The organism is Mycolicibacterium psychrotolerans (assembly GCF_010729305.1).
Lineage (GTDB): Bacteria > Actinomycetota > Actinomycetes > Mycobacteriales > Mycobacteriaceae > Mycobacterium > Mycobacterium psychrotolerans.
Window position 1 is genome coordinate 3,673,267 of record NZ_AP022574.1, and the last position, 57,671, is coordinate 3,730,937.

Consider the following 57,671-nt stretch of genomic DNA (forward strand, 5'->3'; position numbering starts at 1 on the left):
CGCCGCCCCGCTGGCGCAGGGCTCGTGGTCGGACATCACCGGCCTGACCGTCGCCGACGGCGCCGTGACCGCGACGCTGGACGACGGTGGCTCCGAGGATGTCGACTCCTCGCGCGAGCGCTCGTCCGTGGAGCTGGAGGACCCCGCGCAGTTCGCCGGGTACCTCGGTGACCCCGACGCGCCGACCGCGGTGCTGCTGGTCAACAACGGCCTACACATCGAGATCCTCATCGACGCCGACTCCCCCATCGGCTCCACCGACCGGGCCGGCATCAAGGACGTCGTGCTGGAGTCGGCGATCACCACGATCATGGACTTCGAGGACTCGGTGGCCGCCGTCGACGCCGACGACAAGGTGCTGGGCTACCGCAACTGGCTCGGGCTGAACCGCGGCGATCTGGCCGAGGAGGTCTCCAAGGGCGGCAAGACCTTCACCCGGGTGCTCAACGCCGACCGCACCTATACCGCGCCCGACGGCGAGGCCGAGCTCACCCTGCCCGGCCGCAGCCTGCTGTTCGTGCGCAACGTCGGCCATCTGATGACCAACGACGCGATCACCGATGCCGACGGCAACGAGGTCCCCGAGGGCATCCAGGACGCGCTGTTCACCAGCCTCATCGGGATCCACGGCCTGCGTACCGAAGACGGCAACGGCCCGCTGGTCAACAGCCGCACCGGATCGATCTACATCGTGAAGCCGAAGATGCACGGGCCCGACGAGGTCGCGTTCACCTGCGAGCTGTTCAGCCGGGTCGAGGACGTGCTCGGCCTGCCGCAGAACACCATCAAGGTCGGCATCATGGACGAGGAGCGGCGCACCACGCTCAACCTCAAGGCCTGCATCAAGGCCGCCGCCGACCGGGTGGTGTTCATCAACACCGGTTTCCTGGACCGTACCGGCGACGAGATCCACACCTCGATGGAGGCGGGTCCGATGATCCGCAAGGGCGCGATGAAGTCGACCGCGTGGATCCAGGCCTACGAGAACCAGAACGTCGACATCGGCCTGGAGACCGGCTTCTCCGGCAAGGCGCAGATCGGCAAGGGCATGTGGGCCATGACCGAGTTGATGGCCGACATGGTCGAGCAGAAGATCGGCCAGCCCAAGGCCGGCGCGACCACCGCCTGGGTGCCGTCGCCGACCGCGGCGACGCTGCATGCGATGCACTACCACGCCGTCGACGTGTTCGCGGTGCAGGCAGAACTCGAGGGCGATCGCCGCGCGAGCATCGAGGACCTGCTGACCATCCCGCTGGCCAAGGAGCTGGCCTGGGCGTCGGAGGAGATCCGCGAGGAGGTCGACAACAACTGCCAGTCGATCCTCGGCTACGTGGTGCGCTGGATCGACGCCGGCGTGGGCTGCTCGAAGGTGCCCGACATCCACGACGTCGCGCTGATGGAGGACCGGGCCACGCTGCGGATCTCCAGCCAGCTGCTGGCGAACTGGCTGCGCCACGGCGTGATCACCGAGGAGGACGTCAAGGCCAGCCTGCGTCGGATGGCCGCGGTGGTCGACGAGCAGAACGCCGCCGATCCCGACTTCCGGCCCATGGCAACCGATCCCGAGGGCAGCATCGCTTTCCAGGCGGCCCAGGAACTCATCCTGGCCGGCGGCGCGCAGCCCAGCGGGTACACCGAGCCGATCCTGCACCGCCGGCGCCGGGAGTTCAAAGCGGCTAGTAACGTTGGCTGACCCCGACACCGAAGGCAGGCATGGGACGACATAGCCTCCCCGACCCCGACGACTCCAAGACCCCGGACGACTCCGGCGACGCGCGGGAGTTCACCGAGGACTCCCCCTCCGACGAGTCGCAGACCGAACGGTTCGACGCCGCGCCCCCGCGCCCCGGCGGGCCGCAGCACAGCGGCGGCTGGGACGGCGGCGAGTGGACCGGAAGCCACCGCGCCGTCACCCCGGGCCGGCGCGGAATCTCGGTGGGCGTCATCGCCGCCCTGGTCGGCGTCGTCGTCATCGTCGGCGCGGTGATTCTGTGGCGCTTCTTCGGTGACGCGCTGTCCAGCCGGTCAGACACGGCGGCGGCGCGCTGCGTCGAGGGCGAGGTGGCCGTCTCCGTGGTGGCCGACCCGGCGATCGCCGAACCCATCGGTGCGCTCGCCCAGCGGTACAACGACACCGCCGAGCCCGTCGGCGACAAGTGCGTCAAGGTCGGCGTCACATCCGCCGACTCCGAGAAGGTGTTCACCGGTCTGTCCGGCGACTGGCCCGGCGACCTGGGTGAGCGCCCGGCGCTGTGGATCCCGGGCAGCTCGGCCTCCGAGGCCCGGCTGGAAGCCAAGGCCGGCTCCCAGATCGTCAGCGACAGCCGCTCGCTGGTCACCTCGCCTGTCGTGCTCGCGGTCTCCCCGCAGCTCGAGGGCGCCATGAGCGAGCAGAACTGGGGCACCGTGGCGCGGCTGCAGAGCGATCAGGCCGGCCTGGACGGACTGGGGCTGCAGGGCTGGGGCGGGCTCCGGCTCGCGCTTCCACTCGGCGGGGACAGCGACGCGTCGTTCCTGGCCGCCGAGGCGGTGGCGGCTGCATCGGCGCCGTCCGGTGCGCCTCCCAGCGCGGGTCTGGGCGCGGTCAGCACGCTGATGGCCGGTTCCCCGAAGCTGGCCGACACCGAAGCCGGAACGGCGCTGGACGCACTCGTCGGCGCGAAGGATCCGGCCACCGCGCCGGTGCACGCGGTCGTCACCACCGAGCAGCGACTCTTCCAGCGCGCGGCGTCGCTGCCCGATGCCCGCTCGGCTCTCGCGTCGTGGCTGCCGCCCGGACCCACCGCGATGGCGGACTTCCCGACCGTGCTCCTTTCCGGTGACTGGCTGGCCCAGGAGCAGATCTCCGCGGCCAGCGAGTTCGCCCGTTTCCTGCGCAAGCCCGAACAACTCGCCGAACTGTCCAAGGCCGGCTTCCGTGTCGAGGGTCAGCAGTCGCCGGGCAACGACGTGGTCGACTTCGCGCCGGTCGGTGCGCCGCTGAACCTCGGCGACAACGCGCTGCGCGCGACGATCGCCGACACGCTGACCACGCCCGCCCAGAGTCCGACGGTCACGATCATGCTCGACCAGTCCATGCCGACCGACGAGGGCGGAAAGCCCCGGCTGACCAACGTCGTCGATGCCCTCGAGGCACGCCTGCAGGTGCTTCCGCCCGACTCCGGGGTGGGCCTGTGGACGTTCGACGGGGTGGCCGGGCGTTCGGAGGTGGGCCTGGGCGCCCTGTCCGACCAGGTCGACGGCCGGCCGCGCTCGGCCGCACTGACCGGTGCGCTGGACGGGCAGACGCCGTCGGCCGGCGGTGCGGTGTCGTTCACCACGCTGCGCCTGGTCTACACCGATGCGTCGGCGAAATATCGAGCGGGACAGAAGAATTCGGTGCTCGTGATCACCTCGGGTCCGCACACGGACCAGTCGCTGGGGGCCGACGGGCTGCGGCAGTACATCAGCGGCGCCTTCGATCCCGCCAAGCCGGTCGCCGTCAACGTCATCGACTTCGGTGACGACTCCGACCGGGCCACCTGGGAGGCCGTCGCGCAGACCACCGGGGGCAGCTATCAGAACGTCGGCAGTTCGACGGACCCGGAGCTGGCGTCGGCGATCGCGAAGCTGTTGGGCTGACCCTCCGCCGTCCGCGCCGTATATTGGCCTGCGTGACCAGGGCGTTCTGGCGTAAGAACGGCGTCAGAAGGGGTGTGCGCATCGTGGCGACGACGCACTTCGCCCCGGTGTGGCTGGCGCTGCGCGCCACGCCGACGGTCGGACCGCTCGTCAACCGATGGATCATCAACTCGCTGGTCTACACGATGCGGACCCGGCCCGGCGCGTTGAGCACCATGCTGCCGTGGACGTCGTGGGAGTCGTTGCACGACCGCACGTTCAGCCAGCGCCACCTACCGCCGAAGCCCGAGTTCCAGGCCGGCCTCCCTGCGCCTGCCGAGGTCGCGGCCCTGTTCGAGAGGCGCGGTGCGGCCTGCGAAAAGTCGGCCAGATCGACGCTGCTGTTCCCGCTGTTCGCGCAGTGGTTCGTCGACGGGTTCCTGCGCACCGACCCCCGCGATGACACCAGAAACACCTCGACCCACGACATCGACCTGAGTCAGCTCTACGGCCAGACCACCGACGTGACACGGATGTTGCGGGAAGGCACCGGCGGCCGGCTGAAGACCGAGAAGACCCTGGCCGCGGAGTTCCCGCCTTATCTGTGCGACGCCGACGGGGTGGTCAAGGAAGAATTCGCCGACCTGGAGATCATTTTCCGCGGCGGCGACCTCAAGGCCGCCGGCGGCGGACCGGTGCCCGATGCGCTGCGGCCCAAGCTGTTCGCGCTGGGGATCCCGCGCGGCAACATCCACTACGGCTTCACGATGATCAGCACGCTGTTCCTGCGCGAACACAACCGCATCGCCGGCGTGATCAGCGCCGCCCATCCCGACTGGAGCGACGACCGGGTCTTCGACACCACACGCAACACGCTGACCGTGGTGCTGCTCAAGATCGTCATCGAGGACTACATCAACCACATCACCCCGATCCGGTTCCCGCTGTGCGTCGAACCCGGCATCGGCGCGAACGAGAAGTGGTACCGGCAGAACTGGATGTCCGTCGAGTTCAACCTGCTCTACCGGTGGCACTCCCTGGTGCCGACCGAGGTCACGGTCGGCGGCCGCCGCCGCACGTTCGCCGACCTGTGGTGGGACACCCGGCCGGTCACCGAACACGGGCTGTCGGCGCTGTTCGACGAGGCCTCCCGGCAGCCCTGCAGCACCATCCGGCTCGGCAACACCGACGCCTCCATGCTGGCCATCGAGGAGAAGTCGATCGTGATCGGCCGGCACGCCGAACTGGCGTCCTACAACGACTACCGGCGAGCGTGCGGCTTTCCCGCGCTGCGCTCGATCGACGACCTGACCTCCCGCAGCGAGGTGCGCAGCGCCCTCGAGCGCTGCTACGGCACCGACGGTATCGACCGCGTCGAGTTGTTCGTCGGGTTGTTCGCCGAGGATGTCCGGCGGGGCAGCACGCTGCCGCCGGTGATGAGTGCGATGGTGGCGGTCGACGCCTTCTCCCAGGCACTGACCAACCCGTTGCTCGACCCGGGTGTGTACGGTGAGGCGACGTTCTCGGCGGAGGGCATGCAGGTGCTGAATTCCACGAGAACGCTGGCGGACCTCGTGCGGCGCAACATCGGCGGGGAAGCTGCTACGCCGCGGGTCAGTCTCGGGCGACGACGCTGGCGCTGATCTGTCTGAGCAACCGCCCAGCAGGTCAAACGTATGGTCCGCAAAGCGAAGTACCCAGCCTCGCTTCGCTGTCGATATTGCCCGATGACGAGCAGCAATGGTATGACGGCGTTACCCGATCGACGCCAGGATCTGCGATGATGAGGGAACCGTCTGGCAAAGAGGGGGATGGAGCTGAGGATGCCGACTCGACGGCACGGCCGGTCGCGGCGCGCCGCTGCGCCGGTCGCTGCAGGCAACTGGCGGGACCGCAAGCGGTACGTGTGGCTGCTCGGCATCGTCATCCCGATCCTCGTGCCGACGTCCTGGGCGGCCGTCATGCTGACCGGCTCCGGGCTGTTCTGGTGGTCGGGACCGATGCTGATGTTCTTCGTGATCCCGGCCCTGGATTACCTCGTCGGCCCGGACGCGGAGAACCCTCCCGACAGTGTGCTGGTCCACCTCGAGCAGGACCGCTACTACCGCTGGGCGACCTATCTGTACCTGCCCGCGCAGTACGTCTCGCTGCTCCTGGCGTGCTGGCTGTGGACCGGCGGCGGCGGGGTCACGATGACTCTGCCCGACAAGGTCGGACTGATGCTGACCGTCGGCGGCATCGGGGGCATCGCGATCAACACCGCCCACGAACTCGGGCACCAACGCGCCCGGTCGGAGCGGTGGCTGAGCAAGATCGCGCTCGCGCAGACCGGGTACGGGCATTTCTTCGTCGAGCACAACCGCGGCCACCACGCCCGGGTGGCGACCGTCGAGGACCCGGCCAGCTCGCGGCTGGGCGAGAACGTCTACTTCTTCTACTGCCGGTCGATCCTGGGCAGCCTGCGCTCGGCGTGGTCCATCGAAGCCCGGCGACTGCGGCGCCATCGGGGTGCGGTGTTCAGCCTGCGCAACGACGTCCTCAACGCGTGGCTGATGACCGTCGTGCTGTTCGCGGCGTTGATCGTCGGCTTCGGTGTCGAGGTGGTGCCGTGGCTGATCGGGCAGGCGCTGATTGGGGTGTTCCTCCTCGAGACGATCAACTATCTCGAGCACTACGGGCTGCGCCGTCAGCGCCGCGCCGACGGATGCTATGAGCAGGTGCGTCCGTCGCACAGCTGGAACAGCAACTCGGTGATCTCCAACGTGTTCCTGTTCCACTTGCAGCGCCACTCCGACCACCACGCCAACCCGCAGCGGCGCTACCAGGCGCTGTGTCACGCCGACGAGGCGCCGCAGCTGCCGGCCGGCTACGCGGCGATGGTGGTGCTGGCGCTGTGCCCGCCGCTGTGGCGGCGGGTGATGGACCGGCGCGTGGCCGCTCACTACCGCGGGGACGTGCGATTGGCCGCGCTCAAACCGCGCGACGCCGATCGGCTACTGCAGCGGAGCTGACTGGACTGTGCCCGTAGGTTGGCGCTTACTGCGCCGGTACAGACGAGCCGGACCTGATCAGGATGTGAGGCGTCTCGCAGCCGACTGATTGGAGATCATCGCGTGATTCTTCGAGCGACCGACCAAAGTTACTCGAGGAAAAGAATCGACACGATGACCACTGCCCACAATATCGCGGGCGACAGCGCTGTTCGCGTTATGCAGCGCCTTCCCGAAGAGCACCGAACTGTCGGCGCCGATATCAAGCGATGTGTCACGCTCGCGAAGCTCCAGCAACCGTGGGGATACACCACGATGGTGCTGCTGGCGCTGGTTCCGCCGCTGTGGGACACGTGTGATGGACCGGTGCCCAGCTTGGGGCACTAGTCACACTCACCGAGAGAAAGCTCCAGAGCTGGCCCGCTCACCTGGTCCGACGGAAGCTATAACGCGCTACCGTCCCACTAGGTTGACTGGGCGGGAATGGGTGCCGCGGTGACGACGCTCATGCAGCGTCGGCGCACGACTGCGCGCCCGCCGTGCCGGGGGGCCAAAGCCACGCCCCGATCCCAGAGTCGCTCGGACGGGGCGCCAGTGGGCTCGATTTCAAGTTCGCGAAGCAGAGTCCGCAAAGCGATGTCCATCTCCATGTTCGAGAAGTTTGCGCCGATGCACCGATTGACGCCTCCGCCGAACGGAATCCAGAGCGGCGGCTTCGGCGCACCCTCCAGATACCGGTCTGGGTTGAATTGCTCGGCGCCGGCGTAGTTGGCTTCCTCCATATGGGCCAATTGAATACTTATGAACATGTTCGTGTTCTCGGGTAGCACCCATTCTCCGAGACGGACGCGCTGCTTGGTTCGGCGTGGAATGTTGTCGATGACCGGACGCGTGCGTTGGGACTCCCAGATGACGCGCTGCCGGAGGTCCGATGTTCCGGCGTCAACCTCATCGGTCAGCCGGGCCAGCAGGTCGGGATGACGCCTCAATCGTTCGATTGTCCAGGACAGTTGGGTAGCTGTTGTTTCATGGCCAGCCACCACCATAGTCAAGAGTTCGTCGGAGATGTGAGCATCGGAGATCGGTTCGCCGTTGTCGTATCGAGCGGCTAATAGGAGCGACAGCACATCCGCGCGTTCTTCTGAGTGCGGATCGGATCGTGCGTCCTCGATGAGGCCAGCGATCACCGTGTCGATCCGCGCCCGGATCCGCTTGAAACGTCCGCCGGGACTCCATGGACCCAGGTCGCGGCGGGCTGCGGCGGGGAGCAGCACGAACCGTGAACCCATCGCGACGGCACGCGGTATCAAGTCGCGAAGTTCGGCGAGCGCAGCGCCCTCTGCACCGAACACGGTGCGCAGTATCACGTTCAGCGTGATACGCATCATCGGCTCGAGGGTCTCGAATTCCTGAGCCTCGGGCCAACCGGCGATTTCACGTCTCACCTCCTCTTCAACAATTGGTTCATAGCCGCGTACGCGTTTGCCGTGGAAAGGGGGAACGAGAAGCTTGTGGCGGCTCAGGTGCTCCTCCCCTTCGAGACTGAAGGTCGAACCAGGGCCGATCGTGGCACCGAGATTGTGCCCCGGACGGACGATGAGGTCGCGGTGTGTCGCAAAGATGTCTTTGGTCAGCGCAGGGTCACTCACCACCACGGTTCGTCCCAGTACCGGCACATTGACAGTGAACTCACTCCCATAGCGCCGGTGCGCCGCCGATACCGCCTGGTTGCGGACGGTCAACATCATCAGACCCTGCGCAAGCTTGGGAATCGGCGGACCTGGCGGGAGTCGCACAGGGTCAGTCGTCGCCTCTACCAAGTCTCAGCTCTCCGTTCGCGATGTCAATAGCGGGTTGACACCTGTCATGAAGCCCCAATGATACCAATGGTTACATGAAATGAGGCCGAGCTGTGTCAACCGTCTCCTGACGGTGTTGCGCATGCGATCGCCGGTTGACTATCACGAGAACGAGTAGTCGGTGAGCGGGAAGGTGTTCTGCTCGGCCAGGACCGCCCTCGGGGTGTTTGGTCGCAGAACCGTCTCACCGTTCGGTCCGAAGTAGTACGAGCGTGAACTCGCGCAGTTACCCAAGTGCAGCAGGGTGTTGCGCTGCTGACGCTCCATCCTCTCAGTGAACGATGCGCTGGCCAGTTCGCTCACCTCGAAGGTGGCGGCATTGCGGCGTTTGAGTTCAGTGAAGAGCCGCGCCATATGGCGGCTCTGGTATTCGACCATGTTGAAGAAGGACAGTCCGCTGTTGGCGTACGGTCCGGCTGCCAGCCCCAGGTAGTTCGGGAATGAGGGTACCGCCATTCCCTGGTAGGTCTGAAACCCATTCGCTCGCCACCACTTTCCAAGGTTCCGCCCGTGCCGGCCGATGATTTCGATCGCCGGGAAGTTGGATTCCCAGATGTCGAAGCCGGTGGCGAGTACCAAGACGTCGATCTCGGTTTCCGAACCGTTTGTCGATACGATACGGTCGGGCTCTATTCGTTCGATGCCGGCCGCGTCCAAGTGGACATTGCGCTTGGTGAATGCTTTGTAGTACTCGTTCGAGTAGGTGGGCCGTTTGCATCCGAAGTCGTACTCGGGGGTCAGCTGGCGGCGCAGTTCCTTGTTTCGGATCGCTAGGAAGCGCTGCATGTTTGCCAGCTTCGCCGTCGATTTCGCCAGCACGCGGAGCTGGCGATATCTGATCGCCGGCAAGAAGACGACTGCCGACTGCGTGTCGGTTAGCCAGCGAAAGATGCGCTGCGTCCACGGCATTCGAGCGAAAAGCTTTTGAACGCTCCGGGGTATGGCGAAGTCCTGCTTTGGAACGACATGGATGGGTGTGCGCTGGTACACGGTCATCTCCGCGGCCACCTTGGCGAGTTCCGGGATCAGCTGTACGGCGGTCGCGCCGGTCCCGATGATCGCAACCCGTCGTCCAGCGAAGTCGTACGCCTCGTCCCAGGCCGTTGTGTGGATGATCTTTCCGGCAAAATCGCTGATACCAGGTATGTGCGGATAGCAGGGCTGCGACATGAAACCCGTTGCCGTGATAAGGAACCGTGCAACGAACGTCTGACCGCCTGCAACCGAGACCAGCCACACCTTGTCGTCGTCGTCCCAGCGTGCGCTCTCGACCTTGGTATTGAACCGCATGAAGCGACGAACGTCGTACTTGTCCGCGACATGATCGGCGTATTGCTTGATCTCCTGTCCTGGCGCGTACAGCCTCGACCAGAACGGGTTCGGCTCGAACGAGTAGCAGTAGGTCGGCGAAGGCAGATCTACGGCAAGGCCGGGGTACCGATTGATGTGCCAGACACCTCCGAGGTCGCTCTCGCGCTCGAGGATCGCTATGTTGCTGAAACCCAAGCCTCTGAGCTGGATCGCCGATCCGATACCGGCGAACCCAGCGCCCACGATGATGGCGTCGAGGGGTTGCTGGTCAGCAGTCATGGCTCACACCGTAGCCCATCGGCTACGCAGATTCAGCTTCATCATCGGCAGCAGCCAGTAATCCGGGGCCGCTCCTGCCTCAGGGGCGGCCTCAGGAGTCATCGCACAAGACAATTCGATGGATGGCCGTTCACTTCGCCGAGCCACACCGCGGGCTACTGCCGAGTGCCAAACGAGACCTCATTGTTTGCTCTGACGAACTGTGCGCGCAGAGTTTGCTGGCTTGAGTCACGATTACTGTGCGCCAGCGGCTGCTCTAGGCAACTCATTCGCTGGGAACACTGCGCCGTTGAAGTGCTATGACACCTGTACATCTATTCTCCAGCTATCATGCATGCTGACCGTCTGGATCATGTTCCCCAAGCGTGCGCGAGCGTCATAACGCTAACTGTCGACGGCTCTTTTCGTTAACCGCCTGACCGTATTGGTGTCTCCTGAAGCCCTCTAATCCGTTAACGAGAGGGCTGTGGAAGCCCATCGCCACATTCGAGATCTTCTACCTCAGTGGACGCCCCCAGGCGTCATCCGCCGATTCAGACGGGGCCTTCGACCGCTGCTCGACATCGACCCATAGCCAGTGAGCAGGCAAGACCTTGATTCCCACAACCCTCTTCCAGAAAAATTTATTTTTTGCCAAGGTCGAGATGTCACCACGGTATGCCATGACGAGAGCCGCCCCGCATTACTCGACAAGTTTGCTGGATTCATCAAATCAGGGAGGTGTGTCGAATTTGCTAGCACAGGTCGCTTACGTGGCGCATTCTTGTGTGGCCATCTGCTACCAAGACGGCCTCATTTCGATTACTGCTCTGACCAGGAGATCTACATGCGTTTGCTTCTCAGAACGGCGAGAGTGACTGCAGTGTCACTGTTCGCAGCAGTTTGCCTGGCCGTGGTCGCGGCAATGGCGCCGGCATGGGCCGGCACGACGCTTGTCGTTGGCGGCATCATGCAGAAGACAGTCCCGGACATCATCATGGAGAACCTGCTTGCGCAGCGGTTCGCAGGCGATACGCTCCGCGACATCGAGTGGCCAGCCGAGGCCAAACCCTACATCGGCAAGCAGTACACGCTCGGTCAGTCCATCGGTATCGGAACGGACAACCTTTACAGCCAGATCCTCAGTTCGACCCAGCCGATAACCGTCGTCGGACTTTCAGCAGGTTCGCTCGTCGTGGACGAGACGATGCGACGGCTTCTCGAGGACGGCGCGTCGGCGCCGAGCAAGGCGAATCTGACTTTTGTGATCGTAGCTGACTCCAGTCGGCAGAAGTTCATCAACGACGTGAAGTACAACCCTCGCTTCGATTACACCTACAAGCCGGCACCCGTGACAAAGTATGACGTCATTGTCGTGACCGGCGAATACGATGGATTTGCCGACTTCCCGGATCGCGTGTGGAACATGCTCGCTGTGATCAACGCCTACGCAGGAGTCATCACAGAGCATGTACCCACTGCCTTCGCTGATCTCGACAAGGTTCCGCTCAAGAACATCACCGAAGAGGTGAACGCTCTGGGCGGAAAGACGATCCATTACCTGGTGCCCGCCACCACCCTGCCCATCGTCAAGCTTCTACCGTTCTTGAAGCGCTCCGAGGCGTCATTGAAGGCATCGATCGACAAGGCCTACAAGCGCAACGACCCGCAACCAGTCGTTAAAGCGAATGTGTCACCGGCGGACGTCGTGGCAACCGCTGTCGGCACTGAGGACACGGAAGACGTGAGGGACGAAGTCGAGACGACGGGCGAGAAGGCGGCCGACGAGGCCGAATCGCCTCGCGTCAACGAAGCCGATGACAATGCTGATGCGACGACATCGCGCTCCCGCGAGGTCACCGACGAACCGGACGACACGGACGTCGCGGACAGCGTGGACGACGACGAATCCACGGTGTCTGAGGAGTCCGAGGAAACCAGCAACGATGAAGACTCGACCTCTACCGAGTCGGCCGACAGCGACGATACGTCATCCTCGGATTCTGAAGGTGCCCCGACACGCGAACCGTCGACCAGCGATGCGGAGTCTGAGGTCTGAGCACCTGATCAATGTTTAGCAAATCGCTCCGCGTGGCCGGGTCCCCAACTGGGGGTCCGGCTGCGCGGCAAATCGGGTGCGGCCGCTCAGCACGGCGCTCGGTGTCAAGGCTTTCGGCAGCAACCTTGCACACGAACCGCGGACACGTCGCGGATGTGCCGGAATGCCAGACCTCGGGGCAAAAGAGCCCGACTACGCAAAGGAACTCGTGTCTGAGAAGGCTTGTGTCAACAGTGATGATCGAAACGGCACAAGGCACACGACCCGCTCGCAGTGGTGCAAAGCCACTCGGGAGCACAGCGATGACATTGTCGTCACAACTTCCACAATCGCCCGGCTCCTGCGAGGTCGGAGTTACGATCACCATACCTAGCAAACTCTCGGCGGGTCTGGAGGGGTAGGGCCTGATAGTGAATGGACGAACCACCAGATCGAGAATGGGTTTGCTTACCGCCGCGGTCGGCGCGACGGTCCTGATCACCGCCGTTACGCCTCCTGCTGCTGAGGCGGCGAGCGTGCTGACCTTCAGCCCGCTGCCCTCTCAGATGCCGCGAGCCTTAACGGGCGCGATGTGCCAGAGTCCGAACACCTGTCAAGAGGTCAAGTACTCGTTCTGGATGAACGTCTCAATCGAGCGGATCTCTGAGGCCATTGCGACGGCGACTGTCGCATTGCCACCGGAACCGCCTGATGAGGTGCCGTCCGAAACGGAGGTAAGTGTGCTTCCGCGCGGACATGGGGTCGCGGTCTTCGCATTGAGCGGTGGTGCCATTGCCGTGGCGGACTGGATCGAGCACCACGCGGGGGATGTGGACGCTCCATCGGCCGAGGCGTTGTCCTTTGTCGTCATCGGGAATCCGACTCGCAAGTACGGCGGGGTGAACCGTGCAATCTCAAACATGCCGCCCTCGCAGTACCAGGTGATCGATATCGCTCGCCAGTACGATCCTGTCGCTGATGCTCCCGACAGGTTCAACCTGCTTGCGCAACTCAACGTGATGATGGGACTGCTTTCGCCCCTTCACACGAACTACGCACCGGTCAATGTGGATGATCCGGCCAACATCCGGTGGACTGAAGGCCACATCACCTACATTTTGGTACCGACGCTGGACCTGCCACTGTTGGCTCCGCTGCGTGCACTCGGCCTGCGAGACCTCGCTGCACGCCTCGACGCACCGTTGAGGGAAATCATCGAAAGAGCCTACGATCGGCCGTTCGAGACGACACCGCCCTCAACTCCCGAACCGCAGTCGGTGCCGATTGTGCAGAGCATTGCTTCGCCGGCGATTCAGCCAGACGCCCTTGGTGCGACCGACGGAACTGACGATCACGTCGCGGTTAGTGGAGGGCCCGCCCCAGATGCACCCATTGGCGAATCGACCGCCGCGAGCGAGACCACGCGTAGCGCCGAAAATCCTTCCCAGGGCGATGCTATCGAGGACGAAGAAGTCGTCGAACAGGAGGTGGTCGACGACAAGGTGGTAGCGGACGAGATGGTCGACGACGAGTCGGCCGACGATTCCGTGGACGAGAACCTCGCCGACGAGTCCGATGACGGTGACACCTCCCCCGCACACAGTGTTGACCCGAACGAGGTCACCGACGCCGAACCGGCGAGCGGCGCCGACGGGACACCCGCTCAGGACGGGGACTCACCGGCGGCGGCATCGAGCTGAGCCCGAAGGCGCACGCCGGCAAGAACATGTGCTTGGCTAGCGGCATGGACGTTGGTGACCTGGAGCCGGTGGAACGCACCGCGCTGCTCACTGAGTATGCGCGAGCGCTTGACGCCAGTGCAGCGCGGCCGATTCTTGCAGACCCTTTGGCCCGCAGCACGGTCGACGAAATCGACTTCCCTTTCTCCGACCTCGGAGTGACACCAAGTGTGCGAACCCTGGTAGCACTGCGTGCCAGAATGCTGGACCAGCGCGTCCGAGACTTCGTCACAGTGAATCCGTGTGCCGTCGTGGTGGATCTCGGTGCCGGGCTCAACAGCATGGTGTTTCGCGTCGATCCACCGGCCACCGTCGATTGGTTCAGCGTCGACCTCCCTCGTGTCATCCAACTCCGTAACGCCCTACTTCCACAACGTGAGAACGCACGCAACCTCTCTGCGTCGGTGATCGAGGATGACTGGGCTGCGACGCTTCCGAGGGATCGCTCCACGGCGATCGTCGCCGACGGACTCTTCGCCTTCCTGACCGAGTCCGCGATCGTCGGTCTGTTTCGCGGCCTGACGACCAACTTTCCTTCCGGCATGCTCGTTTTCAACGACTACGGCAGAGTGGGCCGGTTGAATCGCATCACGGGCCGGTTGGCCATGCGGGGGACGAACTCACCACACCAGCACTGGAATTTCGCCGGCTTCAAGGACGCTCGACATCCCGAGACGTGGAACCCCCGGCTTCACCTGAACGAGGAGGTCAGCGCCATGTTCGAACCCGAGGCGGCTGCCTTTCCGATGGGCCTGCGGCTGGCCAGCCGAGTGGCCAAGCGGTTTCCACCGATCGCGCGCAAGGCGCGAGTACTGCGCTATCGCTTCTGACGATCCTTCATGAGATGCCTGGTTCACCCGCGGATACCGACGAGGTCGTGTTCTGGGACGATCGCGATTGACGCCGATGCACAACCGCGAGACCGCCTTTTCTCGGCGCGATAGACACTCCGCGGTTATGTGCACCCTCAGCGGGAGCATCCGTTGGCTCGAAACGCAAGTGCTGCAACATGGCACGCACCGCAACTTCCATCTCCATGGTCGCGAACGAGGCACCAATGCAGCGCATCATGCCGCCGCCAAAAGGCGGGTAGGCGAACGGGTTCGGACTGGTGCCCAAGAACCGGTCCGGATCGAACTTCTCCGGGTTCGGGAAACTGTCAGCGGAGGTCATCGCAAGGTGCAGACTGCCGAGCACCGTCGTGTCCTCGGGGATCACCCATTCGCCGAGCTTGACTCGCGTCCGGGTGCGGCGTAGAGAGGCCGTCAAAACCGGGCGGGTCCGCTGAACCTCTTGAATGGTGGCGCGCAGGAGCTGCGACTGCCCGGCATCCACCTCCTCGGTCAAGCGCGCCAGCAGGTCGGGATGGCGACGAATACGTTCGATTACCCAAGAAAGCTGCGCGGAAGTCGTCTCGTGGCCGGCGACCAACAACGTGAGCAACTCGTCGGCGATGTGCTGGTCGGAAATCGGACTGCCGTCCTCGTACCGGGTCCGCAACAACAGAGTCAAGACATCGTCGCGATTGTCGAAGTTGGGGTCAGCCCGGGCGTCGGCGATGAGGGTAGCGATCAGCTTGTCCATCTTCCGCCGGTACTGTGCGAACCGTCCCCCTGGGCTCCACTTGCCCAGATCGCGGCGTATAGCTTCCGGCAAGAGGGCGATGCGCGAGCCGAACTCCACCGCCGCGGGCATCAGGGTGCGAAGTTCTTCCAGCTCCCTACCTTCGGCACCGAATACGGCGCGCAGGATGGTGTTCAGAGAGATGCGCATCATTGGGTCGAGCGTCTCGAACTCCACTCCCTCTGGCCAGGTGGCAATTTCAGCCAGCACCTCGTCCTCGGTGATGCGCTCGTAGGACCGCATGCTCTTGCCACTGAACGGTGGCAGCAACAGCTTGCGCCGTGCCAGCAACTCGTCACCATCGAGAGCGAAGACCGAACCGCTGCCGAGGATGTCGCCAAGATTCTTGGTCGGCCTACCGATCAGTTCGCGACTGGAACTGAAGAGCTCTTTGATGTCGCTGGGCGAGCTGAGTACCACCATGCGGCCGAAAACGGGTACGTTCAGCGTGAACGCACTCCCGTAGCGCTTCTCGAGCGCGGTGAAGACCGTGTTCTGCGCTGCAACTGTAGCCAGACCCTGTATCAGCTTCGGCGCGCGTGGTCCCGGTGGGAGCCTCACCGGATCTGTTGTCGCGGTCGTCATCTCATCACCCCTTCGAGTGGCCGGTGAAGAACATTGTGTCAGGCCATCGAGTAGTCGGTGAGCGGGAACTGATCCTGAGCCCGGACAGCACTACGCACCGACGTGGGCCGAAACAGCGGCGCTTCGCCCGCGCTATTGAACCAATAAGACCTTGACGTGGTGCAGTTTCCGAGTCGGAAGACCGAGTCGTCGAGAAGCCGCAGCATCTCGGCAAGGAAACGCTCGTTCGCGGTCTCGGTGACCTCGAAAGTACTCGCGCCGCGCCGCTGCAGCTCGCCAAGCAGCCGATCCATGTGCCGCATCTGCGCCTCGACTGTGTCGAACCACGACATTCCAACCCAGGCATAGGGGCTGGCTTGGGTCAGCATGTTGGGGAAGGCCGGCACGGATACGCCCTCATATGCTTGAAACCTGTTCTCGCGCCACCACTTTCCGAGGTTACGACCGTTGCGGCCGATCACCTCGATGGCCGGCAGGTTTGACTCCCATACGTCGAATCCGGTTGCGAGGACCAAAGTGTCGATGGTGCGTTTCGACCCGTCGCGGGACACGATCCCGTCGGGTTCGATGCACTCGATACCCGATGTTTCGAGGCGAACATGCGGCTTGGTGAACGTGGGATAGTACGTGTTGGAGAGAGTGGGACGTTTGCAGCCGAAGTCGTAATCGGGTGCCAGCTTGTGGCGCAATTGCCTGTCGCGGATGGCGAGGAAGCGGTGGAGACGCCCGATCAGCGCGGCTCCGGAGTTGACGGGTCGGAACTGTCGGAATCGCCACATCGCGATGGTGACCATGACGTCCATGAATATGTCCGTGGACATTCGGAGTAACCGCTGCGCAGAAGGAACTTTCGCGAACAGGCGTTGCACCACCGGCGCGATGCCGAAATCGAGCTTGGGCATGACCCATATCGGAGTGCGCTGATAGACGGTCAGTTCCGCGACGTCGCGGGCAAGCGCCGGAACCAGCTGCACTCCGGTTGATCCGGTGCCGATGATCGCTGCCCGCCGGCCCTGGAGCGAGTAGCTGTGGTCCCACTTCTGGGCGTGCAGGACGGTACCGGCAAACGATTCGATGCCCGGGATGTCGGGCGTCTTGGGCTGGCAGAGATATCCCGTCGCGAGGATCAGAAAATGGGCACGTAACGTTTCGCCGCCGGCCACGGACACCAACCACTCGCCCGCCTGCTCGTCCCAACGGGCGAGTTCCACCGTGGTGTTGAATCGCATGTACCGGCGCAGCTCGTACTTGTCGGCGACGTATTCGGCGTATTGCTTGAGTTCCTCGCCAGGTGCATACAACCGTGACCAGTACGGGTTCGGCTCGAACCAGTACGAGTATGTGGTGGACGGTACGTCAACCGTGAGTCCGGGATAACGGTTGACGTGCCACGTCCCTCCGAGATCGTCTTCACGATCGAGGATGGCGATGTTGTCGTAGCCGAGCCGGTTGAGCTGGATCGCAGCACCCATGCCGCCGAATCCAGCACCGACGATCACGGCGTCGAACTGCTTCGTGCTCACGCGGCGATACTACGGCGTTCCCGGCACACCGACGAAACGCAAGTTCGAGCTAAGCGCGGTCACTTGTCGGCGCTGCCACCGCCGCCGCTGCCAGAGCCACCCGAATCGCTGCCGCTGCCACCGCTGCCACCGCCCTCACCGTTCCCACTGCTCGAGCCGGAGGCACCATCGTTGCTGTTGCTGTTGCTGTTGCTGTCATGGCCGGCCGCCTCACGTTCTGGGCCGGCGTTGGCGTCGCTCCCGGACTCCGTCTGGTTGAATTTCTCCCGCAAGGACTGGACGGCGTCGCGGACGACGTCGGTATCGACCTCATCCTGCCCGTCCGTCTGGCCCTCTTCCTGTCCCCCGCTCTTATCGCCCTCCTTATCGTCTTCGGTGACGACTTCGGGCGTATCGACGCTTTCGGGCTCTTCGGCGGATGGTGGCGTTGGCTCAACAGGTGTCGTGGTGTCTGGGGCCTCGGGGGCCTTTTCACCTGTCGGGGTACCGCCTTGTTCAGCTTCGCCCTGGGTCCCGGAGAGGAACTGCGTGGCTTTGGCCTGAATGGCTTGAAGTGTCCGGCTCAGATCTGAAGGCTCCTCTGCATTCTGGGCGCCATCTTCACCACCGATAGTTCCGGCGAGCGTCGCTGTATCGGGCGCTGCAGCGTCCTCCGGCTGCGTGGCAACCTGCGACGTCTCCGATTCGGAGTCGGGCACGTAGCCGGGCTCGAGATAATCCTCGGTTGGCAGCGGCAGCCCCGTCGGGGTCTTCGCCTGCCATGGGTACAGCGGAGACCAGCCGTCGTTCACCGGCTCCGGGAAACCGTCGGAGGGCTTCCAGCCGACCGGCATGAACGGGTCGTACTTGTTGCACTGCGGGCACAGCCACTTGGCGAACGGACGCACGAAGTATGCAGCCGTCGAGTACCGCGGATTCCAGAAGTAGCTCTGCGGTACGAAGGGATTGAACATGATGGCGAGCGCCTCACCGAACTTGCGGTAGGCAGTCACCTGCTCTTGGAAGGTGGGGAATTTGACCGGTTCCGGGTCCTCCATCAGGTAGTCCACTACCGACTTCCATCCGTCGTTCGGGTCGAGCTTGACCGTCTCGCCGTACCAGCCGATGTAGCTGTTCGGGTACTTCTGCAAACCGAGCTCAGTGGGCTTTCCGGTCTCCGGGTCGTACAGGTCGGTGTTCCAGGTACCGTCCGGGTTCTTGAAGTCTGCAGAAGCATCCTCACCCAGCTCGTATCCCCAGTACTTCTCGCGCGAGCTCACCGGGTTCCACTGCGGGGTGGCTTCGACGTCGGGGTCGCCGAAGGTGAAGCCGTTCCCCGTGTAGAACCGCAGCGGGTCGACCAGGAACATGCTGCTGAGGATTGCTTGAGGATCGTTGCACGGAGGAAGGCCGGAGCATCCGTTGTGCATGGGCAGGTTCGCGGCCATCCACGGTTCGACAGCACGACCGTAGGCCTTCGAAAGCGGCTTGAACGGGAGCAGTAGGTCTACCATCGAGCGGGCCATGTCAGGGTTGGCCGGATCCCAACCGAGAACGTTGACCTGGGAGTAGACCCACCAGTTGCCGCTCTTCGCCCAGGACTCGGCCCAGTAGTTGACGGCGTCCACATGCGCCTGCGGCGCATTGAGGAAGGCGTTGATCATGTTCGGCAGAATGTTCGCCGCGGACTGGGCGGTGAGCGTCACGTCCGCGGTGACGCTGCGCGCTTGAGGCTGCGCCGCCATCGCAGTGGGTGTGATGGGAGCCGCGGTGATGACGCTGGCCCCCACCAGCGCAACGCCAGCCGTGACATACGAGCGTACGGCAGCAGGCATGACGCCCCTTTCGAAAGTTTCAGATTGCTACGCGAGAGATGACAGCCGAACCGTATCCAAAAAGTGATCGAGTGTCTAGCAAACGGAGCTATTCTTCGACTCTTGCCAGATTTGCTGACGCGTTCGTCAGTAATTGTGGCTAGCTTCGCAGGCAAACGCTACCGCCACGCGGAACCAGCAGACACTGGGCGTGCGCAAAGATAGCCGCGCGGCGGTACGAGTCGCTTCTCGGCTTCGCTCGTTCTTCGCCTGTGCGGCGGTGGGCGTTACAGACCCCGTTCGACCAGCCACTCGTCGATACGTTCGCCAACTGTCGCCCAGCCGGGCTCCAGCATCATGTTGTGTCCCATTCGGGGGAACAGTTCCGCCACGGTGCCATACGCGCGTGCCGTCGCAACCACTTCGTCCGGCGGCACCGCGCCGTCGGCAGCCGCGCCGAGTACCAGTATGTCTGCGGTGATCAGTTCCGGTTTCGGAAGATTGCGCATACCGTCAGTGCCGCAGCGAGCGCTCTCCTCCTGCAGGCGCGCGACGCACGCGGTGACCACTGAATCCGGTGTAGTCGCGGAGAAGAACCGCTCGCGCGCCAGCGCCGGTGTGCTGACGTAGGGCAGCGATCTCCTGGTGGCCGACATCTTCGCGAAGTGCCACGGGTGTCGCTTCATCCAGCGCAAACCCGAGGCAAGGGACCCAGACGGCGGCATCGACGCCATGAGGACAGCGGCGGGCGCGGTTCGATGCTGCAGATAGCGTTGAACGAGAAACCCGCCCATCGAGTGGCCGATCAGGATGGGGTCGCCAGGCATCGTTGTAGCCACCGCATCGATGTCATCGAGATAGTCCTCGAACGAGCACGCGCGCAGCGGCTTCGCCGTCGCGCTGCGGCCGTGGCCGCGAAGGCTCAATGCAGCGGCCCGGTAGCCCCGGTCGACGAAGAACTCGAGAAAGTGCGCGTCCCAGCACCATGCCGCATGCCACGCACCGTGCACGAACAGCAGCGGAAGCGGATGTGCGTTTGTGGTCGAGCCCTTGTCGATGACCTCAAGTGTCTCGCCCACGGCTCGATAGTACGGTTCATGTAGTGACCACTGGATTTCGGTTCGGGCTGCTCGACGGCATTGTCAACTCACGCTTCTCGCCGACGTTGTTACCTACAGCGGCCGCGTTGACCGCTGCGACGACGGGCGCGGATTCATTCTGGGTGGGCGATCATCTCAATTCCTTGGTTCCCCGATCGTTGGCGACGAGAGAGCATCTCGGCGTGGGTGCGATGGTGGCGCCGAAGGTCGACGCCGTGCTCGAGCCGTGGACGATGTTGGGTCACCTGGCTGCCCGAAACCGGTTTCGCCGGCTGCGACTGGGCGTGTGCGTCACCGATGCCAGTCGGCGGAATCCCGCTGTGACCGCTCAAGCCGCCGCGACACTGCACCTGCTGACCCGTGGACGGGGCTTGCTCGGCATCGGCGTCGGCGAGCGGGAGGGTAACGAACCTTACGGCGTGGAATGGACGAGACCGGTCGCCCGTCTCGAGGAGGCCCTCGCGACGATCCGCGCCCTGTGGGACAGCGGCGGCGAGCTGGTGACCCGGGATTCCGATTTTTTTCCGCTGCATAACGCGGTGTTCGATCTGCCGCCGTACAAGGGCTCGTGGCCGGAGATCTGGGTCGCCGCACAGGGCCCGAGGATGTTGCGGCTCACCGGCCGTTTCGGCGATGCGTGGGTGCCGTTCACGATATCGCGAGCAGCCGACTACGCGGCTTCGCTCGAGGTGGTGCGCGGTGCGGCGTCAGATGCGGGCCGTGACCCCGCCGCGATCGTGCCCGCCCTGAACCGTGCGGTGGTCTGCGGCACCAACCGCGATGACGTCGACGAGGCGTTGGACGGTGTGCTGTTCAAGACCATGGCACTGGCGGCGCCGGCGCACGCGTGGAATCGGCACGGTGTCGAGCATCCGCTCGGCGCAGATTTCTCCGGCGTTCAGGACTTGATCCCGCAGTTGATCGATCGCGAAACAGCGCTGGAGTACACGTCGAAGGTGCCGTTGTCGCTGATGAAGGAGATCTGCTTCCACGGAACGGTGGACGAGGTGCTTGACCAGGTCGCCGAGTGGCGCGACAGCGGACTCAGATATTTGGTCGTCATCAACGGCAGTCAGCTCAACCCGAGGCTGACCAAGGCGGTGTCGGCCACGCTGCCCTTCGCCCGCGTGCTTCGCGGTTTGAGACGTCTCTGATCGAGATGTAAACGGCGTTGCCAGACAGCGAACCCTGGCGCTCGTGGTCGGCGGCAAGCCCACGCTTGCGGGGCGGTCGCCACCGAGTCTCTGGGTTTGCGATAGCGGCGAGTGGCCACCGCCGCTGGAATCGAATAAGTTGGTGAGCAAGATAATTGACTCGTGCGTTAAAGGGTGTGGCCGGTTCGCAATCCGTTGCCACCGGATGCACTGAACTCGTGACGCGTGATCCTCAAGAATTCGGACTGGCTGACGGATCGCCGTTACGGTATGTTTGCTGTTCGAGCTCATCACTGAGGGTCCTGGGGTTAGGGTGAGGGCCGTTGTCCCATCTCCACGACCTGAAAGGGGGCCGTCGATGCTCGCGTCGGTTCGCCCATACGCCACCGCCGGAGTCGCCCTGGTGGGAGCCAGCATTATTGCCGTCGCTCCCATCGCGCCGTCGCCACCCGACGTTCGCACCGTTGACGTACCGGTCAATCTGACCGCTACTACCTCGCTGGCCTACATTCCGATAAATCTGATCCACGCTGCGCTCAATGCACCGGGTAACTTCATTTTCGGGGTGGAGCAATTCGCAGCGGCGATGGCGGCAAGCGGCAGTTGGAACGAGTCGCACCCGATGAATGTATGGGGCTGGGACGATGCGAACCCGGCGCACGCCTGGAGCTTAGCCAACATGTTGGTGCCGTTCCCGGCGCTCTCCCGGCCACTGGGTAAGCATCTGAATTGGTTCATGGCAGCCAACCTCCCGATGTACGAGGGTTGCGCGTTCGAATGTCCGGACCCCTCCGGAATGCTGGAACGATCGTTCAAAGTTCCGCTCTGGGAGTTCTACAAAGAAGGCGGCTACACCTTTCCAGAGGTGCGAAATCCGGTAGGTGATTGGGAAACCGACTGGTCCGAGGAGATTGTCGAACTCGACCCGATGGAACCCGTCAAATCGGTGTGGAACTACCTGATCTCCCCGCCCGAGAACATTCACGTTCCCTCGGCGTGGGAAGTGATCACCGCGTTCGCGAACCTGGCTGCGGCACTCCAGGTCACAGGCCACGTGCCGAAGTTCATCGCTGTCCGGGAAATCGAGACGTTCTTCAAGCTCTTCGTTCAAAAACCCGACGTGGTGGCCGACATCCCCGACGTCGATCCCGATGCCCACACCCCGGGGGGTGTCGCGTCCACCGCCGAGGACACTGCCGACGTGCGGGAGGGCGGGGGGGAAGTTGCCCCATTGTCCCGACTCGGGATGCGCGCAGTGGAACCGACAGCCCCGAGCGGCGACGTGTCCGAAACTGGCCCGGAGGTGCTGCCAGCACTGGCGGCGGCGGTCGTGGATGTCGCGCTGCCCTCGGCGGATAAGCCCACCAAGGCCGCCGTCACGGAGCAGAACAGCATCGGAGGGGGCGTCGACGACCAGTACGCCGCCGACGAGGACGTCACCGGCGAGGACGCGACTGATCACGACGCCGCTGAAGTCGATCCCGCTGAAAAGGACGTTGCTGAAGTCGACGCCACTGGAGAGGACGCCGCCGGCCGTCTCGGTGAGCAGACGCAGAGCCAGACCGCGGGTCGGCACCACAAGGCAGAGAACGCTGAAGGTTCGTTGAGCTCGACGGTGTCAAGCATCAAGGACAGGATCGAGCGGGCCGCCGGGGGCAGCGGCGCTGACGCGGGTACGTCGACGTCGGGTGCAGGCGGAGCATCGGGCGCCGACGCCGCCTGATGCGGAAATGCGCCAGGGGCCACGGAAGTTCGTGGCCCCTGGTTTGTTGAAGTGCTTACGCTGAGCGGTTCATCTCAGACTTTTTCCATGCAGTACATCCGGTACTCGACGGCATGTGTTTCAGCGTCGCGGTAAAGGCGTGAGCCAGGCACTCCGGTGAAGTTTCTGCCGAATCCGTGCAGAAACTTCGGCAGATAGCGCTGGATCAGTTCGTCGGACCGGTGCGCCGTCAGGTCGAGTCCGCGCAATACCTCTTTGTTGATGACTCGGCTCGACAGCATCCGCATCGGAGAACTCTCGAGTTCGGCTTCCCATGCAGGGAATTCCTGACGGCCGTAGACATCCGAGTAGAGAAACCGCCCGCCGGGACGAAGGACTCGGTTCACTTCCGACAGGAAGCGGTGTAGCGAGGGGTAGGCATGTGAGGCCTCGATGTTGATCAGCGCGTCGAACGAGTTGTCCGGGAACGGAAGCTCCTCGGCGTTGCCGTGGACGAACTTCAGCCCCGGGACCTGATGGCGCTTCTTGCAGAACGCGATGGCGTCGGGGTTGAAGTCGAGTCCGGTATAGCTCGCCGGCTGGAGGTACCGGGTGATGTACGAGGCGCCGCCCCCGTGCCCGCTGCTGCATTCCAGCACCTGCTTTCCAGCCAGCTCGGTGCCCTCCTGGGTGGCCGTGCTGTGGTAGAGCTGGATGTAGTAGCGATCACGCTCGTCGGCCTCGTCGAGCGTCAGCCCGAGCGCCGGGTCTTCCTCGTAACCCCAGTTGAGGAACAGAACGTCGTCGTCGGCGTTCAGACGGCGCGTCCACAAGGGGTACCAGTACTTCGCCACGACCTTCTTGAAAAGCGTCGTGCTGCCGAGGCGATCGATTCGGTCTCTCTGACTAGTGGCCATCTCGGGGAGTATGCCAGGCAGCATCTCCGGACGCGACATCGGGGCGACTTTGCTGAGTGCCCGGCGAAGGGTTGTCGGGTATCGGGTCAGCTGGTCGCGGAAGGGCTGCCCAATGACGTTTGCGCCGCATCTGTTCGCGCGGGCGCGTGGCCTAGGACACCACCGGGGCGGCGATAGACAACTGCCCTGCCGCCCCGAGCGGGTGCCATGTTCGTGCCCCGACTGTGTCGGCGCTCAGGCTGTTCGTCGGTCGGCTCGAAGCGCAGCTCCCGCAGCATCGTGCGGATCGCCACGTCCATCTCCATCGTTGCGAATGCCGATCCGATGCAGCGGTAGACGCCACCGCCGAACGCGACCCAGGCAGGAGGAGTCTTGCCGGACGTCAAGTACCGGTCCGGGTCGAACGAGTGCGGGTACGGGAAGTGGTCTGGGTGCTGCTGGGCCAGTTCGATACTGATGAGCAGAGTGCTGTCTCCTGGAATGACCCAGTCACCCAAGCGAATGCGCTGGAGTGTGCGCCGCATCGTGGCATTGACAACCGGCCGGGTGCGCTGCACTTCCCAAATTGTTGCCTGGCGCAAGCGCGATGCACCCGCATCGACCTCGTCCGTCAGCCGGGCCAGCAATTGGGGGTGCCTGCGCAGCCGCTCCACCGCCCACGCCAGCGACAGCGAGGTGGTCTCGTGCCCGGCAGCCATGAGGGTGACGAGCTCATCAGAGATGTGGGCATCGGAGATCGGTTGCCCATCCTCGTAGCGCGCGGCCAACAGAAGTGTCAGGACATCTGGGCGGTCGTCGAATGCGGGATCTGACCGCGCGTCAGCGATGAGCTTGTCGACCACGCTGTCGATGCGACGCCGGTAACGCACGATTCGTCCGCCGGGACTCCAGCGCCCCAGATCTCGCAGAACCACTTCGGGAAGCATTGCCAGCCGCGATCCCAACTCGACCGACGGAGGCATCACTTCGCGGAGTTCATCGAGCTCCGAGCCTTGTGCCCCGAAGACCGCGCGCAAAATGACATTGAGGGTGATGCGCATCATCGAGTCGAGGGTTTCGAACTCGCACCCCTGTGGCCACGTCGCGATCTCTCGCAGCGTTTCTTCCTCGACTATTCGCTCGTACTCGGCGACCCGTTTGCCATGAAACGGCGGTACCAACAGTCTTCGGCGCTCCACCAGTGCGGAGCCGTTGAGACTCCACATCGACCCGGGACCGACCACGCGGCCGAGATTCGTCGGCCGCTCGATCAACTCGTTCCCGGTACTGAAGAGGTCTTTCACCAAGACCGGGTCGGTGACCACGACGGTCTGCCCGAAAACCGGCATCCGCATGCTGACCGCGCCGCCGTAGCGGCGGGCGAGACCCGCGGGCAGTGCGTACGGTGCAGCGAGGAACGATGCACCCTGGACCCACTTGGGTAGCCGCGGGCCCGGTGGCAGTCGGACCGGATCGGTCGTTGCTTTCGCCATTGGCCTACCTCCCCCTCGGTGCTGAATATTCTCCCCCGAAGGTGGCGTGTCAGTCCTTGGAGAAGCAGTACATCCGATAGGAGATGCCGCCGGTCTGTAGCTGGCGGTACAGGCGCGAACCGGGTGCCACGACGATCTGACGGCCGATCGGACGGAGAATGGCCGGCAAGCCGTTGGTCACCATGCGCAGGTGGAGGTGCGCAGTCTTCTCCAGTCCACGCAGAACTTCGGAGTCGATGACCCGCTGGGAGAGGATCCGCAGCGGTGACGCCGCAATCGCTTCTTCCCATTCGGCGATCTGATCGCTGCTCCGCATATCGGTGTAGAGCATGCGGCCACCGGGACGCAGTACTCGCGTGACCTCGTCGAGGAACTTCGGGAAATTCAGGTAAACGTGAGACGCTTCGACATTAACGATCGCGTCAAAACTCCCATCAGCAAATGGCAGATTCTCCGCGTCCCCGTGCACGAACTTCAGGCCGGGCAAAACGTGCCGTTTCCTGCAATATTCGATGCCGTCGGAATTGAAGTCGAGGCCGGTGTAGCTGGCCGGCTTCATGGAGCGCATCAGATAGGACGCGCCGCCCCCATGGCCGCAGCTGACCTCCAGGACCTCTCTTCCTTCGAGGTCCGAATCGGCCTGGGTGGCAGTGCGGTGATAGAGCTGGATGTTGTATCGGTTGGGTTCGTCGTCGGCCGAAAGCTTCAGGTCCATCGGCGGCTCCTCCTCGTACCCCCAGTTGAGGAACACGACGTCTTCGGCCGCGAGGCGCCGACTCACGAAGGGATAGAAGTACTTGCTGCTTAGCTTCCTGACGAAGGGCACATTCAGACCGCGCGCGCCAACAACACGCTGCCCGACCGGGTTGTGCCGGAGGGCCTCTCGAGCAGCATCAACGAGGTTGGAGTTACGGTCCGCCATGGGACGGAGTATGCCAGGCAGCCTGAGACATCGGCAATCCGCGCCCATAGTCGCGCATGAAGCCCGGCGCTGTCCTAGTATTCATTCCGCAATACCGCCGGCCGCCCGACCGGGCAGAATCCTGGAACGGGGATCCCGACGCCAACGGGCTTGTTTTAGCCAACCAGCGAACGATTTGTTCGGAGTTGCTAGATTTGACCCAGCAACCTGGTTACAGTGAGTCGCCACACTCGTTACTCCTGGAGGTTCCCCATGCGCGTCGGTCGCCGATCGGCAGTTGTAGGCATCTTGTCCCCTGTCGCAGCAGCCACGCTTGCATTGGGGGTGGCGGCACCTGTATCAGCCGCCGTTCCTGCCCCGGTGGTTCCCGCCTGCACTGCGCAAGACAAGTGCACCGCGCTTATGCTCGGCGGCACCGGCAGCGGCCGGCTAACCGACGAACAGATGCGGGATGCGCTCGACGGCTACTTTGCCGACGACGATCGGTTCGAGCGAATCAACGTGCAGTACCCGGGATCGTGGAACTTCCTGCCGTCGATCGGTATCGGTTCGCTCATTCTCAATGGCGCAATCAACACCGCGCTCGCCGAGGACCCGAATACGCCGATCGTCATCGGTGGCTTCTCGCAGGGTGCAGCAGTGGCCAACCAGGTGATGTATCGACTGGAGTTGGACGACAACGCACCCGAGCGGGACCGCCTGCGGTTTGTCCTGGTCGCCGATCCTTCTCGCGGCCCGAACAACGGCGACTCGTCATGGCTGGCGCCCGAGACGAAGTACGACATCATCCTGGTGACGACCGAGTACGACGGCATCGCCGACTACCCCGACCGGTGGTGGAATGGTGTCGCGACCTTCAACGCCACCCTTGGCGCGTTGTATCTCCACTTTCCCACCACCGAGGCGAACCTCGACGAGGTGCCGGAGGAGAACATCACGGTCAGCGGCCCGAACAGCAAGGGTGGCACTATCACCCGGTATTTGATTCCGACCGAGACTCTTCCGCTGGTGAAGTTCATGCCGTTCCTCGCGCCTTACCAGGACACTCTGAAGACGATCGTCGACGCGGGCTACAGCCGCAATGACAATCTCGCGCAGACCACAGCGCAGCGCTCGCTGCTGACGAGCAACGCTGAGGCCGAGCCAGACGGCGGCGCAACGGATTTCGCGGAAGAGGAGGCGCACGGCGATGACGCGCAAACTCCCGTGACCGAGAAGTCGGTTCTGGTCGACAACGGTATTGGTGACCGTTCAGATGTCACCGACCAGGCCAACGGCAAGGGCGACACCAGCGGTGCGGAGGGCGTTGAAGACGCCGGCGAGTCGGGTGGTGCCGGCTCCGAGACCAGCGGCGGCGCGCACCGTGCCGAAGATGCCGACGAGGAGAACACTGTCGAGGCCATCGCCAACCGGGTCGCCGAGGAGGCCAACGAGTCGGACAGCGCCGGCGATATGGACAAGGGCGACGCCGAAGGCACTAAATCCAACGCCGGAGGTAGCTCTAACGACCGAGGTAGCTCCAACGACGGAGGCAGCTCCAACGACGGGGGCAGCTCCAACGGCTCCGACCGGAACAACACCGGCGAGGGTAGCGAAAGCGCCGACTGAGGACGGCACCGTCAGCGGCTGACCTGACGTCGAGATACCGGACAGAAACGATCTGTCCGGTATTTTCGATATGGGGCGGTAACGGTGCGAACGTAGCAGAGGTGGTGAGCATGTCGCGCGGTGCTTTGAGCGTTCGCATCGGTATGGTCGCGGCAGCATTGGCCGCAATCGCCGCAGTCCACACGGCTGAGATCCCACGCGCGGCCGCGGACCCGTGCGCGGAAATCACTGTGGTCTTCGCGCGTGGCACCGGCGGCCCCCCCGGTGTCGGTGCTGTCGGCGAACGCTTCATCGATGCGCTGCGTCAGCGGGTCGGCGACAGGTCGATCGACGTTCGCCCGGTCAACTACCCGGCCTCCTGGGATTTCCGCAGTTCCGCTAACTCCGGTGCCGCCGACGCGCGCGCGCAGGTCGAGTCGATTGCCGCCGCGTGTCCCGACACCCGAATCGTGCTCGGGGGGACCTCCCAGGGAGCCGGTGTGATCACGTTGATCACCACCGTCACCGATCCGGTACGCGGATATGTTCCGTCGCCATTGCCGTCTGCGTTGGCCGACCGCGTCGCCGCAGTCGTCGTCTTCGGCAACCCGGTGCGCAAGATGGCCGGAGGCGGGCCGCTGAGCGCGATTAGCCCACTTTTCGGCGCCAAGACGATTGATCTGTGCGCCGGTGGTGACCCGTTCTGCTCGAACGGCATGGATTTCCTGGCGCACGGCGCTTACCTGCGCAACGGGATGACCGAAGAGGCTGCTGATTTCGTCGCTGGGCGCGTGTAGCAGCTAGAGGTCCGCCGGCCCGAACCACGCCCGGTTGCCATAGCTGTCCAGGTGGACGACTTCGTCGACCGGCCGGCGGGTCGTCGGGCCGTAGCGGCCTTGAGGCCATCCCAAGGGGATCACACAGCACGGCGTCACCGACAGCGGCAACTTCAAGATCCGCCGAGCTGACGTCAGGTTCCACAGCGGCAGCGTGATCAGCGACGCACCTAAACCCATCGCTCGCGCGGCCAGCAGCAGATTCTGCACGCTGGGGTAGATGGAACCGTAAAAGCCCGAGTCAGCTGCGTGCGGCAGCGGGACGTAGGGCACTCGACCCTCACGCGCCGTGAGTTTGAGGCAGGCCACCACGAGCACTGGGATGTCCGCGAAGTGCTCGAGTTGCCAGTTGATCGCGCGGACCGTTTTGGCCATCTCCCGGTCGTAGCTCGCGACATCGCGGATCTTGCTGTGATAGAAGGCCCACCACGCCACCCGGTACCTACGGGCGAGCTTCTTCTTGACGCGAGGATCCTTGACGACGATGAACTCCCAGTTCTGCCCGTTCGACCCGCTTGGCGCTCGCAGTGCCAATTCGATGCATTTGAGCACCACCTCGTCATCGACCGGGTCGGGCCGAACGCGGCGAATGGCGCGCTGAGTCATCATCGCATCGATCAGCGGCATGTTCAGCCGCGCCAAGGCTTCCTGGTTTGTCGGGATCGGCGCGGGTTCACGCCCGCCGTCGCTAGACATTTGCAGCGATCCACTCTGCTGTGAAGCGTTGAGCAGCTGGGATTTCTTCGCCGAGTCGTCCCACGATGAACTTCTCGATCGCTCCGCCGACGATGGGAATTCGCACATGCAACGTTCCGGTGAATCGCAACACAGACCCCACATCTGTCGCCGCTACCATCGCCGATCCGCGAGCCGTCAAGGGCGCCCCGGTGGCGGTGATGACTGCCTCGCAGTGCAGCGTTCCATGTTCATCGGGCCGCCAGCTTTCCTGCCGCAACACCGTCAGCCCTCCTGGTATCGCCCTCGCCATGACGCTCGGCAACATGTCGCGACCCAGGTCCTGGGTGGTGTGCACTACTACCCCGCCACCGTCATCGACGATCAACGAATCAAGCCTGATCGACTCGCCTCCGAATTCGAGAAGCCGTGCCCGCCAATATTGCTCGCTGCTGAACGCGGCATGAACCTGCCCCACGCTGGCGTTCGACTCGGTCGTGATCTCAAATGGCCGCGGCATCGGCGCTCCTGTCGCGAGTCGAAGAGGTCATTGCTTGCCGAATACCTTGTCAGCGAGGCGGGCTGTGAAGCGACGGGCTTCCTCCACCTGTTCGTCACTGATGTTTGTCGGCGGCAGCTTGACTCCGAGATATCGATTCTTGTACTCCCCAGAACCCAGGTAGCTCGTCAGGGACAACATCGACGGCAGTTGCCCGCCCGGATAGGTGAAATGGACGCTGTCGACGAAACGTCCGCCCTTCTTCTGTGCGAGTTTGCGTACCGCGGTGAGGTTTTCACGCCAGTAGCGCCGGCACACCACGTAGACGGCGAAGGGCTTTCCATCGAGCAATGGCCGCGCCTCGTGCGACATGAGGAACGACCGCAAGGGCATGTTGACTGTGCGCCACCAGGTCGGAGAACCAATGCAGACCAAATCGTAGTCCCCGGTGCGCACTTCATCGGGCGTCCGAATATCGCCTGTGGCCTTGCGCGTCTGAGCCGGCAGCACGCTCAGGAAGTCCGGCCATACGCGCCGCATCGGGAAACGGGAGAACTTCTCCGAATAGCGTGGATCCGTGAAGCTGATGGGCGCCCGGTCGACCTGATAGCCCCGCTTGCGGAATACCTCTTCGGCTGCGTCGAGCACCTTCGCGGTCTGCCCCGTGTAGCTGTAGTAAAGCAGCAGGATCCGGGGTGTGCCTGCGTCCCCTCGTCCTTCGAGCTCGGTCATTCAGCCTCCCTCTCCTGTGATGTCGGGCGACGATGCACAGCCCCGACGTGCCGGCTGTGCGCCCCGACGAATAGCCTCATATGCGTGACGAACAAAGTTTCCGTCGACTTGACCGGTCCGGCGAAGACCATGCTATCCACTCTTTACCTCAAGGCATTGGACGCCGACTTCGACGAACCAGTGCTCGGTGACCGGTTTGCCAGAAGCGCCATCGAACGCATCGATTTCAACTGGGACGACCTCGGGATCGGGAGCAGTTGGGCGCCGTTGCTGACGGTGCGCACCGCACAGTACGACATCTGGGCTCATCAGTTCCTCGCCGCCCACGCGAACGCCACCGTGGTCCACGTCGGATGCGGTATGGATACCAGGGTTTTTCGCATCGACCCCGGTACCGGGGTGCAGTGGTATGACGTCGACTTCCCGGGCGTGATCGACCTGCGCGAGAAGGTCTATCCGAGCCGGCCCAACTACCATCTCGTCGCCAGCTCGGCCACCGATCCAGCTTGGCTCGACCGGATCCCCGCGGACCGGCCGCTGCTCTTCCTCGCCGAAGGGATGAGCATGTACCTGACCGAGGACCAGGGCATAGCCTTGCTGCGCCGCGTGACCGAACGCTTCAGCTCCGGCGAAGTGCAGATCGATTTCTTCAACTGGTTGGCCATCAAGTCGCAGAAGACCCAAACGCTGGTTCGGCGCTCTAATTCGACACTGCACTGGGCGGTGAACCGTCCCGACGACATCCTCGGCCAGGTTCCCGCGCTGCGGTTGCTGGCGGCGACAACGTTCTTCGGCGCCAGCACGTTCGAGCGCGTCTCGGGTCCGTTCAAGGTGGCCCGGCAGGTGGTGCGCCTGATCCCGCCTCTGCGTGATTCCCTGCAATATCACCGCTACGCGTTCGGCTCGCCCGACTGACGGATCGCTCAGGCGCGCTCACTGCCGCGGCATCGGGTGGTTTGCGCGGGCGAGCACCCTCGGCAGAAATCGCTGGAGGCCCGACGCGGCAACGCGGACCGCAATGTCGAGGGTCTTCGCGTCGCTGCCGACAAGCACTCTGGCCTTCCTGCGGCGGACGCCGTCGAGGATGATGTGCGCTGCCTTCTCCGGGCTCAACTTCGCCATCTGTGTATCGAAATCTTTTGCCAGGGTGACTTTGTCTAGCCCATCGGCGGTGGTCATGTTGCGGGCGATTGCCGTCTTGATGCCGCCGGGATGCACGCTCGTGACCTTGACGGGATGCCCCGCGATGGCCATTTCCAGGCTCAGCGATTCGGTGAAACCGCGGACTGCGAACTTTGCCGAACAGTAGGCGGCTTGGCCGGGCATGCCGAGGAGGCCGAAGACGCTGGAGATGTTGATGACATGGCCGTCGCCGGACGCGATCAGATGCGGAAGAAAGAGCATGGTTCCGTTTACCACGCCCCAGTAATCGACGTCGACGACGCGTTCGATGTCCTTGAAGTCGGTCATCTCGACGTCACCCGTGTATGCGATACCAGCGTTGTTGTAGATCTGGTTGACCTTGTCGAAGTGCGCGACGACGCTGTCGGCGTAGGCGCTGAAGGCCTCCCGCTCAGTGACGTCGAGACGGTCCGCTTTCACTCGAGCGCCGATGGCTATGAGGCGCTCCTCGGTGGCCGCCAGTCCCTCTGTGTCGATGTCGCTGATCGCCACGTGCGCCCCGGAGCGGCCCAGTTCGATGGCCAGGGCCTGCCCGATACCGGATCCCGCACCCGTCACGACGGCGACTTTCCCGGCGAAGCCCTGCATATCCACTCCCTCGTCTGGCCTGCACGTGTCGAACGGGCCTGAGCCTACCCACAAGCTAGGCGAGCGCCATCGCGGCGAAGCGCTTCAACAGGCCTTCGATGGCCGCAATCGATTTCTCCGGTTCCGCGCCGTGCGAATGGTATTCGATCATCAACTGGCCGTTGAAGATCTTGCTGGTGTAGATCTCGATGCCGGCGCTGACCTGAAAATACAACTCGCCGTGGCTGGCCGTGAGCTCGAGGTCCGGTGGTGTGCGCATTGGCGGGATGACGCCATTGTCGGTGAACATAACGACGTCGGGCATCCCCGGTGGGTTGCCGACGTACTGCGGGCTGAAGTGCAGCATCGACTGTTGAATGATGCCGTCACTGAGATCCTTCCGGAACGTTTCGACGATGTCTCGAGCCAAGTCGATCGGATCGGTGTCGTCGGTGATCTCGGCCAGATAGGTCGCCACCCCGACCGGGTTCGTGCACGCGGTTGCCGACACCGGGGGCGAAAGAACGTACCGTAAATCCACCGGATAGACGTAGGGAACCGGGATCTTGGGCGTTTTGCGCAACTGCCACTCGGCACAGAGGATGGCGGCGGACAACAAACCGTTCAAGCCCAGCTTCTGAGATCGGCTGAATGCGATCAGCCTCTCGGTCTCGCTGGCGCTGAGCTTGCAGTACACCATCGGAACGCGCATCGGATATGGCGGAGTCACGTCGGATGCGGCGCGTCGTGACGGCGGCAGGTCATAGGTGAACATCGCCGCCATCAGCCGCTCGAGTCCGGAGCGATCCTTCTTCTCCACGCCGCGATCCGCCAGGACGGATTCCAGCGAATCCGGAGCGGGCTGAATCGACATCGGGCGCATCTCGCCGGTGGTGACCAGATCGGTGTAGTTGGCCAGCATCTTCTCGATCAGGCTGAACTGGTGCTGACCGTCGGCGAGGCTGTGGTGGATGTACAGAACAATCTGAGCCTCGTCACCCCGCAACAGGACACGGCAGTACGTCAGCGCCTGGCTCTGATCGAAGAACACCGGTGGCGGTTCGTCGGCGTCGTCGAGCTCGATCACCTCGATTCCGGGATGGAGAAGATCGTCCACCACGATGGCGAACCGGCCGTCGGCGTCCTTCTCGAGGTGACCGCCCAATACCGGGTGAGCCTGCAGCATGGTGTCGAACGCCACCGACATCGCCTCGATGTCGACGGAACCGCGAGCCGTGGCACCCAAACCGATGAAGTTGTGGGATTCCGCGTACATCTCCTCGCTGCGGGCGAGCTTACGGATGACCGATGACGGAAAAACGTTCATGACTCCCTGACAACTCTTGATCTCGGACGGATGCCTCGACCCCGGCGGTCACCCGTGCGTGCTCGCCTTTCGATATCCGAGCGCCAACGGTACAGCGCATACCGCGATGATTCCCCCAGACCACGCCAGGGTGCCGAGCAGCGGCTGCAGAACAGGGCCGCCCACCGACAGGCCGCGCATGGTTTCCACCACGTAACTGACAGGCTGGTGTTCAACGACCGGCTGAATCCAATCCGGATACTGACTCAAGGGAACCAGACCGGTGCAGAAGAACATCGTCGTTGCGGCCAGGAGGTCGGTGGCCTCGACCGCGATGGTATTTGCCGAATACAAGGCCAGCGTGAACACGATCACGGAGAACGCCATTCCGAAGATGACGGGGATGAACAGCCACGCCATAGCGCTCACCAACCCCCGCTCGAAGCGAAATCCCATGATCATTCCTGCGCACATGATCCCGACCGTGGTCACGAAGATACGGATGGCGTCGGCGACCAGTCGCGAGAGCAAGCCGGCCGCTCGGTGCACGGGGACCACCCACAGCCGGGCCAGCAGCCCGTCCGCGCGTTCACGCATCACGCCGATGGCGCCAGTGATCGCGCCCGTCATGGCGCCGATCATCGCGATCAGCGGCACGCTGCCGTACAGCGCGCTCTCGCCCGTGACCTGCGAAACGCCGTCTTCGAACACGATGTTCAGCGTGATGAGCAACACAATGGGCATAGCCAACGACTGCGACATCGTCGAGAAGTCGCGGCTCCAACGGCGCAGGATGCGCATCGTCAACACCCAGGTGTGCCGTACCAGGCTGCGTGGCGAGTTCTCCCATACCTGCGCCAGGCGGTGCTTGCCAGAGCCGGGCAGTCGCCTACCCGCGCGGTTGGCCGATCCGAGGACGCTGGTGTCCGCGGCGGCGCCGCCAGACATGGTGGAGGTCATTGCCGCCTCGCGGCAATGCGGGCGTGCAAGGGGATCAGAGCGACGATGATTCCAATTGCCCACAGCAACGCTGGTCCGATCACCGACCACGTAGCCGCCGGCACCGTCGGCGACGTATCACCAGCCAGCGCGCGCAGCGCGTAGACGAACTGCGACACAGGCTGGTTACGCACGAAAGGTTGGATCCAATCCGGGAACCGTTCGACGGGCTGGACTCCCACCGAGAGAAACCCGAAAATCAGCTGCGGCAGCAAGATGAGGTGGGTTGTCGCCTCGGGATTCTCGGTGGAAATCCCTATGAAGTCACCCAGCAACGACAACGCAATACCGACAAGCAGCGACAGACCGCAAAAAGCGGCGAGGTACCAGAAGCCATTGTGGAAGCGAAATCCGATGACGTGACCGCACGCCAGAGAGACAGCCATCGCCACTGTGCAGCGATACACGCTCGCTGACATCCGGGACGCGAGTGGCACCAAGGACGGAATCGGCATCGTCTTGAATCGCCGATTGATTCCCAATCCGGCGTCGCTGGCCGACCTGAAGGCCGCAGACACCGCGGCGAACGTGATCGCGACGATCACCACCATGGGGGTGAGGAACTGCGCGTAGCTGCTCATACCGGTGGCAGCGCCGGTCATCTCCTTCAGCGGGATGTAGAACCCGATCGTGAACATGATGGAGCCAGCGATCAGCGTTACGACCTCGCCGTTGCGCAGCGACGGGATCACCATGCGGATGGTCAGTACCCACCACTGCTGAACCGGGCTGGTAGGCGGCCGAGGGGCCAGTTCGGTGGCGACGTTCGTCCTCACGAAACGCCTCCCGCCACTTCCTTCTTCGCACGCGTGACAGCGTCATCATCGTCGGTGTCGACACCCGCCTTCTGGCCTGTCAGCGCAAGGAAGACCTCGTCGAGCGAAGGGCGGCGAAGAGCGATGTCGAGAAGCTCGACGTCTGCCTCGTCGAGCAGGTGCAGCGCCTGCATGAGAGTGGCCGGGCCGTCGGGCGCCGGGATGGAGATGCGGTCGGCACTTTCCCCAAGCGCGGCACGGTTGCTGTTGGGCAGCAGCGGCCCCAGCGCAGTAGCCATGGCTCCGATGTCGCTGAGCCGCCGAGGCACGACCTCGCAGAACGTACCGCCGGTGCGTTCCTTCAGCTCGTCGGCCGTTCCCTCGGCGATGATCATTCCCTGGTCAATGACGATGATCCGGTCGCTCAGTGTGTCGGCTTCCTCCAGGTACTGAGTGGTCAGCAGCGTGGCGATGCCCGCGTCTTTGAAGTCGGCAACCAGCTCCCAGATGCTCTGCCTACTGCGAGGGTCAAGACCGGTCGTCGGCTCGTCAAGGAACACGACGTCAGGTCGTACGACGAGCCCACACGCGATATCGATCCGGCGCCGCATCCCACCCGAGAATGTGCTGACGCTTCGGTCTGCGGCGGAGACGAGATCAAAGTGATCGAGCAGTTCCGCCGACCTCGTGCGAGCCTGGTGCTTGTCCAACCCGCGCAGCCGCCCAAACATCGTCAGGTTCTCGCGGGCTGTGAGCATATCGTCGAGTGCTACGTGTTGACCGGTGAGCATGATCGACTGCCGGACGCCGGCCGGATTCTTCTGCACATCATGTCCGGCGACCACAGCGCGGCCGCTGGACGGTTTGGTGAGCGTCGACAGGATGCTCACGGTTGTGGTCTTGCCCGCGCCGTTAGGCCCGAGCAAACCGAGCACTTCACCTCTGTCGACCTCGAACGTGATGCCGCGCAGCGCGTCGACAGACCCGAACGACTTCTTCAAATCTGAGACGACGACTGCCTTGTCAGCGCCGGTCACTGGGTACCCTCCGGGGCCGGTCACGAGAGATCCACGAGGGCTAGTTCATCCCCGTTGGCCTCCGTCGCGTCTTCGGCGAGCGCGTCCTTGGTCAAATCAAGAAGCGCGGTCGAGAAGGCGCTGGCCAGAGACTCGACATCCGTCGGCCCGAGGCGCCGGGTGTCGTACCACCAATCGAGATTGAGAACACCGCCGGCGCGGTACGCGCGCAACTCGAGTGCGTGGCCGAGCCCCGAGACCGCGTCGCGGACCGGCATCGCGGTGTCGGCGTCGAATTGCACCGGCGCGGCATCGAGTTGCTCGACTGGTACATCGGGGATCGCCCCCACATACGACAGCATAATGTCGGCCGGACGGCTCTGCCCAAGCACGCGAGCCGTCGGCGCGTAGTTGTACCGCAACAGCCCGTAGCCGATGCCGTAGTGCGGCACCGCCTTGAGGGCGTCGCGGACCTCGCCCAGCAATTGCTGAGCGCGGGCGCTGTCGGTGGACGAGCTCGTCAGCAGCACCGGATAGACCGTGGTGAACCAGCCCAGAGTGCGCTGAAGGTCGACATCCGGTTTGAGCACCGCACGTCCGCGTCCGCCGAGATCGACCGCGACTGTGCCCTCGCCGACCGTTTCGGCGATGGTGCGGCTCAGCGCGGCGAGCAGCAACTCTTCGACCGGCAGGTGCAAACGGCGCCGCGCATCGTCGACCTCGCCGGTCTCGGCGACGGTCAGTGCGGCTGACAGTCGTGCCATGTCATCGGCGCGCGGAGGTTCGACCGATTCCGCTCCGACCACGCTGATGGTGGCCCCGGCGGCCTGGCGCACCCAGTAGTCGCGGCTGTCGAGCACCCCAGGATGGGTCGCCAGCGTCGCGCACCGCTGTGACCATTCCCGCCACGAGGTGCTGACCGCCGCCAACTCGATTTCCTCGCCCGCTGCGTGCTGATGGACGGCTGTGAAGATGTCGGTGACCAGAATATCGCGGGAGGTTTCGTCGCCTACGATCCCGTGCACCGTGATCGCCAAGTAGTTCGGCCCAGCGGGTGGGCCCTCGATGAACGTGGCCGTCAGCGGCGCGGTCAGCAGCTGATGGTCGTTCATCTGCTTCTGGAGCAGTTCGACGAGCGCCTCGCGTTCCTGCAACGTGCCCGACGCAACACCCTTGGGCAGCGACGCGACCGATAGCTCATGGAACCCTCCCGGTTCCTCGATGCGCTGCTCCCACGTCCCGGCGTGCTCGACGATGTGTGTCCGCAGCACGTCATGGTGGTTCACCACCGCGCTCAGAACCGCCCCGACGGCGTCGGCCCCGACATCCGCGCGTAGACGCAGCAGCACGGGAATGCGCCAGCGGCCGCCGTCACGCAAACCGTGTTCGAGGAAGTGGGCGACGTTCGGCGGGACCGGGGGGTTAGCCGCGTCGGTCAGCGAATGGCGGGCCAGACCGCCCTCGGCGTACCGCGCCACGAGCGCGCGAGCCAGCGATGAAATCGTCTGATTCTCGTACAGATCCTGCGGTGTGAGATCCAACCCCTGTTTGGAAGCCGTCATCGCGACACTGATCGCGATGAGCGAGTCACCGCCGAGCTCAAAGAAGTTCGCTGTCGGCTCGATCGAACTCACGCCCAGACACTGCGACCAGATGCTCTTCAGCGCCGTCTCCATCTGGGTCCTGCCGCTGATTGCCATTGCGGACGTGACCCCGCCGTTGGTCGGGGCTCCGTTAACCGCGCGGCCGCCCGACACCCATGCTGCCCCCGGGTTGTACTCCACCCAGTGCCGGGTTCGTTCGAACGGATAGCCCGGCAGCGAAAGCAGCTGGCGGTGCCTCCCGAAGCGCGGTGTCCAGTCCACCTCAACTCCGGCGGACCACAATTGGCCTAATGCCATCAGGAAGGTGTCGTGGTCGCTGCGGTTCTGCGCTTGATGACGCATCAGCCGCACCGCGCGGTGATTGGCGGACCATCTCGGATGCCGCACCGCCGAGGATGTCAACGTGCCACCCGGACCCACCTCGACGACCACCCGGTTCGGATGCGACAGCAGCACATCGAGCTCGTCGGCGAAGCGCACGGTCGCGCGGATCTGGCGTGCCCACGTCGCAGGATCCGTCGCCTCAACAGCCGACATCGGCGCCCCACTCACGTTGGACAGCAACGTGGTTTGCGGTTCACTCAGCGTCAACCGCGACATGAACGCCGAGAACTCCGGGATCACCGGATCCATGAGGTGGGAATGGAACGCGTGCGCTGTTCGGACCCTCCGGGCGACGATCCCCTTCCCCGCCAGCCGAGCCTGAAAGGTGCGGATGGCCTCCTCGGAGCCGGCCACCACACAGTTGCCTGGATCGTTGATCGTGGCGAGATCGACGTCGCTGGATAGGTATTCGTCGATCTCCTCAGGGCTCAACGGCACCGCGACCATCGCACCGCGTGCGGAGGCGTGCATCAGGCGGGCACGCATTGAGACCGCCTTGACCGCGGTCGACAGGTCGAACACCCCGGCAAAGGCCGCGGCGGCGTACTCGCCGATACTGTGGCCTGCCAGCGCAGCCGGATGCACCCCGTAGGACTCGACAAGCTTCGCCAGCGCGTACTCGACGGCGAACAACGCCGGCTGTGCGCGGTCGGTGCGCTCCAGGGTGTGGCCTGCTCCATCGAACACCTCGGCCCGAAGGTCGTATCCCAGTTCCTGCCCGAACGCTGCTGCGCAGGAATCGAAGTGTTCAGCGAATACCGGTTCGGTCTCATAGAGGCCGCGAGCCATTCCGACGTGTTGCGCGCCTTGGCCCGGGAACAGGAACACCACTCGGTCCTCGTCGGCCTCGGCTGCCGGGTCGGGGGCCCGGACGACGGACACGTTGTCATGCTCGGAGTTGCCCAGGACAGCAACCGCGTGTTCCTGACTTCCGACCACGGCGACAAGGCGGTGGGGCTCTTTGCGGCGCCGTGTCAGGGTGTATGCGGCATCCGCCAGGTCTACCTCACTCTCCCCCGACATCTCCTCGGCCAACGCCTCCCGCGACTGGACGAGAGCTTCGCTGGTGCGCGCGGACAGCAGAAGCACCTGCGGGCCGATCTTCTCGTCGGAGGGGCCGGCCGCGGGCGCCTCCTCCAATACGATGTGCGCGTTGGTGCCGCCGACACCGAATGAGCTGACTCCGGCGCGTCGGATGCCATCCCATTCCCACGGGCCGTCGGTGTCACGTACCAAGAAGGGACTACGGTCGAGATGCAGCTCGGGATTGGGGCTCGTGTAATGCAAAGTCGGCGGAATTGTCTGATGTTTCAAGCACAGGATCGCCTTGATCAGACCCGCTATCCCGGCGGCCGTCTCGAGGTGCCCGATATTCGACTTCACTGATCCGAGATAGCAAGGACCGGAACGCTTCTCGGCGGCTAGATCGAACGCTTGACGGAGGCCCTCGATTTCGATCGGGTCGCCGAGAGGGGTTCCGGTGCCGTGGGTTTCCACGTATCCGACCGATGAGGCGTCGACTTCAGCCACGGCGTGTGCTTCGGCGATCACCTCCGCCTGCCCGACCGCGTTCGGCGCGGCGTAGGTCATCTTCGTCGACCCGTCGTTATTGAGCGCCGAACCACGGATGACCGCATGGATGCGATCGCCGTCGTCCATCGCGTCCTGTAGCGGCTTGAGAACCACCACACCGACGCCGCTGCCGAATATCGTGCCGTCAGAACGAACATCGAACGGCCGGCAGTGCCCGGTCGGCGAGACCATCGTGCCCTGTTCGTACCAGTAGCCGACCCGGTGCGGAATCCGAAGCGACGAACCACCGGCCAAGGCGATGTCGCATTCCCCATTGAGAATGCTCTGACACGCCAAATGGACGGCGACCAGCGACGACGAGCACGCAGTAGCCACCGAGATGGCGGGCCCGCGAAGGTTGAGCTGATGGGCGACGCGGGTGGCCAGATGGTCTTTGTCGTTCTGCAGCGACAGGTTGACCATGTCGAAACTGGCGCCCTGACCGATCACCATGTTCGGGTCGTACTGCGACATCAGGTTGTGCAACAGGTACCCGCTGGTCGAGCTGGTTCCGAACACGCCGACGGTACTCTCAATTTCACCCGGGTCGTAACCCGCATCCTCCAACGCGTGCCAGGCCGACTGCAGGAACAGGCGATGCTGCGGGTCGAGAGTACGGGCGTTGACCGGAGTGAATCCGAAAAACTCCGCGTCGAACTCCTCGATTCCCTCCATCAACGCCGCACGCCGCACATAGGACCGATTGGCCAGCGTCTGCTCTGTCACCCCCGAGCTCAGCAACTCGTCTTCCGTCAGATCGACGATCGACTCCACCCCGAGCCGCAGGTTGCGCCAGAACGCCGAAACCGATTCGGCGCCGGGGAACCGTCCGGCAATACCGATTACGGCGATTGCGGTGGACGGCAGCGTGTTGGCACTGCTGGTCACAGTCGTTTTCCTACCTTTCGCCGCGCAGCCGCTCGTTGGCGGGCCGCGGCACGTTGCTGTACCCGGTCGCGGACCGCGTTGGGACGCTCCGCGAGATCCTCTTCGGCTAGTCCGAGCTGACGGATGAGGTCGACGGCGAGGTCCGTCAGAGTAGCGCCCTGCAGGAGCAGAGCCACCGGCGGCTCGACGCCGAAGTCGCTGCGGACGGTGTTGCGCATGCGCACAGCCATCAGAGAATCCAGGCCGAGCTGGGTCAACGGCTGGGCTGGGTCGATCGCATTCTCATCGCTGAAACCCATGATTGCCGAGATGCGCTTGCGCAACCTGGCCACGACCGCACGGGTGACCTCGGGGCCGGAGAGCTCACGCAGCGCGTCGGTGCCGGCCCAGTCATCGTCGGCGTCCAGCGATCCCAGCTCGGCGACCAGATCCGCGAAGAAGCCGACCTTGGCAATCTCCGGGAAGGCCGCTGCGGCGCGGTCGAGGCGGAGCCGGGCCACACCGATGCGCTTCGGCGCGCCGGACACCAGCCTCTGGAGGGCTTCGATGCCTTCCTCGGTCGACATGGGATCCAGCACGCTGAACGCCAGCGTCTTGGCCAGTCCGACATCGGCCCACTGACCCCAGTTGATTGAAGTGGTGGCCAGTCCCGTCCCGGCGCGCCTGGTCGAGAACGCGTCCAGCCACGCGTTGGCACACGCGTAGGAGGCCTGACCCGGCGAGCCCAGAAGCGATGCCACCGACGAGAAACCGACCCACCAGTCGAGGTCGCGTCCGGCTGTCGCGTGGTGCAGCCGCACCGCGCCGAGAACCTTCGGTGCCCAGACGCGGTCCAGGCTGTCCTTCGACATGCCGGCGATCAACTCGTCGTCGAGCACGGCGGCCGAATGAATCACCCCGCGCAAGGAGCGTCCCGTCGCCTCCGCGGCAGCGACAATGCGCTCCGCTGTCCCCTGCACAGCGATATCGCCGAGTACCGTGACGACCTCGGCACGTCGGCCGAGGTCTTCCAAGATCGTCTGCGCCTCGGCCGAGGGTGCGCTGCGGCCGTTGAGGACGATCCTCCCCGCGCCGCTGTCGACAAGCCAACGTGCCACGGTCAAACCGATGCCGCCCAGACCTCCGGTGACGACATAGGCTCCGTCGGTGCGTGCAACCGGATCCAAACCCCGGGAGGGGATCGTGCTGCGCGACAATCGCTCGACGAGCCGCCGGCCCTCGCGCCAGGCAACGATGTCGTCCCCCTCAGCGGTGTCCAGCTCCGCCTGGAGAGCAGACATCACGTCCGCGTCACCGTCGAGGTCGATCAATGTGGTCCGCAGATCTGGGTGTTCGTAGGCCAGGACCCGAACCAGGCCGCGCAACACCCCAATCGCCGGATCTTCCTTGTCGCCGTCCACCGCGGCCAGCCCCGTTCGGCTGACGAGGTAAATCCTCGGTGCTCGGCCGTGCCAGCCGGTCGTGACCGCGCGCACCGCGCTGGTCACCGACCAGATGGTCTCGCGGGCCCGGTCGGCTGCCGCCACCGCGGCCTCGACTGACGACATCGCGTCCGGCGTGTCGGCGCCGACGAGAATCACGACCCCCAACGGGGGCAGTTCGGGATCCGAGGAGGTTTCGGCGAAGGCTTCACCGACGGCCGACTCGTCGGCCAGTGCCGCGGCGCTCGCCCGTCCACCCGCTGAAGTCAGCCGGGCGACCAGCTCGTCGGCCACCGTTCGGGTGCCGGCCCCGTCGGCCAGCACCAGCCAGCTTCCCGGCGCGAGTTCGGAGAACTGCACCGTGGTTTCGTGCCACGTTGTGTCGAACACCTTCTGCGACAACGGCAATGGAACGGTTCGGCGCTGCACGCGGCGTAGGTATACGCCGTCCACTTCGGCGACCACGTTGCCGGACTGATCGGTCAACCGGACCCGGCCCACGGCGTCGCCGCCGTCTTCGATGTCGGCTACCAACTCGGCGCGGCAGCGGGCCCGCCGCCCCACGTCGCCGTAAACACGAATGGACTCCATCGCCACGGGGAGGTAGGTCACCTCGGACGAATCGGAAAGGGATTCGGCCCCGATCGCGGCCGCCAGCCCCTGCAATGCGGCATCCAGCATCACCGGATGCAGCGCGATGCCCCGGTGCGGCGTTGCGTCATCGGACAGGACGATCTCGGTCTCTGCCCATCCCCCTGAGGACCTGGTGATCCGAGTCAGGGCGGCGAACGCGGGCCCGTGATGGGCCCCTGTGCGCCGCAGTGCGCTGTAGAAATCGCTCGGCGACACTGTCGACGTAGCTCCGGACCGCGCGGGACTCGGCTCTGGACGCGCGGTGTCATCCGCCTTCACGATGCGGGCGACCGCATGACGTATCCAGTTGTCGTCGCCGCTGCGCGAATGAATCTCTATCCGCGCCTCACCGGCGTTGTGGGTGAGCTGCGTGGTCAACCGTGTATGGCGATCCAGCGTCAGCATTTGTTCGACTTCAAGCCGCTTCACATGGACCGCGGACGCCGCCAGACCCAGCGCCTCGCAGCCGGCCGCCAGCGCGATCTCGGCAAATCCGGCTCCGGGCATGACGGTCTGACCGTGCACCTTGTGATCGTTCAGCCATGGGTGGAGGTCGGTGCCCACATCGGACTGCCAAACGTGGCCTCCGCCAGCGGGTAATTCGACGTGCATACCCAACAGCGGATGCGCGCCGGTGAATTCGTGCCCGGCAGTGGTGTTGGCGATCCAGTACTTGGCGTGCAGCCACGGCGTCGGCGGTAGGTCTACCACGCGGCCCACGTCCGGCGCTGCCGTCTCGCCGACGGAAGTACGGTGAGAGGCCAGACTCGCGTGGAACACCAGAGTTTCGTCCGAGTCGCGGGTGACCGTCGCGAGGACATTGGCGCCCTTGCCCGTTTCCGCCGTGTCCAGCGTCTCGGTGATCGCGTGGGTCAGCAGCGGGTGGGGGCTGATCTCGACGAAGTTGCCGTGTTCCTCGGCGGCTAGGCTCACCGCCTGACCGAACCGCACCGGATTGCGCAGGTTGGCCTGCCAATACTCGGCACTGAACAGCGGTGCGGATCCCTGATACGCGGTGGTGCTGATCAAAGGTATTTTCGGTGCCGCAGGGCTCAGGTACGCGAGCGCAGTGCCAAGTTCCGGCAGGACGGGGTCGATGGTCGGGTGATGGGAGGCCACGTCGACCTCCACGCGCCGCGCCAGCAGTCCCTTCGCGTCCACTGTGGCGACCAGCCGGTCCACCTCGTCGGGGGGGCCCGCGATCACAGACTGCTTGGGCGACGCGTAGACCGCCACCGTTACGTTCGGATGATCGGCAACAAGGCGCTCGGCGGCCGTCGCGTCGAGCTCGAGCAACGCCATCGCACCCTGCCCGGACAGCCGCTTCATGAGGCGCGACCGTGTCGATATCACGTCCAGACCTTCGGCTGGGGTCAGCGCACCGGCGACGACGGCGGCCGATACCTCGCCCATCGAGTGGCCGATCACGGCGTGGGGTTCGACACCGTAGGACCGCCACAACGCCGTCAGAGCCAACTGCATGCCGACGATGACGGGCTGAATCCGGTCGATACCGACGACCGGATCGCCGGCCTCCAAGATGTTCCGCAACGAGAATCCGGCCTTATCGGCGAAGACGGGTTCGAGCTCATCGACGGCGGCGGCGAAGGCCGGCTCGTCGCGGAGCAGCTTTTTGCCCATGCCGGGCCACTGAGCACCCTGCCCGGAGTACAGGAACACGACGCCCGCGCCGCGGCTGATGTGATGAGAGGCGATCACACCGGCCGCCGGCTTGCCCGCGGCCAGGGCTCTCAGACCGTGGGCGGCCTCGGCATGGTTTCGGGCACTGACGGTGGCAACGGTGCCGAATCGGCTGCGGCGGTTGAGCGAATGCGCGACGTCGGCGAGCGGCACCGCAGCACCGCCGTCCTCCAGCCAGTTGGCCACCGCGCCCGCCGTGATAGCCACCCGCTGAGCGGTCTTGCCGGAAACTGTCAGCGTGGTGACTCCTGGCGTCTGCGCTGCCTGCGCTGCCATGGTTTCCGGGCCCTGCTCGAGCACCACATGGGCATTCGTCCCGCCCATTCCGAACGACGAGACACCTGCGCGGCGCGGCGCATCGTGCACAGGCCACGGCGTCGGCTCGGTCGGCACGAACAGCCGAGTCTTGGTAGCGTCGATCGACGGATTCCACTGCGAGAAGTGCAGGTTCGGCGGGATCTCACCGTGACGCAGCGTCAGCACCGCCTTGATGAAGCCCGCCACACCCGCGGCTGCTTCCAGGTGACCGAAGTTGGTCTTGACCGCGCCCAGCGCACACGGGCTGGTGCCCTTGCCGTACACACCGGCGAGCGCGTCGAACTCGATCGGGTCGCCGAGAGCGGTTCCGGTGCCGTGCGTTTCGACAAGATTGACTGACGCGGCCGTCACGTCGGCCGAGCGTAGAGCGCGGGTGATGACGTCGCGCTGTGACGGCGCATTCGGGGCCGTCAGGCCGTTGGAGCGTCCGTCCTGGTTTACTGCGGACCCTCGGACCACGGCCAGGATCCGGTCCCCGTCCCGGACGGCATCGGTGAGCCGTTTGAGGACGACGATGCCTGCACCCTCACCGCGCACGAAGCCGTCGGCGCGCGAGTCGAACGCGTGGCAGCGGCCATTCGGCGACATCATCCCCCACTTGGCAAGGGCCAGTTGGGTTTCCGGGCGTAGGTTCAGGTTAACGCCGCCGGCGAGGGCTAGGTCGCTCTCCCTCATCCGCAGGCTCTGACAGGCTAGGTGGATAGAGACCAGCGACGACGAACAGGCGGTGTCGACCGCCACCGCCGGGCCCTTGAGTCCAAGCAGATACGAGATCCGCCCGACGGTGACACTGTGCGCGTTACCGGTGGCCGAATAGGGATCGATGGTGTCAGGGTTTCCGCCGGAAGCGTTCTGGTACTCGTTGTAGTACACGCCCAGCATGACGGCGGCGCGGGTCTCGCCCAGCTGATCCGGAGCCATCCCGGCATTCTCCAAAGCTTCCCACGCAACCTCCAGCGCAAGCCGCTGTTGGGGATCCATCGCGGCCGCCTCGCGCGGGGTGATTCCGAAGAACTCCGCGTCGAAGTGATCGATGTCGGACAGGTAGGCGCCCCACTTGGTGGGCATGCGGCCGGGCGCTAGCGGATCCGGATCGTAGAAGGCATCGGCGTCCCAGCGATCCGAGGGTACCTCGATGACAGCATCCGTGCCCGCCTGCAGCAGCTTCCAGTATCCGGCAGGATCCTTGACCCCGCCGGGCAATCGGCAACCGATTCCGATGACCGCGACAGGCTCGGCGCCAGCGATTCGCGCCGACTTGTCGAACTGTTCGGACAGCGCAGTGCGCTGCTCGGGCGTCATACCGGAGATCCGGTCGAAGATCGTCTTCATCAGATACCGCTCTCACTGCCACTGCGGGCAGATTCCACGCTGTCGAACAGCGCGTCCAACACACTGATCGAATCGGCTGTCACGTCGTCGGATTCGTCTTGTGGTTCGTCCTCCGGGGTGATCAAGGTTGCAATGTGACTCGCGAATGACCCAATGGTCGGGTTGTCCCACAGCATCGTCGCCGAGAGGTCCACCCGAACCAGTTGCTTGGCGTCGCGCAACAGATTCATCGCCATCATCGAATCCATGCCGAGATCGGGAAAGGGCATGTCGAAATCGACTGCAGTGTCCGGCATGCCGAGTTCGCGGGCCAGGATCGCCCGCAGTCGTGTCCGCAGCTGCTCAAGGCGCTCGGAGCCCGACATCACCGACCAGTCGACGAACTCGACCGGTGCAGCGCTGTGATCGTCGACCACGGGTGCCGGCGCCGACTCGGCGGAGGCGTACTTCAAACCCCGGATCTCGACACAGGCCACACCGTCACGGTCTCTCACCGCCAGATCGATCACGAGATCGTCGCCGTCGCCGCCTTCGCGCCGCGTCGCTTCGACGACAAAATTCGCCCCAGACACCGGGTGCCGCCACCACATCCCTTCCACCGCGGCCGGCAGCAGAAGCGTGGGATTGTCGGGGTCGGCGAGGCGGGCGACGTGCACTGCGGCGTCCATCAAGGCTGCCGAGAGGGCTGGGCCCTGCGAGTCGGGCAGCGAGATCTCGGCGCGCAATGCCCCAGCCGCGGCCCCACTCTCGCCGACCGTCCAATCGAACGGTTGGCCCTCCACGCCCCAGGCACGCTGCAACTCGGCGATCGTCGCCGCGTCATAGCGCGATGCCGGCAAGTGACCGACCTCCACCGCGGCCCGGCCGCCCCCGAACTCGGTGACTTGAGCGCTCGCGTGCCGAATCCACCGCTCGACGGGTGTGTCCGGGGACGCACTGGTTGACACGGTGATGCTTGTCCCGTCGGACACCACATGGACGACGCGCCGCTGGCTCGCCACTATCGGGTACTCGAACCGCAACTCGCTCACGGACCCAACGCCCAGCTGTTCGGCCGCGCTGGAAAGCGTCTGCAGCAGAACAGAGATCGGGACAACGTCCACACCGCGCACCCGGTGGTCGTGGGGATAGGGCTTGGACTGTGGAATCAGTCGCGCCCGCCAGTCGTGATCATGGATCGGGCTGGTGATTCGTTCGCCGAGCACTGTTCCGTAGATCGGATCAGGCAGCCCGTCGAGGTCTGGCACGTCTGCATCCGGTTCGGCGAGCAGATCGTCGAGTACCCGCACCGATGCGCGCATGCGGTACGCATCGGCCAGCCGTCCCCAGTCCGCGCCGGCGACGACATACTGCACGCCGGCATCGGGGCTCAGCACCGTCGACAACATTTTCAGCGCGGCGTCGTTGGGCATCGGTTCCAGGCCCGCCGCCGCCAGCTGTGGATGAGTGTCCGCCCACGTTTTGAACAAGCCCCAGTCGATGACCGTGGCCGGCAGGCCGAGCGCCCGACGCAGATAGGCAAACGTATCGGCGAAGGCGTTGCCTGCCGTGTAGTGCGAGACAGCTCGGGAGCCCAGGATGCCGGTGATCGAGGAGAACAACACGAATCGGCGAACCGGTGTGCTCAGCGTGAGCTTGTGCAACACCGCGACAGCGTCCAACTTCGGACGGAACATCTCATTCAGGTCGCCGTCCGTCATGTCCGTCAGCAGCGCCTCACCGCCTGCCAACGTCGCCAGATAGACGCCGTCCAGCGGCGGCAGGTCAGCACCGAAACGCGCGAACAGGGCACCCATCGCCGCCTCGTCAGCGGCGTCGCCAGCAACCTCAACCAGCGTGGTGCCCGCCGCCGCCAACTCGGCACCCAACTCGCTGAGCTGCGATCCGCGGCGCGACACCGCGACGATCGTCGCCGCACCCATCTGCGCCAGCTGACGAATGACGTAGGGTCCGACGTTGCCCGTGGCGCCCAGCACCAGATGGCTGGTACCGGGCTCCAGGCCGGTCAGCGTCGTTGCCGGAGCGGGGGCACGCCGGAGGCGTGGCACATGCCTGATCCCGCCCCGGTAGACGGCCTGATCGTCGCGGCGTTCGTCACCCTCGCTCGCGTCGGCTTCGGCTACCACGTAACGCGCCACCAGCTCTGGCGGCACCGCATCATCCACGTCGATGATCACGCCCCAGAACTCCGGGTTCTCGACCGCCAGAGTCCTGACCTGGCCCCACAGCACCGCATGCATCGGGTTCGCGCGGTCGCCTTCGCGCAGCGGCTGGGCACTGCGTGTTACGACGATCAGCCGGGGAGCGCCGGCGCCGGCCTGCGACAACGCGACGGCAATTCGGCGCAGGGCCTTGAACAATCGGTAGCCTTCTGCGACGTCGAGGCGGGCCGGAGCGGCCGCCGAAGGAGCGAAGACCAACCAGTCGGCGTCCGTCAGCCCATCGCGAAGCGCAGCGGGCTCGGCATCGTCGTCGAGCACGGACGGCGCAAGACTACGGGATTTCGGACCGAGCGAGCGGGCGAGATCGCCGCCGGTCTCGTCGTCGGCGATCACCAGCCAGCGATCACCGAACCGGTTTGCGGCGGCGGGAAGTTCTCGCACCGGCCACGCGAGCTCGTGGAACCACGGATGGTCGGTGCCTACTGGTGGTCTGAGGTCTGCGGGGTACACCGCACCGTTGCGGGACTGAGGAGCCGTGGCGCCTGACGCCGTAGCCGGCAAGACATCAGATGCCGGTGTGATCCAGTGCCGAGTGTGGTGCCACGGCGTGGTCGGGATCGGAATCCAACTCCGTTGTGGGCGCGCGGTTTTCGGGGGTCGTACGGTGTGCGCGGCATTGAGATTCGTCCGAAAAGTGACGGTGTCATTGGCATCGCGCTGCAGAGTCCCCAGACAGTGATGGTGCCTGTCAGCGAGCGTGTCCTTGATCGCATACGCCAACAGCGGGTGTGGACTGATCTCGGCGAAAACGGCGTGGTCGGCGGCGGCACGTTCGACAGCCGCGCCGAAGCGCACCGGGTTGCGCAGGTTGGCGACCCAATGGTCGGCATCGAAGACATTCGTGCCGTCAGTCGGGCGCCCGTCCGTGGTCACCAGGATCGGAATCGATGGCGCCTGGGGCTTCAGGCCTGCCAGTTCGGCACGCAACTCTGCGAGAATGGGATCGACGATCCAATGGTGCGAGGCCACGTCGACGTCCACCCTGCGCGCCAGCCGCTCCTGAGCGTCGACGACCGCGACGACCGCGTCGACCTGTTCCGGAGGACCGGCGATGACCGTCTGCCGGGGCGAGGCGTATACCGCGACGGTCAAACCGTCGTGACCAGAAATCAACTCCTCAGCGGCCGCGGCGTCGAGTTCAAGCAACGCCATTGCGCCCTGCCCCGACAACCGCTTCATCAGCCGTGAGCGGGTGGCGATGACCTTGAAGCCGTCGGCGGCGCTCAGCGCTCCTCCGACGACGGCTGCGGTGACCTCTCCCATCGAGTGACCTATCACCGCGTCCGGGATCACGCCGTGCGAACGCCACAATTCGGTCAGCGCAAGTTGAACACCGACGAGAACCGGCTGTATGCGATCGATTCCGGTGACGGCCTCGCCGGACTCCAGCACATCCCGCAGCGAGAATCCCACCTGTGCGGTGAACGTGGCATCGAGGTCGTCCACGGCGGCGGCGAACGCAGGCTCCTCGGTGAGCAGACGCCGTCCCATGCCCGCCCATTGCGAGCCCTGACCGGAGTACAGAAACACGGTGCCCGTTCCGCAGATGCCGTCGTGGGCGGCGACCACGCCCGGGGCCGGATACCCGCCGGCCAGTGCGCGGAGGCCGGCGACAGCACTCTTGGTGTCCGGCGCGGCGACGCTCGCGAACTTGTTGTGCTGGGTTCTGCGGTGGTTCAGCGTATGGGCGACCGCCGACAGGGACGCCGACGCACCCTCCCCTTCCAGCCAATCGGCAAGCCGCGCGGCCGTTGACGCGATGCGCGCGGAGGTCTTGCCGGTGACCACCAGGGTGGTGACCGGTGGCTCAGAGTCGGCCGGATCAGCGTCCACGTCGGCGACCGGGGCCTGCTCGACGATGACGTGCGCGTTGGTGCCGCTGACGCCGAAAGACGACACAGCGGCGCGCCGCGCCCGGTCGACAGCTGGCCACTGCGCCGGCTCCGACGCGATACAGAAGCGTTTCGCACCGTCGCTGGCCTGCGGTGTGAGCTGTTTGAAATGCAGCTGCTTCGGGATGAACCCGTGGTACACGCTGAGTACGGTCTTGATGAAACCGGTCACGCCGGCCGCGGACTCGAGGTGGCCCAGGTTCGTCTTGACCGAGCCGAGCACCAGCGGTGCCGAGCCGGCGCGGTCGCCGTAGACCTCGCTGAGCGCGTCAAGTTCAATGGGATCGCCCAGCGCGGTCCCGGTGCCGTGGGCCTCGATGTAGTCGACCTCCGAGGGCGACAGCCGGGCCACCTCGAGTGCGCGCCGCATGAGCGCCTGCTGCGCTGGGCCGTTCGGCACCGTCTGACCGCTGCTCGCGCCGTCCTGGTTGACCGCCGACCCACGAATGACCGCCAGCACCCGGTCTCCGTCGCGCTGGGCATCGGAGAGACGCTTGAGCACGACCACACCGCAACCTTCGCTGCGCACGTAACCGTTGGCGTCGGCGTCGAAGGTCTTACACGTTCCGTCCGGTGCGAGCATGCCCCAGCGCGAGCACGCGATGTTGTTCTGCGGAGTCAGGATCAAGTTGACGCCGGCGGCCAAGGCGTGGTCACTCTCGCGGCGGCGCAGGCTCTGGCAGGCTAGGTGGATGGACACCAGCGACGACGAACACGCGGTGTCGCTCACCACCGCAGGGCCCCGTACCCCCAGAAAATAAGAGAGCCGGCCCGCGGCGAAGTTCGGTGCGCTGCCGAACGGGATGTACGGGTCGATCTCTTCTGGCCGCAGCTTCCCGACGAACGATGCGTAGTAATCGCTCGTGGTCATGCCGACGAAGACCGACGTGGCGGAGCCACGCAGGCTGCGGGCGTCGATACCGGCGTTCTCCAACGCCTCCCAGGCGACCTCCAGAAGAAGTCGCTGCTGTGGATCCATGCCGGCCGCTTCCCGATGCGAGATGGCGAAGAACTCCGCGTCAAACTCGTCCGGTTGCCACGAAGTGAGAAATCCACCCTCCCGATTGCAGATCGTGCCGGGGACGGTGTGGTCCGGCGAGTAGTACTCGTCGGCGTCCCATCGATCCTCTGGCACCCGGATGACGCCGCTTCGCCCTTCGGTCAGCAACGTCCAGAACTCGTCTGAATTGTTCACCCCGCCCGGTAGGCGACACCCGATTCCGACCACCGCGATGGGCTCGGTCTCGGCCTGCTCCGCCAGAGCGAGACGGGTGGTCAGGTCGTCGATCTTGCGAAGGGCTTCAGTGATGATCGCCCGGCGGTCTGGCGACTCAGCTGTCATTTTCAATTCAATCTTTCGGAAAGTCTCTGCAATAGTTCTTCCTCGCCCAGATCGTCGTAGGAATCCTCGTTGACTCCCCCGTCGTCTCCCCCCTCGGAACCGGCGCTGTCGATTATCTCAGGTAACACCGACGCAAAATAATCGGTGAGCGCATCGACAGTCGGATAGTCGAACACCACCGCCGCAGGAAGCACCTGTCCGAGGGTCTCGCTGAGCGAACGCTGCAGGGTGACACTCATCAGCGAATCCATCCCGAACTGGAAGAAGCCGACCGCCGGGTCCAGCAGCTGCGGCGAGGTAAGCCCCATCGCGGCGGCGACGTGCGCGGCGACATGGGCTGAGAGCATGTCGCGACGACTATCAGGGTCGGCGTCTGCGAGTTCACGGCGAAATGCTGTGGTACTGGCGGCGGAGACCTGTACACCTGCCATAGAGGGCAACAGGTCGTCGAGGATGTGGAGAGCCGTGCGGGTGCGGTACGCAGCGGCCAGCCGGGCCCAGTCCGCAGCAACGATGGTGGCGCGCACCGGTGCCTGCGCGCTCGTGCACGCCGCCAGCGCCTTGATCGCCACATCATCTTCCATCGGCTGTAGGCCCGACTCAGCGGTCGTCTGGCGCTCCACCCCGGTTTGAGCGTCGGCCAGCGACTTCCACAGACCCCAGTTGACCGCACTCGCGGGGAGGCCCGCCGCCCGTCGCTGAAAAGCGAACGCGTCCAGGAAGGTCGTTGTCGCGGCATAGTGCGCCAGCCACCGCGATCCCAAGATTCCGGAGATGGACGAAAAGAGGATGAACTGTTGCACCGGATGCCGAAGGGAGAGCTTGTGCAGCAGCGATACCGCGTCGATCTTGGGGCCGAACATCGCCGCGACGTCGTCGTCGGTCATGTCGGCCAGCGTCACGGGGCTGCCGCCGAAGGCGGCGACGTACACCCCGCTCAGCTGTGGAAGATCCGCGCCGAACCGGTCGAACAGCGGCCGCAGCGACGCCTCGTCGGAGGCGTCGGCGGCAACCGTGACCAGCGTCGTGCCGGCGGCCGCCAGCCGCTCGGTGAGGGCGACGAGACGCGACCCGGGATGACGTGACACGGCCACGACGGTGCGGGCCCCCATCGCGGCGAGCTGCTCGATCAGAAACGGACCGATGTTTCCGGTGGCGCCGACCACCAGGTGAGCACCCTGGGGGTCGAGACCATCGCCGCCGGGCAACGGCCCTCCAGGAACGAGTCGCGCCACCCGACGTACCCCTGCGCGGTAGAGAACCTGATCTTCGCCGTCGCCCCCGTGCGCCTCGGCGAGCACCCACCGTGCGGCAACCTCGACCGGCACGGATTCATCCACGTCGACGATGCCGCCCCAGATCTCTGGGTGCTCCAGAGTGAGCGTTCGGCCCAGCCCCCACAGCACCGCGTGAGCGGGGTTGGCGCGGTCGCCGGCCTCGATCGGTTGCGCGTTACGCGTAAGCAGGTGCAGCGCCGGCGGCACAGGACAGGCGGCGGCGGCCGCGGCCAGCCGGCGCCCCGTGTCGAACAGGCCGTAACCGAGGTCGTCCGCTGCTGTCGGGCCTGGCGCGTACACGACATGGCTGGCCGCGCGCAATGCCTCACCGAGCGCATCTGCGTCAACGCTCTCCGAAGGCAGAATTGTGACAGCGGCGGCGTTGCCGAGGACGCGGGTGAGCTGCGTACCCAGCGCCTCGTCACCGAGCACCAGCCAGGATGCGTCGGCGACGTCGTGGACAGCTGAGTCCTGCAGCGGGCGTGCCGGCCACGCCAGCTCGCACAACCACTCCGACGGGACGCCCGATGACGCGGTATTCCAGGCGGGCCTGCGCTCGGCCGCGGCTCGGGTGACTGTCACGCCGATCCAATGCGGGCTGTGCTGCCAGGGCGTGGTCGGCAGCTGAACGTGCGGTTCAGGCGGATGGTCGGTGTGGGGCGGACGGGTGATGTGAGTGGCGTTGAGGCTGGTGCGGAAACTCAACGTGTCGTCGGTGTCACGAATAAGGGTTGGAAGGATGAGATAACCACCGTCCGGCACTGTGTCAGCGATCGGCTGGCCCATGGTCGGGTGTGGGCTGATCTCGATGAAAGTTCCGTGCTCTGCGGCCGCGCCCCCGATGGCTTCGTGGAAGCGCACCGGCTGACGGACATTGGCGACCCAATAATCGGCGTCGAACGCCGGTGTGACCGTGGGGCCGGTGACTGTGGACACCATCGGGATCGTTGGTATACGAGGGTCGATGTCCGCGAGAGCGGAACGGAGGTCGTCGAGGATGGGGTCCATCAGCGCGGTGTGTGACGCCACCTCCATGTTCACTCGGCGCGCGAAGTGGTTCCGGGCGGTCATCTCCGCGATCAGCGCGTCGACCTCATCGGGCAGCCCCGCGACGACTGTCTGCTTCGGCGACACATAACCAGCAATCTCGATACTGGTCCGTGCGGCGATAGCGTCGGCGCAGGCGTCGGCGTCGAGATTGAGCAGTGCGACAGCACCCTGTCCGGCCAGGCGTGACATGAGGCGAGATCTGGCGGCGATGACAGTGAGTCCGTCGGAGAGGCTGAGCGCGCCGCACACCACCGCGGCGGTGACTTCGCCCATGGAGTGACCGATCACGGCGTCCGGGTGCACGCCGTAGGAGCGCCACAGCGCAGTCAGTGCAAGCTGCAGCCCCATCAGTACTGGCTGCACCTGGGCATCCCCGCTGACAGGCACCCCGCCGGCAATGAAGTCGCGGAGTGAGAAGCCCATATGTTCGACGAAGCTGGGATCGAGATCGCTGACAGCTTCGGTGAAAGCGGGCTCGTCGATGAGGAGTTGGCGGGCCATACCCGCCCATTGGGAGCCCTGGCCGGAGTACACGAACACAATGCCGCGCTGCACGCGCTCGGCGGGAAGCACAACGCCGGGTGCGGCGTGGCCCGCTGCCAGCGCACGCAGGCCGGCCACGGCTTGGGCGCGGTCACGGCCACACACAGTGGCAAACTTGGCGTGTTGCGTGCGGTGGTGGTTGAGAGTATGGGCAACCTCGGCCAGGCCGACGTCGGCGCCGTCGGTGGCCATCCACTCGGCGAGTTGGCCGGCGGTAGTGGCGATGCGGGCGGCGCTCTTCCCCGAGACCACCAAGGTGGTGATGGTGGGATCGGCAGGGCGTCCGAGGCTCGGCGCGGACACAGGAGCTTGTTCGAGCACGACATGGGCGTTGGTGCCGCCGAAGCCGAAGGAGGACACTCCGGCGCGGCGGGGTCTTCCGGCGGGAGCCCAGCCGGTGTTGTCCGCAACGACCTGCAGCCGGAGTTTGTCGAACGGGATGTGAGGGTTGGGAGTCTGGTAATCCAGGTTGCCCGGGATGTGCTGGTGGTGAAGCGCCAGCACGGTCTTGGAGAATCCCGCGATACCGGCGGCAGCTTCGAGGTGCCCCAAATTGGTCTTGACCGAGCCAATCAAAAGCGGCGCGTCTAGTGAGCGTCCCCGCCCCAGCACAGTACCCAGTGCACGAGCTTCGATCGGGTCGCCGAGGAGGGTGCCAGTACCGTGGGCCTCGACGTAGTCAACCTCGCGTGGTTCGATCCCTGCGGCACTGTAGGCGCTGCGGAGGACCGCCATCTGCGCCCCGGGGTTCGGCGCCATCAGGCCGTTCGAGCGGCCATCCTGGTTGACGGCAGAACCGCGAACGACTGCGAGTACCCGATCGCCGTCGCGCAGGGCATCCGAGAGACGTTTGAGCACCGCGACACCGCAACCCTCACCGCGCACGAACCCATCGGCGCGGGCATCGAAGGCATGACACCGGCCGGACTTCGACAGCGCATCGGCCTGGTCCAGGCTGCGCGTCACAGCAGGAGCCAGCACGAGGTTCACCCCGGCGGCTAGCGCAAGGCTCGAATCCCCCGATCGCAGGCTCTGACAGGCGAGGTGGATCGCCACCAACGACGATGAACACGCCGTGTCCACCGTGACCGAAGGGCCCCGCAGGTCAAAGTAATACGAGACGCGGTTGGAGATGATGCTCAAGGCACTCCCTGTGCCGTACCACGCATCGACGCCTGGAAGGTCCAACGCGCCCATTGCGCCGTAGTCGGTCACCGAGGCGCCAGTGAACACACCTGTGGGTGATTCCGCGAGCGAATCCGCGGGAATGCCCGCGTGCTCGAGAGCTTCCTGAATCACTTCGAGCAGCAGGCGCTGCTGAGGGTCCATGCGGGCGGCTTCCCGCGGCATGATCTCGAAGAACTCCGCGTCGAATTCCGCGACGTCGCTCAGGAAGGAGCCCCAACGGGTCGTGCCTTCGAGCACAGCTCTTCCTTCCGAAGAACCGTCGTCGAAAGCTTTCCATCGGGCAGCTGGTACCTCGCTGACCGCTGAGCGCCCGTCGAGAAGGAATTCCCAGAATTCGGCCGGCCCATAGATTTCCCCGGGAAATCGGCACCCCAGCCCTATGACGGCGATGGGCTCGTTCGAGGTTCCACCACGGGCGACCTGCGGTGTGATGCCCGTCCCGAACGGTTCGACGTCGCCACCCGACAGGAACTTCGCCAACGCGTCGACGGTCGGGTACTGCCAAAACTCGACAGGCGACACAGTTGACCCAACGAGTTCGGAAAGTTCGCCGGTCAGGACGACCGCGTCCCGAGATCCGAGTCCGAGGTCGTGCATCGTCGCACCGCCATCAATGCGATCGGCGTTGCACCCCATGTTGGTGACCAGATAGTCGACCAGCCACCGCCGAATCTCATTCTCGTCGATATCAGAAGTCATCGACTGGCACCAAGCCGACTGAACTCACCGCGTCGATACTCGTCCCCGCAGGCGGCACGCCGAACCTTCCCGCTGGTGGTAAGCGGCAGCGAACCCGGACCGACCAACAGAAGGTCCGAGACTCGCACACGGTGTGTCTCGGAGATGGCCGCGGTAACCTGCTGCTCGATCTGATCGAGCTCGGCGCGGTCGCGCCTTTCGGGGTTTTTCAGCTCAGCTATGACGACTAGGCGTTCGGTGGCGCCGTCGGGCACGGAGATGGCGGCTACCCGACCATGGGTGACTTCGCGAACCGTCGTCTCGATGTCATCGGGATAGTGGTTGCGGCCGTCGACAATCACCAGGTCCTTGATCCGGCCGACGATGAACAGCTCGCCGTCGAACATCATGCCGAGGTCTGCGGTGCGCAGCCACGGCTCGGCGGGGGTGCCGGGCGTCGGCTCTACGATCTTGCCGCGGAAGACGCGAGCCGTCTGTTCGGGATTGCGCCAGTAACCGGCCGTGACGTGGTCGCCGTGCAGCCAAACTTCGCCGACCTGACCCGCAGGCTTCTCCACGAATGTCTCCGGGTCGACGATTCGGACCGTGGTGGAACGAGGCGGACCGACGCTGACAAGCTCAGACCCTCCGTCGTCACACAGCTCGGCGTGACCGGCCGCCAACTTCTCCAGGTCGAACCGCACCGACTTGGCCGGGCGGTCCGCCATTGTCGAGGACACGTAGATCGTCGACTCAGCCAGTCCGTAGGACGAGCGCATCGCCGTCGGCGTCAGCTTGAACGGTGCGAAGCGCTCCTGGAACCGGCGCAGGGTGGCGCCGTGCACGCGCTCGGCACCGTTGATCATCACGCGGACATGGCGCAGAT

35 protein-coding genes (2 of these 35 only partly in view) are annotated in these 57,671 nt (G+C 64.8%); 13 read left to right on the forward strand and 22 right to left on the reverse strand.

Annotated elements, in window-relative coordinates; all coding sequences use genetic code 11:
• The 5 genes from G6N45_RS18075 to G6N45_RS18095 form a co-directional block, all read left to right on the forward strand.
• Positions 1-1,693 carry the 3' portion of a malate synthase G gene (locus G6N45_RS18075; protein ID WP_163723500.1) on the forward strand. Its footprint begins 533 nt before the window's first position, so only the last 1,693 of its 2,226 coding nucleotides appear in the window; its start codon lies off the left edge, out of view; its stop codon occupies positions 1,691-1,693.
• A 20-nt stretch (positions 1,694-1,713) separates the two neighbouring features.
• Positions 1,714-3,621 (forward strand): substrate-binding domain-containing protein, encoded by a 1,908-nt coding sequence (locus tag G6N45_RS18080; RefSeq protein ID WP_163723501.1) that lies wholly within the window; start codon positions 1,714-1,716, stop codon positions 3,619-3,621.
• 32 nt (positions 3,622-3,653) lie between these two features.
• The gene (locus G6N45_RS18085; protein ID WP_163723502.1) at positions 3,654-5,243 is read left to right on the forward strand and encodes a peroxidase family protein; all 1,590 of its coding nucleotides are present in this window, start codon (positions 3,654-3,656) and stop codon (positions 5,241-5,243) included.
• A gap of 180 nt (positions 5,244-5,423) precedes the next feature.
• Positions 5,424-6,611: an alkane 1-monooxygenase gene (locus tag G6N45_RS18090; RefSeq protein ID WP_163723503.1), complete on the forward strand. Its 1,188-nt coding sequence runs from the start codon at positions 5,424-5,426 to the stop codon at positions 6,609-6,611.
• A 153-nt stretch (positions 6,612-6,764) separates the two neighbouring features.
• On the forward strand, positions 6,765-6,977 hold the full coding sequence (locus G6N45_RS18095) for a hypothetical protein (RefSeq protein ID WP_163723504.1): 213 nt from the start codon (positions 6,765-6,767) through the stop codon (positions 6,975-6,977).
• Positions 6,978-7,054: 77 nt separating this feature from the next.
• Here G6N45_RS18095 and G6N45_RS18100 read toward each other — a convergent pair whose 3' ends face one another.
• Together G6N45_RS18100 and G6N45_RS18105 are read right to left on the reverse strand one after the other, a co-directional pair.
• Positions 7,055-8,410 carry a cytochrome P450 gene (locus G6N45_RS18100; RefSeq protein ID WP_163723505.1) on the reverse strand — a complete coding sequence of 452 codons (1,356 nt, stop codon included), beginning with the start codon at positions 8,408-8,410 and terminating at the stop codon, positions 7,055-7,057.
• 141 nt (positions 8,411-8,551) lie between these two features.
• A complete protein-coding gene (locus tag G6N45_RS18105) occupies positions 8,552-10,039 on the reverse strand; it encodes a flavin-containing monooxygenase (RefSeq protein WP_163723506.1) in 1,488 nt (495 codons plus the stop codon).
• An 862-nt stretch (positions 10,040-10,901) separates the two neighbouring features.
• Between G6N45_RS18105 and G6N45_RS18110 the strand changes: the two genes are divergently transcribed.
• From G6N45_RS18110 to G6N45_RS18120, 3 genes are all read left to right on the forward strand, one after another.
• Positions 10,902-12,077, forward strand: a complete 1,176-nt coding sequence (locus G6N45_RS18110) for a PE-PPE domain-containing protein (protein WP_246228715.1) — start codon at positions 10,902-10,904, stop codon at positions 12,075-12,077.
• Positions 12,078-12,514: 437 nt separating this feature from the next.
• Positions 12,515-13,756, forward strand: a complete 1,242-nt coding sequence (locus G6N45_RS18115) for a PE-PPE domain-containing protein (RefSeq protein ID WP_163723508.1) — start codon at positions 12,515-12,517, stop codon at positions 13,754-13,756.
• Between the two features lie 44 nt (positions 13,757-13,800).
• Entirely contained in the window at positions 13,801-14,625 is an 825-nt protein-coding gene (locus tag G6N45_RS18120) for a class I SAM-dependent methyltransferase (protein ID WP_246228716.1), read from the forward strand.
• Positions 14,626-14,632: 7 nt separating this feature from the next.
• Here the strand turns inward: G6N45_RS18120 and G6N45_RS18125 are convergent, their stop codons facing one another.
• From G6N45_RS18125 to G6N45_RS18140, 4 genes are all read right to left on the reverse strand, one after another.
• A complete protein-coding gene (locus G6N45_RS18125) occupies positions 14,633-16,003 on the reverse strand; it encodes a cytochrome P450 (RefSeq protein WP_163723510.1) in 1,371 nt (456 codons plus the stop codon).
• Between the two features lie 38 nt (positions 16,004-16,041).
• A complete protein-coding gene (locus G6N45_RS18130) occupies positions 16,042-17,526 on the reverse strand; it encodes a flavin-containing monooxygenase (protein ID WP_163723511.1) in 1,485 nt (494 codons plus the stop codon).
• A gap of 59 nt (positions 17,527-17,585) precedes the next feature.
• Positions 17,586-19,340, reverse strand: coding sequence for a hypothetical protein (locus G6N45_RS18135; protein ID WP_163723512.1), 1,755 nt, complete (start codon positions 19,338-19,340; stop codon positions 17,586-17,588).
• 266 nt (positions 19,341-19,606) lie between these two features.
• Complete coding sequence (locus G6N45_RS18140; RefSeq protein WP_163723513.1) at positions 19,607-20,398, reverse strand: alpha/beta hydrolase; 792 nt, start codon at positions 20,396-20,398, stop codon at positions 19,607-19,609.
• A 23-nt stretch (positions 20,399-20,421) separates the two neighbouring features.
• Here G6N45_RS18140 and G6N45_RS18145 point away from each other — a divergent pair, with 23 nt between their 5' ends.
• Complete coding sequence (locus tag G6N45_RS18145) at positions 20,422-21,573, forward strand: LLM class flavin-dependent oxidoreductase (RefSeq protein WP_179965381.1); 1,152 nt, start codon at positions 20,422-20,424, stop codon at positions 21,571-21,573.
• 358 nt (positions 21,574-21,931) lie between these two features.
• Positions 21,932-23,296: a hypothetical protein gene (locus tag G6N45_RS18150; RefSeq protein WP_163723514.1), complete on the forward strand. Its 1,365-nt coding sequence runs from the start codon at positions 21,932-21,934 to the stop codon at positions 23,294-23,296.
• A gap of 74 nt (positions 23,297-23,370) precedes the next feature.
• Here the strand turns inward: G6N45_RS18150 and G6N45_RS18155 are convergent, their stop codons facing one another.
• The 3 genes from G6N45_RS18155 to mtf2 all read right to left on the reverse strand — a co-directional run bounded on the left by G6N45_RS18155 (position 23,371) and on the right by mtf2 (position 26,586).
• Positions 23,371-24,192, reverse strand: a complete 822-nt coding sequence (locus tag G6N45_RS18155) for a phthiotriol/phenolphthiotriol dimycocerosates methyltransferase (protein WP_163728627.1) — start codon at positions 24,190-24,192, stop codon at positions 23,371-23,373.
• Positions 24,193-24,278: 86 nt separating this feature from the next.
• Positions 24,279-25,664, reverse strand: coding sequence for a cytochrome P450 (locus tag G6N45_RS18160; RefSeq protein WP_163723515.1), 1,386 nt, complete (start codon positions 25,662-25,664; stop codon positions 24,279-24,281).
• Positions 25,665-25,713: 49 nt separating this feature from the next.
• Positions 25,714-26,586 carry a fatty-acid O-methyltransferase Mtf2 gene (gene mtf2, locus G6N45_RS18165; protein WP_163723516.1) on the reverse strand — a complete coding sequence of 291 codons (873 nt, stop codon included), beginning with the start codon at positions 26,584-26,586 and terminating at the stop codon, positions 25,714-25,716.
• A 402-nt stretch (positions 26,587-26,988) separates the two neighbouring features.
• Here mtf2 and G6N45_RS18170 point away from each other — a divergent pair, with 402 nt between their 5' ends.
• Complete coding sequence (locus G6N45_RS18170) at positions 26,989-28,194, forward strand: PE-PPE domain-containing protein (RefSeq protein WP_163723517.1); 1,206 nt, start codon at positions 26,989-26,991, stop codon at positions 28,192-28,194.
• A gap of 110 nt (positions 28,195-28,304) precedes the next feature.
• Positions 28,305-28,970 (forward strand): cutinase family protein, encoded by a 666-nt coding sequence (locus G6N45_RS18175; protein ID WP_163723518.1) that lies wholly within the window; start codon positions 28,305-28,307, stop codon positions 28,968-28,970.
• A gap of 3 nt (positions 28,971-28,973) precedes the next feature.
• Here the strand turns inward: G6N45_RS18175 and G6N45_RS18180 are convergent, their stop codons facing one another.
• From G6N45_RS18180 to G6N45_RS18190, 3 genes are read right to left on the reverse strand one after another with little or no spacing between them, the layout of a single operon-like run.
• Entirely contained in the window at positions 28,974-29,705 is a 732-nt protein-coding gene (locus G6N45_RS18180) for a nitroreductase family protein (RefSeq protein WP_163723519.1), read from the reverse strand.
• Complete coding sequence (locus tag G6N45_RS18185; protein WP_163723520.1) at positions 29,698-30,204, reverse strand: DUF2505 domain-containing protein; 507 nt, start codon at positions 30,202-30,204, stop codon at positions 29,698-29,700. The genes G6N45_RS18180 and G6N45_RS18185 overlap by 8 nt, the downstream gene beginning before the upstream one ends.
• A 27-nt stretch (positions 30,205-30,231) precedes the next feature.
• Positions 30,232-30,915 (reverse strand): flavodoxin family protein, encoded by a 684-nt coding sequence (locus G6N45_RS18190; protein WP_163723521.1) that lies wholly within the window; start codon positions 30,913-30,915, stop codon positions 30,232-30,234.
• 84 nt (positions 30,916-30,999) lie between these two features.
• On the opposite strand from G6N45_RS18190, the gene G6N45_RS18195 reads away from it, so the two are divergent.
• Positions 31,000-31,830 (forward strand): class I SAM-dependent methyltransferase, encoded by an 831-nt coding sequence (locus G6N45_RS18195; RefSeq protein ID WP_163723522.1) that lies wholly within the window; start codon positions 31,000-31,002, stop codon positions 31,828-31,830.
• A gap of 18 nt (positions 31,831-31,848) precedes the next feature.
• Here G6N45_RS18195 and G6N45_RS18200 read toward each other — a convergent pair whose 3' ends face one another.
• The 10 genes in view from G6N45_RS18200 to G6N45_RS18245 are tightly spaced (at most 55 nt apart) and all read right to left on the reverse strand, a layout consistent with a single transcriptional unit that may run on beyond the window.
• A complete protein-coding gene (locus tag G6N45_RS18200; protein WP_163723523.1) occupies positions 31,849-32,685 on the reverse strand; it encodes an SDR family NAD(P)-dependent oxidoreductase in 837 nt (278 codons plus the stop codon).
• A 55-nt stretch (positions 32,686-32,740) separates the two neighbouring features.
• On the reverse strand, positions 32,741-33,991 hold the full coding sequence (locus G6N45_RS18205) for a phthiocerol/phthiodiolone dimycocerosyl transferase family protein (protein WP_163723524.1): 1,251 nt from the start codon (positions 33,989-33,991) through the stop codon (positions 32,741-32,743).
• A 48-nt stretch (positions 33,992-34,039) separates the two neighbouring features.
• A complete protein-coding gene (locus G6N45_RS18210; RefSeq protein WP_163723525.1) occupies positions 34,040-34,930 on the reverse strand; it encodes an ABC transporter permease in 891 nt (296 codons plus the stop codon).
• The gene (locus G6N45_RS18215) at positions 34,927-35,745 is read right to left on the reverse strand and encodes an ABC transporter permease (RefSeq protein WP_246228717.1); all 819 of its coding nucleotides are present in this window, start codon (positions 35,743-35,745) and stop codon (positions 34,927-34,929) included. The genes G6N45_RS18210 and G6N45_RS18215 overlap by 4 nt, the downstream gene beginning before the upstream one ends.
• Positions 35,742-36,761: an efflux ABC transporter ATPase subunit, DrrA-related gene (locus G6N45_RS18220; protein WP_163723526.1), complete on the reverse strand. Its 1,020-nt coding sequence runs from the start codon at positions 36,759-36,761 to the stop codon at positions 35,742-35,744. Before G6N45_RS18220 ends, G6N45_RS18215 begins: the two co-directional genes overlap by 4 nt.
• Positions 36,762-36,781: 20 nt before the next feature.
• Positions 36,782-41,188 (reverse strand): type I polyketide synthase, encoded by a 4,407-nt coding sequence (locus tag G6N45_RS18225; RefSeq protein WP_163723527.1) that lies wholly within the window; start codon positions 41,186-41,188, stop codon positions 36,782-36,784.
• The gene (locus tag G6N45_RS18230) at positions 41,185-46,593 is read right to left on the reverse strand and encodes a type I polyketide synthase (RefSeq protein WP_246228718.1); all 5,409 of its coding nucleotides are present in this window, start codon (positions 46,591-46,593) and stop codon (positions 41,185-41,187) included. Before G6N45_RS18230 ends, G6N45_RS18225 begins: the two co-directional genes overlap by 4 nt.
• Positions 46,593-52,049 (reverse strand): SDR family NAD(P)-dependent oxidoreductase, encoded by a 5,457-nt coding sequence (locus G6N45_RS18235; RefSeq protein ID WP_163723528.1) that lies wholly within the window; start codon positions 52,047-52,049, stop codon positions 46,593-46,595. Before G6N45_RS18235 ends, G6N45_RS18230 begins: the two co-directional genes overlap by 1 nt.
• 2 nt (positions 52,050-52,051) lie before the next feature.
• A complete protein-coding gene (locus G6N45_RS18240; RefSeq protein WP_163723529.1) occupies positions 52,052-56,806 on the reverse strand; it encodes a type I polyketide synthase in 4,755 nt (1,584 codons plus the stop codon).
• Positions 56,803-57,671: the final stretch of a fatty-acid--AMP ligase gene (locus tag G6N45_RS18245; protein WP_163723530.1), read on the reverse strand. Its footprint extends 886 nt past the window's final position; 869 of the gene's 1,755 nt are visible here — the last part of the coding sequence; its start codon lies beyond the right edge, outside the window; the stop codon is at positions 56,803-56,805. The genes G6N45_RS18240 and G6N45_RS18245 overlap by 4 nt, the downstream gene beginning before the upstream one ends.

Bases quoted from the DNA above. Each gene is read 5' to 3' on its own strand.
- G6N45_RS18125 (WP_163723510.1), bottom strand. From the start codon at position 16,003: ATGACGACCGCGACAACAGATCCGGTGAGGCTCCCACCGGGACCACGC.
- G6N45_RS18150 (WP_163723514.1), top strand. From the start codon at position 21,932: ATGCTCGCGTCGGTTCGCCCATACGCCACCGCCGGAGTCGCCCTGGTG.
- G6N45_RS18160 (WP_163723515.1), bottom strand. From the start codon at position 25,664: ATGGCGAAAGCAACGACCGATCCGGTCCGACTGCCACCGGGCCCGCGG.
- G6N45_RS18190 (WP_163723521.1), bottom strand. From the start codon at position 30,915: ATGACCGAGCTCGAAGGACGAGGGGACGCAGGCACACCCCGGATCCTG.
- G6N45_RS18200 (WP_163723523.1), bottom strand. From the start codon at position 32,685: ATGCAGGGCTTCGCCGGGAAAGTCGCCGTCGTGACGGGTGCGGGATCC.
- G6N45_RS18185 (WP_163723520.1), bottom strand. From the start codon at position 30,204: ATGCCGCGGCCATTTGAGATCACGACCGAGTCGAACGCCAGCGTGGGG.
- G6N45_RS18170 (WP_163723517.1), top strand. From the start codon at position 26,989: ATGCTCGGCGGCACCGGCAGCGGCCGGCTAACCGACGAACAGATGCGG.
- G6N45_RS18175 (WP_163723518.1), top strand. From the start codon at position 28,305: ATGTCGCGCGGTGCTTTGAGCGTTCGCATCGGTATGGTCGCGGCAGCA.
- G6N45_RS18180 (WP_163723519.1), bottom strand. From the start codon at position 29,705: ATGTCTAGCGACGGCGGGCGTGAACCCGCGCCGATCCCGACAAACCAG.
- G6N45_RS18080 (WP_163723501.1), top strand. From the start codon at position 1,714: ATGGGACGACATAGCCTCCCCGACCCCGACGACTCCAAGACCCCGGAC.
- G6N45_RS18235 (WP_163723528.1), bottom strand. From the start codon at position 52,049: ATGACAGCTGAGTCGCCAGACCGCCGGGCGATCATCACTGAAGCCCTT.
- G6N45_RS18230 (WP_246228718.1), bottom strand. From the start codon at position 46,593: ATGAAGACGATCTTCGACCGGATCTCCGGTATGACGCCCGAGCAGCGC.
- G6N45_RS18210 (WP_163723525.1), bottom strand. From the start codon at position 34,930: ATGACCTCCACCATGTCTGGCGGCGCCGCCGCGGACACCAGCGTCCTC.
- G6N45_RS18240 (WP_163723529.1), bottom strand. From the start codon at position 56,806: ATGACTTCTGATATCGACGAGAATGAGATTCGGCGGTGGCTGGTCGAC.
- G6N45_RS18090 (WP_163723503.1), top strand. From the start codon at position 5,424: ATGCCGACTCGACGGCACGGCCGGTCGCGGCGCGCCGCTGCGCCGGTC.
- G6N45_RS18205 (WP_163723524.1), bottom strand. From the start codon at position 33,991: ATGAACGTTTTTCCGTCATCGGTCATCCGTAAGCTCGCCCGCAGCGAG.
- G6N45_RS18095 (WP_163723504.1), top strand. From the start codon at position 6,765: ATGACCACTGCCCACAATATCGCGGGCGACAGCGCTGTTCGCGTTATG.
- mtf2 (WP_163723516.1), bottom strand. From the start codon at position 26,586: ATGGCGGACCGTAACTCCAACCTCGTTGATGCTGCTCGAGAGGCCCTC.
- G6N45_RS18105 (WP_163723506.1), bottom strand. From the start codon at position 10,039: ATGACTGCTGACCAGCAACCCCTCGACGCCATCATCGTGGGCGCTGGG.
- G6N45_RS18115 (WP_163723508.1), top strand. From the start codon at position 12,515: ATGGGTTTGCTTACCGCCGCGGTCGGCGCGACGGTCCTGATCACCGCC.
- G6N45_RS18135 (WP_163723512.1), bottom strand. From the start codon at position 19,340: ATGCCTGCTGCCGTACGCTCGTATGTCACGGCTGGCGTTGCGCTGGTG.
- G6N45_RS18155 (WP_163728627.1), bottom strand. From the start codon at position 24,192: ATGGCCACTAGTCAGAGAGACCGAATCGATCGCCTCGGCAGCACGACG.
- G6N45_RS18120 (WP_246228716.1), top strand. From the start codon at position 13,801: ATGGACGTTGGTGACCTGGAGCCGGTGGAACGCACCGCGCTGCTCACT.